This window comes from uncultured Pontibacter sp. (genome assembly GCF_947502515.1).
Taxonomy (GTDB): Bacteria; Bacteroidota; Bacteroidia; order Cytophagales; family Hymenobacteraceae; genus Pontibacter.
Genome location: NZ_CANNAI010000004.1, coordinates 288357 through 346027, shown reverse-complemented (window position 1 = coordinate 346027; position 57671 = coordinate 288357). Strand labels below are relative to the sequence as shown.

The 57671-nt window shown below is 48.8% G+C and carries 48 protein-coding genes and 1 riboswitch (1 of these 49 only partly in view); of the genes, 32 read left to right on the top strand and 16 right to left on the bottom strand.

Annotation, left to right across the window (positions count from 1 at the left end; genetic code table 11):
* Positions 1–103: 103 nt before the first annotated feature.
* The 3 genes from Q1A54_RS12700 (at position 104) to Q1A54_RS12690 (ending at position 3505) form a co-directional block, all read left to right on the top strand.
* Positions 104–1276, top strand: coding sequence for a hypothetical protein (locus tag Q1A54_RS12700; protein WP_299988634.1), 1173 nt, complete (start codon positions 104–106; stop codon positions 1274–1276).
* A gap of 17 nt (positions 1277–1293) precedes the next feature.
* The gene (locus Q1A54_RS12695) at positions 1294–1740 is read left to right on the top strand and encodes a GNAT family N-acetyltransferase (RefSeq protein ID WP_299988631.1); all 447 of its coding nucleotides are present in this window, start codon (positions 1294–1296) and stop codon (positions 1738–1740) included.
* 97 nt (positions 1741–1837) lie between these two features.
* Positions 1838–3505, top strand: a complete 1668-nt coding sequence (locus Q1A54_RS12690) for an alpha-amylase family protein (RefSeq protein ID WP_196115509.1) — start codon at positions 1838–1840, stop codon at positions 3503–3505.
* 145 nt (positions 3506–3650) lie between these two features.
* Here the strand turns inward: Q1A54_RS12690 and Q1A54_RS12685 are convergent, their stop codons facing one another.
* Both Q1A54_RS12685 and Q1A54_RS12680 read right to left on the bottom strand, forming a co-directional pair.
* Positions 3651–4793 (bottom strand): DEAD/DEAH box helicase, encoded by a 1143-nt coding sequence (locus Q1A54_RS12685; protein WP_196115507.1) that lies wholly within the window; start codon positions 4791–4793, stop codon positions 3651–3653.
* 56 nt (positions 4794–4849) lie between these two features.
* The gene (locus Q1A54_RS12680; RefSeq protein ID WP_230392020.1) at positions 4850–5596 is read right to left on the bottom strand and encodes a multidrug transporter; all 747 of its coding nucleotides are present in this window, start codon (positions 5594–5596) and stop codon (positions 4850–4852) included.
* 307 nt (positions 5597–5903) lie between these two features.
* Between Q1A54_RS12680 and bioB the strand changes: the two genes are divergently transcribed.
* From bioB to lysA, 9 genes are all read left to right on the top strand, one after another.
* The gene (gene bioB, locus Q1A54_RS12675) at positions 5904–6902 is read left to right on the top strand and encodes a biotin synthase BioB (RefSeq protein ID WP_196115505.1); all 999 of its coding nucleotides are present in this window, start codon (positions 5904–5906) and stop codon (positions 6900–6902) included.
* 245 nt (positions 6903–7147) lie between these two features.
* Positions 7148–8281 (top strand): 8-amino-7-oxononanoate synthase, encoded by a 1134-nt coding sequence (locus Q1A54_RS12670; RefSeq protein ID WP_299988624.1) that lies wholly within the window; start codon positions 7148–7150, stop codon positions 8279–8281.
* Complete coding sequence (gene bioD / locus Q1A54_RS12665) at positions 8278–8892, top strand: dethiobiotin synthase (RefSeq protein WP_299988621.1); 615 nt, start codon at positions 8278–8280, stop codon at positions 8890–8892. Before Q1A54_RS12670 ends, bioD begins: the two co-directional genes overlap by 4 nt.
* 181 nt (positions 8893–9073) lie before the next feature.
* Complete coding sequence (locus tag Q1A54_RS12660; protein WP_299988619.1) at positions 9074–9643, top strand: hypothetical protein; 570 nt, start codon at positions 9074–9076, stop codon at positions 9641–9643.
* Between the two features lie 48 nt (positions 9644–9691).
* Entirely contained in the window at positions 9692–11020 is a 1329-nt protein-coding gene (bioA, locus tag Q1A54_RS12655) for an adenosylmethionine--8-amino-7-oxononanoate transaminase (RefSeq protein ID WP_299988617.1), read from the top strand.
* A gap of 506 nt (positions 11021–11526) precedes the next feature.
* A complete protein-coding gene (locus Q1A54_RS12650) occupies positions 11527–17079 on the top strand; it encodes a cadherin domain-containing protein (protein ID WP_299988614.1) in 5553 nt (1850 codons plus the stop codon).
* Between the two features lie 84 nt (positions 17080–17163).
* A complete protein-coding gene (locus tag Q1A54_RS12645; protein ID WP_299988611.1) occupies positions 17164–18363 on the top strand; it encodes a beta-ketoacyl synthase N-terminal-like domain-containing protein in 1200 nt (399 codons plus the stop codon).
* 282 nt (positions 18364–18645) lie between these two features.
* A complete protein-coding gene (locus Q1A54_RS12640) occupies positions 18646–19977 on the top strand; it encodes an aspartate kinase (protein WP_299988608.1) in 1332 nt (443 codons plus the stop codon).
* Complete coding sequence (lysA, locus tag Q1A54_RS12635; RefSeq protein ID WP_299988606.1) at positions 19970–21115, top strand: diaminopimelate decarboxylase; 1146 nt, start codon at positions 19970–19972, stop codon at positions 21113–21115. The genes Q1A54_RS12640 and lysA overlap by 8 nt, the downstream gene beginning before the upstream one ends.
* A gap of 95 nt (positions 21116–21210) precedes the next feature.
* Here the strand turns inward: lysA and Q1A54_RS12630 are convergent, their stop codons facing one another.
* From Q1A54_RS12630 to Q1A54_RS12615, 4 genes are all read right to left on the bottom strand, one after another.
* Positions 21211–21762: a hypothetical protein gene (locus Q1A54_RS12630; RefSeq protein WP_299988603.1), complete on the bottom strand. Its 552-nt coding sequence runs from the start codon at positions 21760–21762 to the stop codon at positions 21211–21213.
* Positions 21763–22176: 414 nt separating this feature from the next.
* A complete protein-coding gene (locus Q1A54_RS12625) occupies positions 22177–23430 on the bottom strand; it encodes a homoserine dehydrogenase (protein ID WP_299988600.1) in 1254 nt (417 codons plus the stop codon).
* Positions 23411–24469 (bottom strand): homoserine O-acetyltransferase, encoded by a 1059-nt coding sequence (gene metX / locus Q1A54_RS12620; protein WP_299988597.1) that lies wholly within the window; start codon positions 24467–24469, stop codon positions 23411–23413. The genes Q1A54_RS12625 and metX overlap by 20 nt, the downstream gene beginning before the upstream one ends.
* Entirely contained in the window at positions 24469–25803 is a 1335-nt protein-coding gene (locus tag Q1A54_RS12615) for an O-acetylhomoserine aminocarboxypropyltransferase/cysteine synthase family protein (protein ID WP_299988594.1), read from the bottom strand. The genes metX and Q1A54_RS12615 overlap by 1 nt, the downstream gene beginning before the upstream one ends.
* Before the next feature lie 289 nt (positions 25804–26092).
* A riboswitch (SAM riboswitch) is annotated at positions 26093–26195 on the bottom strand.
* Positions 26196–26449: 254 nt separating this feature from the next.
* Here Q1A54_RS12615 and Q1A54_RS12610 point away from each other — a divergent pair.
* From Q1A54_RS12610 to Q1A54_RS12595, 4 genes are all read left to right on the top strand, one after another.
* Entirely contained in the window at positions 26450–27934 is a 1485-nt protein-coding gene (locus tag Q1A54_RS12610) for an SDR family oxidoreductase (RefSeq protein WP_299988591.1), read from the top strand.
* Between the two features lie 177 nt (positions 27935–28111).
* Complete coding sequence (locus tag Q1A54_RS12605; protein ID WP_299988588.1) at positions 28112–29059, top strand: phosphoribosylaminoimidazolesuccinocarboxamide synthase; 948 nt, start codon at positions 28112–28114, stop codon at positions 29057–29059.
* Positions 29060–29114: 55 nt separating this feature from the next.
* Positions 29115–29492, top strand: coding sequence for an STAS domain-containing protein (locus Q1A54_RS12600; protein WP_007657896.1), 378 nt, complete (start codon positions 29115–29117; stop codon positions 29490–29492).
* 13 nt (positions 29493–29505) lie between these two features.
* Positions 29506–30423: a ribonuclease Z gene (locus Q1A54_RS12595; RefSeq protein ID WP_196115478.1), complete on the top strand. Its 918-nt coding sequence runs from the start codon at positions 29506–29508 to the stop codon at positions 30421–30423.
* A gap of 17 nt (positions 30424–30440) precedes the next feature.
* Here Q1A54_RS12595 and Q1A54_RS12590 read toward each other — a convergent pair whose 3' ends face one another.
* Positions 30441–31043 (bottom strand): hypothetical protein, encoded by a 603-nt coding sequence (locus Q1A54_RS12590; protein WP_299988583.1) that lies wholly within the window; start codon positions 31041–31043, stop codon positions 30441–30443.
* Positions 31044–31073: 30 nt separating this feature from the next.
* Positions 31074–31874 (bottom strand): hypothetical protein, encoded by an 801-nt coding sequence (locus Q1A54_RS12585; protein ID WP_299988580.1) that lies wholly within the window; start codon positions 31872–31874, stop codon positions 31074–31076.
* Between the two features lie 248 nt (positions 31875–32122).
* On the opposite strand from Q1A54_RS12585, the gene Q1A54_RS12580 reads away from it, so the two are divergent.
* The 4 genes from Q1A54_RS12580 (at position 32123) to trpS (ending at position 36068) form a co-directional block, all read left to right on the top strand.
* A complete protein-coding gene (locus tag Q1A54_RS12580; protein ID WP_196115471.1) occupies positions 32123–32914 on the top strand; it encodes a queuosine precursor transporter in 792 nt (263 codons plus the stop codon).
* Between the two features lie 212 nt (positions 32915–33126).
* Positions 33127–34038: a DMT family transporter gene (locus tag Q1A54_RS12575; protein WP_299988576.1), complete on the top strand. Its 912-nt coding sequence runs from the start codon at positions 33127–33129 to the stop codon at positions 34036–34038.
* Positions 34039–34442: 404 nt separating this feature from the next.
* On the top strand, positions 34443–35006 hold the full coding sequence (locus Q1A54_RS12570) for a copper resistance protein NlpE N-terminal domain-containing protein (protein ID WP_299988573.1): 564 nt from the start codon (positions 34443–34445) through the stop codon (positions 35004–35006).
* A gap of 87 nt (positions 35007–35093) precedes the next feature.
* On the top strand, positions 35094–36068 hold the full coding sequence (gene trpS / locus Q1A54_RS12565; RefSeq protein ID WP_299988569.1) for a tryptophan--tRNA ligase: 975 nt from the start codon (positions 35094–35096) through the stop codon (positions 36066–36068).
* A gap of 79 nt (positions 36069–36147) precedes the next feature.
* On the opposite strand, the gene Q1A54_RS12560 is transcribed toward trpS, so the two are convergent.
* The 3 genes from Q1A54_RS12560 to Q1A54_RS12550 all read right to left on the bottom strand — a co-directional run bounded on the left by Q1A54_RS12560 (position 36148) and on the right by Q1A54_RS12550 (position 39150).
* The gene (locus tag Q1A54_RS12560) at positions 36148–36990 is read right to left on the bottom strand and encodes a sulfurtransferase (protein ID WP_299988566.1); all 843 of its coding nucleotides are present in this window, start codon (positions 36988–36990) and stop codon (positions 36148–36150) included.
* A 129-nt stretch (positions 36991–37119) separates the two neighbouring features.
* Positions 37120–38442: a S41 family peptidase gene (locus Q1A54_RS12555; RefSeq protein WP_299988563.1), complete on the bottom strand. Its 1323-nt coding sequence runs from the start codon at positions 38440–38442 to the stop codon at positions 37120–37122.
* A gap of 309 nt (positions 38443–38751) precedes the next feature.
* Positions 38752–39150, bottom strand: a complete 399-nt coding sequence (locus Q1A54_RS12550; RefSeq protein WP_007657881.1) for a hypothetical protein — start codon at positions 39148–39150, stop codon at positions 38752–38754.
* A 150-nt stretch (positions 39151–39300) separates the two neighbouring features.
* Between Q1A54_RS12550 and hppD the strand changes: the two genes are divergently transcribed.
* The gene (hppD, locus tag Q1A54_RS12545; RefSeq protein ID WP_196115459.1) at positions 39301–40395 is read left to right on the top strand and encodes a 4-hydroxyphenylpyruvate dioxygenase; all 1095 of its coding nucleotides are present in this window, start codon (positions 39301–39303) and stop codon (positions 40393–40395) included.
* A gap of 572 nt (positions 40396–40967) precedes the next feature.
* Positions 40968–42701: a phospho-sugar mutase gene (locus Q1A54_RS12540; RefSeq protein WP_299988559.1), complete on the top strand. Its 1734-nt coding sequence runs from the start codon at positions 40968–40970 to the stop codon at positions 42699–42701.
* 59 nt (positions 42702–42760) lie between these two features.
* Here the strand turns inward: Q1A54_RS12540 and Q1A54_RS12535 are convergent, their stop codons facing one another.
* Both Q1A54_RS12535 and Q1A54_RS12530 read right to left on the bottom strand, forming a co-directional pair.
* Positions 42761–43051 carry a histidine kinase gene (locus tag Q1A54_RS12535; protein ID WP_299988556.1) on the bottom strand — a complete coding sequence of 97 codons (291 nt, stop codon included), beginning with the start codon at positions 43049–43051 and terminating at the stop codon, positions 42761–42763.
* Positions 43052–43158: 107 nt separating this feature from the next.
* Entirely contained in the window at positions 43159–44415 is a 1257-nt protein-coding gene (locus Q1A54_RS12530) for a PAS domain-containing protein (protein WP_299988553.1), read from the bottom strand.
* Between the two features lie 437 nt (positions 44416–44852).
* Here Q1A54_RS12530 and Q1A54_RS12525 point away from each other — a divergent pair, with 437 nt between their 5' ends.
* A complete protein-coding gene (locus Q1A54_RS12525) occupies positions 44853–45437 on the top strand; it encodes a nitroreductase (protein ID WP_299988551.1) in 585 nt (194 codons plus the stop codon).
* A gap of 161 nt (positions 45438–45598) precedes the next feature.
* On the opposite strand, the gene dnaB is transcribed toward Q1A54_RS12525, so the two are convergent.
* Positions 45599–47161, bottom strand: a complete 1563-nt coding sequence (dnaB, locus tag Q1A54_RS12520) for a replicative DNA helicase (RefSeq protein WP_230392032.1) — start codon at positions 47159–47161, stop codon at positions 45599–45601.
* 143 nt (positions 47162–47304) lie between these two features.
* Here dnaB and Q1A54_RS12515 point away from each other — a divergent pair, with 143 nt between their 5' ends.
* Entirely contained in the window at positions 47305–48684 is a 1380-nt protein-coding gene (locus Q1A54_RS12515; protein ID WP_299988548.1) for a Mur ligase family protein, read from the top strand.
* Between the two features lie 11 nt (positions 48685–48695).
* A complete protein-coding gene (locus tag Q1A54_RS12510) occupies positions 48696–49508 on the top strand; it encodes a 3'-5' exonuclease (RefSeq protein WP_299988544.1) in 813 nt (270 codons plus the stop codon).
* 148 nt (positions 49509–49656) lie between these two features.
* Here Q1A54_RS12510 and Q1A54_RS12505 read toward each other — a convergent pair whose 3' ends face one another.
* On the bottom strand, positions 49657–50265 hold the full coding sequence (locus Q1A54_RS12505; RefSeq protein ID WP_007658181.1) for a hypothetical protein: 609 nt from the start codon (positions 50263–50265) through the stop codon (positions 49657–49659).
* Positions 50266–50286: 21 nt separating this feature from the next.
* Positions 50287–51081, bottom strand: coding sequence for a M48 family metallopeptidase (locus tag Q1A54_RS12500; RefSeq protein WP_196115443.1), 795 nt, complete (start codon positions 51079–51081; stop codon positions 50287–50289).
* 387 nt (positions 51082–51468) lie between these two features.
* Here Q1A54_RS12500 and Q1A54_RS12495 point away from each other — a divergent pair, with 387 nt between their 5' ends.
* From Q1A54_RS12495 to Q1A54_RS12465, 7 genes are all read left to right on the top strand, one after another.
* The gene (locus Q1A54_RS12495) at positions 51469–52080 is read left to right on the top strand and encodes a fumarylacetoacetate hydrolase family protein (protein ID WP_299988539.1); all 612 of its coding nucleotides are present in this window, start codon (positions 51469–51471) and stop codon (positions 52078–52080) included.
* Positions 52067–53959 (top strand): M23 family metallopeptidase, encoded by a 1893-nt coding sequence (locus Q1A54_RS12490; protein ID WP_299988536.1) that lies wholly within the window; start codon positions 52067–52069, stop codon positions 53957–53959. The genes Q1A54_RS12495 and Q1A54_RS12490 overlap by 14 nt, the downstream gene beginning before the upstream one ends.
* Positions 53960–54095: 136 nt before the next feature.
* A complete protein-coding gene (gene bcp / locus Q1A54_RS12485) occupies positions 54096–54548 on the top strand; it encodes a thioredoxin-dependent thiol peroxidase (RefSeq protein ID WP_299988533.1) in 453 nt (150 codons plus the stop codon).
* A 175-nt stretch (positions 54549–54723) separates the two neighbouring features.
* Complete coding sequence (locus Q1A54_RS12480; RefSeq protein WP_299988530.1) at positions 54724–55620, top strand: transketolase; 897 nt, start codon at positions 54724–54726, stop codon at positions 55618–55620.
* 13 nt (positions 55621–55633) lie between these two features.
* On the top strand, positions 55634–56587 hold the full coding sequence (locus tag Q1A54_RS12475) for a transketolase family protein (protein ID WP_299988528.1): 954 nt from the start codon (positions 55634–55636) through the stop codon (positions 56585–56587).
* A gap of 127 nt (positions 56588–56714) precedes the next feature.
* The gene (locus tag Q1A54_RS12470; protein WP_196115430.1) at positions 56715–57254 is read left to right on the top strand and encodes an RNA polymerase sigma factor; all 540 of its coding nucleotides are present in this window, start codon (positions 56715–56717) and stop codon (positions 57252–57254) included.
* Positions 57255–57297: 43 nt separating this feature from the next.
* Positions 57298–57671 carry the 5' portion of a hypothetical protein gene (locus tag Q1A54_RS12465; protein ID WP_007658196.1) on the top strand. The gene runs 61 nt beyond the window's last position, so the window shows 374 of its 435 coding nt (coding positions 1–374); the start codon lies at positions 57298–57300; the stop codon falls past the right edge of the window.

The following is a 57671-nucleotide window of genomic DNA, read 5'->3' as shown; positions in this document are numbered from 1 at the left end:
AGTGGGGGATTTTTTTGTTTAGGCTAGAACTGATCGCCTGTATTTCGAATGCAATGTCTATATTTAAAACCCATTTCCGAACTACCATTTACCATCTATTTCCATGCTTGCATATAAGACAGCAAAGGGCCCTGCCCTATTCATTTACATTGCTGCTCCAGTCTTTATTCTACTCGGGTTGTTCTGCCTCTATGTTCCATTTATGGTCGGACAAGCTAACCCTCTTCCGCTCGTTATTATTTTATGGCCCATGGCTATTGGATTCATTGTTTTCCTTTCCATCGGATTACTTGACACCATAAAAGGCAGGATCATTGTTCATGAAGACAGGATTCAAGTCATCAAAACATTATCTGACAGATCGTTGCAGTTCGACGAGATTAAAGGCTATCGTATTGCACAAGGTTATTTGTATGTTGAATCCACTATACCTGATAAGAAACGATTAAAATTTAGCTCATCTATCGGAAATAGTGATGCGTTTTATACCTGGCTCACTAATTCCTTCCCTCACCTCGACGATGTAGAAATTATAGAGGAGTCACAAGAAATTTTAACAAATGCGCATTACGGGCGAACTGTTGAAGAAAGAGAGGCCACGTTTAATGCGGCACGCAAAAAAGCGAAAGTATTGAACTGGACAGGTGGTCTGGCATGCGCTTGGGCCCTGTTTTGGCCAGAACCATACGAGTATGCCATACTTACTGCGATCGCTATACCGCTCATCACGCTTATTACCATAAAATTCTCTGATGGTCTTTTCAGGCTTAATGAAAATAAAGAAAGCACCTATCCATCGGTGTCATTGGCTATGTTCGCACCAAGCTTTGCACTTGGGTTAAGGGGACTTCTCGACTTCAATATTTTCGAATACTCCAATGTTTGGATACTGATGTCCATCTTATCTGGAATTTTGTTCGCTATCTTTTTCTATCGCAACCAGGAATTTAACTTCCGAAGGGCGAAAGGTTACGTAGCTACTTCCAGCATCGCTATTGTTTTGTTGTGCTATAGTTACGGAGCAGTTATTATGCTTAATTGCTTTTACGACACATCAGAGAGTCAACAGTATACTGCAACCGTTGTTAACAAACGTATCAGTACTGGCAAAAATACTTCATACTATCTTGAACTGACCAAATGGGGCAATCAGGTTAAAAATGATGAGGTATCTGTGACAGAAGAATTTTACAATCAGTTTGAGAATGGGGATGAAGTAACTGTTTATTTTCAGAAAGGGCAGTTTGATATTCCGTGGTTCTTTTTAACCGAATAAGCTAATTCTATACATTTATGCTCTTCCGCGAAGCCACCACCGCCGACATTCCCCAACTCCAGATCATCCGCCACTCCGTAAAAGAGAACATCCTCTCCGACCCGACACTGGTGACAGACGAACTGTGCGCGCTATACCTGACCGAGCGCGGCAAAGGCTGGGTATGCGAAGTTGATGGTCAAGTGGTCGGCTTCTCAATCGTCGACCTGCAGGAGCACAATGTGTGGGCTTTGTTTATGCTACCGGAATTTGAAGGCCAAGGTATAGGCAAGCAACTGCACCGCATCATGCTCGACTGGTACTTCCGGCAAACGAAAGAACCAATCTGGCTAGGCACCGACCCCGGCACAAGAGCCGAGGCCTTTTATCGTCGGCAAGGCTGGCGCCAGACAGGTATACACGGTGGTTCTGAAATCAAATTTGAAATGCGTTACGAAGACTGGCAGGTCAAACCAAAGCGCTAACGAAAAGCTCAACTAAACTTATACCTCCCCTCCCGACTTTCAACGCCAAACTCCCGTATAGACGAATCAAGTTTTAACCAACCAAAACCGATTCACTATGCTTGAAGAGCTCTGGTACAAAAACGCCATCATCTACAGCCTCGATCTCGAAACATTCATGGACCTGAACGGCGATGGCGTGGGTGACTTTGCAGGTCTGGCCCGCCGTCTCGATTACCTCAACGCCATGGGCATCGACTGCGTTTGGCTAGCCCCATTCCAACCTACCCCCAACAAAGACAACGGTTACGATGTGTATGATTACTACGGTGTCGATCAACGGCACGGCTCCAGCGGCGACTTTGTAGAGTTCATGCACCAGGCTAACAAGCGCGGCATCAAGGTCATCATCGATCTGGTGGTGAACCATACCTCTGACCAGCACCCCTGGTTTCAGGATGCGCGCAGCAGCGAAGATGCCGAGCACCGCGACTGGTATGTATGGTCTAAGAAGAAACCTTCTGACTGGGATGAGGGCATGGTGTTCCCGGGGGTGCAAGAATCTACCTGGACCTACGACAAGAAAGCGAAGTCCTGGTATTTCCACCGCTTCTACGAGTTTCAGCCCGATCTTAACATGGACAACCCCAAGGTACGTGAAGAGATTCAGCGCATCATGGGCTTTTGGCTGCAATTAGGAGTTTGCGGCTTCAGGGTTGATGCTGTGCCTTTTATGATCGAGTCGCCGGTACCGGGTTCTGATAACCATGAACTGAACTTTGATTACCTGCGCGACATGCGACGCTTTCTGCAGTGGCGGCGTGGTGATGCAATTCTGCTGGGCGAAGCTAACGTACTCCCCGAAGAAACTAAAAAATACTTTGGTGATAAAGGGGATGGCATTCAGATGATGTTCAACTTTTATGTTAACCAGCATCTGTTTTACGCCTTAGCAACCGGTGAAATAGAGCCTCTGGTAGAGGCCCTGGAAGAAACACGCACCCACATGCCTACGGTGCAGTGGGCTCACTTCCTGCGCAACCACGACGAACTGGACCTGGGTCGCCTAACTGATGAACAGCGTGAAAAGGTTTTTGCCCGCTTCGCCCCGGATAAAGACATGCAGCTTTATGATCGGGGCATCCGCCGTCGTCTTTCTACCATGCTGGGAAATCGCCAACAAAGTGAGTTAGCCTATAGCCTGATGTTCTCTTTACCGGGCACTCCCGTTATCCGCTATGGCGATGAGATAGGTATGGGGGATGACCTGAGCCTCAATGAACGGGACGCCGTGCGCACACCAATGCAATGGACCGATGACCACCAGGCGGGTTTTTCCGAAGCCGACAAACTGGTGCATCCTGTCATCGACAAAGGCCCTTACTCTTATCACCATGTGAATGTAGAAAACCAGCGCCGTGAACCTAATTCACTTCTAAACTGGATGACAGCCCTGATCCGCTTAAGGCAGGAGTGTACCGAGATTGGCTTTGGCGATTGGCAAATCCTGAAAACGAACAAACCGAAGGTACTCTGCATGCATTACAGTTGGCAAGGCAGCTCCCTGATTATCCTGCACAACTTCGATGAGAAAGCGCACGAGGTAATTTTAGACTTAAAGCAAAAGCAAAACGGCCAAAAAGAAAAAGAGCAAAAGCTGGTCGACCTGATGGTAAATTATGAAAGTGAGACCGACGACAAAGGCAGGCACTATATCACCTTAGACGCCTACGGCTATCGCTGGTTCCGGACCGGTGACCTGAGTCACTTGCTCAAGAAGAGTTAGAAAAGCATGAATGGCATAAGTATGGGTGCCTGAGGTAATCAGATGCTACTGGTGGAAGTAGGGGGAAACTATACTAAGATCCTTTTAGGATGGTAAAAAAGGAATCGCTGCCTCCCCTCTACATGGCGTTTGCAGCCATGATTTCTTACTGCCCCTGCAAATCGATTTCGTCGGTCGGCAGTATTTCTACTCTTACTCCCATTTTCTTCTGGATGATCTTGAAGTGATGCGCATCTTCTGGCGTAATCAGCGAAATGGCTTCGCCAGAGGCTTCGGCACGACCGGTGCGGCCGATGCGGTGCACGTAGTCTTTTGGAGAGCGTGGCAATTCGTAGTTGATCACATAGGGCAGGAACTTGATGTCTATACCTCGTGAGGCCAGATCGGTGGCGACCAGTACGCGGAGCTTGCCGGCCTTGAACTGACGAAGCGCCTCTGTTCTACCGCCCTGACTTCTGTCACCGTGAAAAGCGGCGGCTTCAATTCCATGCTTTTTGAGTTTACCCACCACATTATCGGCCGTGCGGATGGACGAAGCAAATACCAGCACCTGCTGCATGTCGTGCTGCCGGATCAGGTAACGAAGCAGCGGCCCCTTTTTCTCGGGTCCTACCTGGTAGGCCACCTGCTTGATCAACTCCGGCACCGTGGCCTCCTCCTGCACGGTTACCCGCACCGGATCTGTCAGGAGTTTGCTGATCAAATCCTCCACATCCTGGCTCAGTGTAGCTGAGAAGAGGAGGTTTTGCCGTCGGGCAGGCAACATGCCGAGTAGCTTGTTTACCTCTTCCTGAAAGCCCAAATTCAGCATTTTGTCAGCCTCGTCGAGCACCAGCGTTTCCACTTCCGACAGGTGCACCGCTTTGTTTTCGATCAGGTCGAGTAGTCGGCCAGGTGTGGCAACGAGCACATCTGTACCACTCAGTTTCATCATCTGCGGGTTGATCGAGATACCTCCATACACGGCCAGTGTCTTCACCGGTCTGTCCAGTCCTTTGCCAAAAGCTTTGAATACCTCTTCGATCTGTACTGCCAGTTCGCGTGTCGGCACTAGCACCAGTGTGCGCACATAGCGGTTGCGACCGGCCTGCTTCTGCTGGTATAGCTCCAGTATAGGCAGCGCGAAACTGGCCGTCTTGCCCGAACCCGTCTGGGCTATACCTAGCAGGTCCTTACCTTTCAGAATGGCAGGTATAGCCTGTGTCTGAATAGGATAAGGAGCAGTATAGCCTTGCTCTTGAATGGAACGAAGCAGTGGTGCCGAAAGGCCTAATGACGAAAATGACATAGATTCAGGTATAGATCGCCGGGCGACCTGCCCGCGCACCGGCAAAGGTACACATATTATACGTCTCTGTTTTTGGGAGCAATCAGGACCTGGGTGCCATATCTTGTCAGGTAGTCGAGCAGCGCATAAATAAACAGCGCTACCCCTGACATTTCCATCAACTCTTCCAGGCAGTAGAGGATGCGGTTGTACAGGTGATCAAGTCCGTAGCGCTTGTACAGGTAGCCTTCAAAAAACTCCAGTCCGAGCGCACCGCCCACAAACAGCGCCCCCGACAGCAGGATCAGGTTACGGGTATAAGTAGGCAGGCGAAGCACAAACCCGATAAAATAAGCAACAACAGCCAATGTGAGCACGCTATAGGGCACCACCCAGGCCCAATGCAGCATACCCGACAGGTCAGTTGCCAGACGCGGACGCACAAAATCCGCCACCCGCTCGTGTATCTGTGTGTTCTCATCGATGGCCATAAACAGGAAGATGCACCCCAAGATAAACCAATGACGGGTATAATGTTCCTGTGCCGCGTTTCTCTGCTGACGGTTTATCAGAAAGAGGAGTCCACTAGCCGCTAACAACATCACCGAAGAGAAAAAAGCAGGTATGTTGCTCTCGCCGTTGAAATTAAAATAGTGTACCAGCAAGCGGGTCAGCCTCGACTCGTATTGCAACACACTCTCCAGTATGATTCCTGCAATATCAGCCAGCAGCAGCACGAAAATAATGACAGCGAGCTTCCGAAGCACATTTTCAGGGGAAAGCAACAAGGGTGTGGTGGTAGGAGAAGTAGAGGTCAAATGCATATTTCAACGATGAAGAAGAGATCGGTACAATTTACAGATTCAGGTATACCCCAAAATCCCTTCTTCTGTTGCCCTGTACAAAGCCTGAGGCCATCAACCAGCAAGTCCGGCTTCAACTTTATTTCCACAGCCTAAGGGTCGCGCAGCCCTACCAAAAGCTGCTTCCCAACAAATTAACAAACCATTTTTTCCACAGAAATAGTACATGTGCTTAAATAGTTAACAAGTTATCCACTGAACATACCCCCAACCTTGATTTTTTATTCCTAAATCTTCAAATTATCTTCGTAATCCAAACCCGATAAACATGACGCAAGACGGACTAAACGCAGCCATACGTAACGACTGGACACTGGAGGAGATCAAAGCGATCTACTATAAACCGGTGTTGGAACTGATTGTAGAAGCAGCCAATGTACATAAACAGCACCAGGCTACTGGTGAGGTGCAGGTATGTACTTTGTTGTCAGTGAAAACCGGTGGCTGTCCGGAAGACTGCTCTTACTGTCCGCAGGCAGCTCGTTTCCACACGGGTGTGGATGTGCACAAACTGTTGAGCCAGGAGCAAGTACTTACAGCGGCTCAGCGTGCCAAAGACGGCGGTTCTACCCGCTTCTGCATGGGTGCCGCCTGGCGCGAAGTGCGCGACAACCGCGACTTCGACAAAGTGCTTGACATGGTGAAAGGTGTAAACGAGATGGGACTGGAAGTTTGCTGTACCTTGGGTATGGTGAACGAGTACCAGGCTGAAAAGCTGAAAGAAGCTGGCCTGTACGCCTACAACCACAACCTCGACACTTCTGAGGAAAACTATTCCAACATCATCACGACCCGTACCTACGACGACCGTCTCGATACGATTGAGAACGTGCGCAAGGCAGGTATATCCGTTTGCTCAGGTGGCATTATCGGTTTGGGAGAAACTGACGAGGACCGTATCGGCATGCTCCATACCTTGTCTACCCTGGTGCAGCACCCGGAATCTGTACCGGTAAATGCGCTGGTACCGGTAAAAGGCACGCCACTGGAAAACCAGCCGCTGGTTACCGTTTGGGAAATGGTCCGCATGATCGCCACTGCCCGTATTTTGATGCCGAAGACCATGGTACGCCTGTCAGCAGGCCGTGAGCGCATGAGTGTAACCGATCAAGCCCTTTGCTTCCTGGCCGGTGCAAACTCCATCTTCACAGGCGAAAAGCTTCTGACGACGCCGAACCCGGACTTCGACGCCGACAAAGCCATGTTTGACCTGTTGGGTCTTACTCCAAGAAAGTCCTTTAAAGAAGAAGCACAGCACGTTTGCTAGGTCTTTGGTGATAAAAATTGCCGGAAAGCCTCTTCGCTCTGTCATCCTGAAAGGATCCTGGTCGAAGGATTAAGGCAATAGCTATAACACACCCCTGCCTCTCTCAAGAGGGAATCTCGGTGTCAAAGCACTATCGTGATGATACCGATGTCATACTTCAGGAGATGACATTATTTTGATCTCTAAACTTTAGAGGCATCAAGACATTAACCCTATATTGAAATCAGAAAACTGAGTTCTAACCCATGTCTGATGTCCTGAAAAATAAACTACAGCAGAAGCTGGCGGAACGGGCAGTACAGGATACTTTGCGTACGCTCAAAACCACCGCCGGACTAGTTGACTTCTGCTCCAACGATTACCTCGGCCTTGCTCGCAGTGAGAAACTGCGGGCACTTATCCACAAGGAAGAGGAGCACTATAGACATTTACCATTGGGGGCAACGGGCTCCCGACTGCTATCCGGCAACCACGGCCTTTTCGAAGAGTTGGAAGGTATCATTGCGACCTACCACAAGGGGGAGGCGGCTTTGCTTTTCAATTCGGGGTATACGGCCAACGTGGGCCTGCTGTCTGCCTTGCCGCAGCGCGGTGATACCGTGTTTTATGACGAGGCCAGCCATGCTTCTATGAAAGACGGTCTGCGCCTGAGCTTTGCCAAAACCTACGCCTTCCGCCACAACAGCGTGGAAGACCTGCGTCAGAAGTTGAAGCACGCAACCGGTCAGGTATATGTGGTAGTGGAATCGGTTTACTCCATGGATGGCGACAAAGCCCCGCTAAAGGAGCTGTCTCAGGTATGTAATGAGCACAGTGCTGCTTTGATTGTAGACGAGGCCCATGCTGTGGGTTTGTACGGACCGAATGGCGAAGGATTAACAGTGGCACTAGGGCTGCAGGACCAGGTATTTGCGCAAGTGATCACCTATGGCAAAGCCATGGGCAGTCACGGAGCAGCCGTGGTTGGGCCCAAGGTGCTGCGCGACTTTTTGATTAACTATAGTAGAGCATTTATTTACACCACAGGTCTGCCAACGCATGCGCTGGTGGCCCTGAAGTGCGCTTATACCCTGCTGCCCGAACTCGCGCCTGAGCGTGAGCACGTGCAGCAACTCGCGACCCGACTGTACCAGAAACTGAACAAACTTAGCGGCATACGCTGCACCCCGGAAAACAGTGTTATCCTATCTGTTTTCCCGCAACAGTCCCGGCAACTCAAGGCATTGGCGACTGCTCTGCAACAAGCTGGATTTGATGTGCGCCCCGTGCTGCCCCCTACTGTGCCCATTGGTACAGAACGGCTCCGCGTGATTGTGCATGCCTATAATAGTGAAGAAGAAATTGACGGCCTCGTGCAGGCCATAGCGAAAGGTACATGAAAAGATATTTTGTAACAGGCATCGGAACGGACGTTGGCAAAACAGTTGCCGCAGCCATTCTCACCGAAGCCCTGCAGGCCGACTACTGGAAACCCGTACAGGCGGGCGGTCTAGACTTTACCGACACAGACACGGTTAAAAGTCTTATTTCAAATGAAAAATCCGTATTTCACCCTGAAGCCTACCGCCTCAAGATGGCCGCCTCTCCCCACAAAGCGGCAGCCGCTGAAGGTATAGAGATCGACGTGCACGGATTAAAGCTTCCCGAAACCCAGAACAACCTGATCGTTGAAGGCGCGGGCGGTTTGATGGTGCCCTTGAACAAGCGCTATCTGGTGCTGGACTTGGTGCAGCAATTAGGCTTGGAAGTGATTCTGGTTTCCAGAAACTACCTTGGCAGCATCAACCATACCTTGCTCACGGCGGAGGTATTGCGTTACCGCAAAGTGCCGGTGGCAGGCATTATTTTCAACGGAGAAGAAAACCAAACGTCCGAGGACTTCATCATCAAGTATACAGGTTTGCGCCGTCTGCCGTCCATCCGTCAGGAAGCCGACTTCTGCCAAGAGGCTGTAGCTGAGTATGCTAAGAGTTTCACGCCATACCTGTAAGCTCACATAACAAGGGATAAACAAAACAGTTGACTATCGATTAAACTCTACTATATAGTATACGCTATTTCAGATTTTAACCCAGGACAGGTCCCAGACAAGGAAATCTGCCTATCAGGAATACTACGGTTTCTAGTCCATAATTTAACCTGGTGCTTTACCTGAAATTTAGATCCGGCACATGAGCGCAGAAGAATTGTTGCAGGCATTAAGTTTTCCACTTGGCAAAGTGCAGGTGCAGGAACTTGCAGCAAAATCAAACTCAGGTAAATTACAGGTGAAGGATTTGCTGGAGCTTTGCTTTGTTAAGCATACCTCTTCTGTTGCTTTTAGGGCAGCCTGGGTGTTGGAACATGTGGCCTATTCCTTCCCGAAACAGTTCACACCTCATTTGCCAACTTTCATCGCGCAGCTGCCCGAGCAGCATAACCTGAGTTGCCAGAGGCATTTCACCAAAATACTCATGTGCTGTGCTAACCCTGAGGCAAAGCCGGTTTATAAAGCTGCCTGGCGTGCTTTACCTGACCGCTCCGTTGTAGTAGAGACGATGTTTGAATGGTTGATCCAGACACGCACACCCGTTGCAGTAAAAGTCAACTGCCTGGATGTACTGGTATACCTGCAGGATGAGTTTCCGTGGATAAAAGACGAGCTGAAAGACCAAATTGAATTTCTGCTAAAAGATGGCTCTCCCGCCATGCGCAGCCGGGGCAAAAGGATACTGAAACGGTTTTTCAGGCAGGATTCGTAGGCATTCCCCGCCGTCTTTTATACTTTCGCACCAAAGCCTATATCATCTATGTCTGCTTCCGACAATCTAGCCAACCGCGACCAGCAGGTCATTTGGCATCCTTACACGCAAATGAAAACCGCCGCACTCCCTATACCGATCGTACGGGGCGAAGGGGCGCTTCTCTATGCGGAGGACGGAAAAAGCTATATTGATGCCGTAGCATCCTGGTGGGTAAATCTGCATGGTCATGCTCACCCTTACATCGCGCAGAAAGTAGCGGAGCAACTGCAGACGCTGGAACACGTGATTTTTGCGGGCTTTACCCATCCTGCTGCCGTTACCTTTGCCGAACGACTGCTTCTAATACTCCCGCAAGGACAGAGCCGCATCTTTTACTCTGACAACGGCTCTACTGCTGTGGAAGTCGCTCTCAAAATGGCAATCCAGTACTGGCAGAACAAAGGTATACCCAAGCGTAAAATCATCGCCTTTCGTGACAGCTACCACGGCGACACCTTCGGCGCCATGGCTGTGAGTGCCCGTAGTGCTTTCACGGCTCCGTTCTGGTCTTATTTGTTTGAAGTTTGTTTCATCGATGTGCCTATACCTGGGCAGGAAGAGGAGACCGTAAAACAATTGGAAGCATATGCCCACGGCGGAGACATAGCCGCTTTTATTTACGAACCACTTGTGCTCGGTACGGCGGGCATGGTCATGTATAGCCCATCCGTGCTTGATCAACTGCTCTCCATCTGCCAGCAACACGACATCCTGACCATTGCTGATGAAGTGATGACCGGCTTTGGCCGCACCGGCCTCACCTTCGCCAGCGACTACCTGCAGCGCAAGCCTGACATGCTTACCCTATCGAAAGGGCTCACAGGTGGCACAATGGCCTTAGGGGCAACCTCCTGCAACGAAAAAATCTATGAAGCTTTCCTAAGCGACGACAAGCACAAGACACTGTTCCACGGCCATAGCTACACAGGCAATCCGGTTGCCTGCGCCGCCGGTCTGGCCAGCATGGATTTGTTGCTACAAGCAGAAACGCAAGAGCATATCGACCGCATTGGTCAGCGCCACACTGCATTTGCCGAACAATTTAAGGCATTGCCTAAGGTGCTGGAAGTGCGGCGGCAGGGCACTATTCTGGCTGTGGAGTTCGAAGCCGACGGCACTTCTTATTTTAATAAACTTGGCGATACGTTGTATAGCTTCGCCTTGGAGCAAGGCGTTATCCTACGTCCTCTTGGAAACATTATTTATGTTATCCCCCCTTACTGTATTACAGATCAGCAGCTGGAACAGGTATACCGTACGATGCAAGGTATGCAGGAGCTGATTACGGGCACACGCTATTTTGAGCCGCCTAAGCAGACAACGCTGCATGATTAGACTTTCAATCAACTTTTACTTCCAAATCTTCAATTTAACTGCAAGCAAATTTCTAAAAGTCAAATTATTATATTTTATTAAATTATCTTTTAAATCAAAATCTCAACCCAAATCAGAAACCTTAAAAAATATATTTCGTTTAAGCTGTCTCCTACTATACAACACTAATTTAAACAATCCTAAGACTCACTATTACTGTTCGATTAGCAGATTCTCCAAATTTAGAAAAAAACTTCCCAAATTTGGAATTAATTAACTTATCGTGTCCTCTCCCATAAATACTTTTCTAAATTAGTGCACAAAGCTTAAAACATAAAACTCTAATATTAAATGATATAGATGTATTAATTAGACTAATTGACGTATTACTTAGACGTTATTCTTTACTGGCATTATTGTTTCTGCTATAGGTTAAACATGTCCAATTATTATGTTCCTGCAACATCATTAATTAGGATTTAAACCTTGAGATTCGGTTCAATTAAAATAACCTTTGCCAGTTTAATATGATAGCAATTTTACCAAGCTCTTCAGCAACTCTTAAAAGCACTCTCGCGTCGACCACCTCGTTTTTTTTCAAAAACGTATTTACTAGGATTTGCTCCCGAATGCTAAGGGGGGGGGCTATCCAAGATGATGCTAAAAGGTTTTCAATTGTAGTATCGTTGGTATTAGGTTTAATAGTTTTTCCAACTGGGGCGGTTGAGGCGGCTCCAACTATAACTAATCAGCCAGAGAGCACATCTACATGTAGCGGTACATCTGTTCTGTTTGTTGTAAATGGCACAGCCTCCAGCACACCTACTTTTCAATGGCAAGTACAAAATGTGGGAAGCACAGCTTGGAACTCAACTGGTACTAATAGCAATACACTTAGCTTTACAGTAGGTAATGTTGATAATGGAAAAAAATATCGTGTTCGAATTTCAGACAATACTGGCACTTCAACATCGAATGTAGCAACATTAACGGTTAACCCTTTACCTACTCAGCCTTCGTCTGTAACAAATAATACTCGTTGTGGCACTGGCACAGTTAATTTGTCAGCCACTCCAGGGTCAAACGGCAATACAATTAGGTGGTACGAATCACAGAGCGGAGGTAATGCCATTTTTACAGGCACTAGCTTTACAACACCCTCACTTTCTGCAAACAGAACATATTATGTGACTACCTATAATAGCACAACTCTTTGCGAAAGCACTTCTAGAAGAGAAGTTACAGCCACCATCTATCCTAACAACCCAGCAGTTTACTCAACAAATAACGTTTATGCGAGAGGTGCATTATCTAGTGGAAGAGTAGTAGCCACAGCGACAGACCCAGATGGAGCTATAACAAGTGCAACTATCGTAAGCGGTGGTGTACTTCCAACTTCTTTAACATTAAATTCAACAGGCTCAATTACAGTAAATAGCACACCTACTGCGGGAACCTACACTAGAACTATTAGACTTACAGATGTAAATGGCTGTACTTCTGATGTACCTGTTACTATCGAAATTACAGAAGACCTTTATCAGGCAAGTGGTAATGCTTTCAAAACTGGCACCAACTGCTACCAACTTACAACAGCAACGGGCAATCAGCAAGGACAAGTATGGAGTGTAAATACTATCGATTTAAATAAATCTTTCGAGATCACTTTCAATGCATATTTCGGCACTAATGATGCTGGTGCCGATGGAATTGCGTTCGGCTTCCAGAGAGTAGCTACAAATCCTGTTTTTGCTTCTGGAACAATAGGTCAGGGCTTAGGTTTCCAAAATATAACACCTTCTTTTGGTGTAGAGTTTGACACATATCAAAATGGTTCTGAACCATCAGTTGATCACACAAACTTTTTCTGGAATGGCAGTGTAACAAACTCTTCAGCAGCAACAATAACCTCCACAGCCCCTGTGCAGATGCATAGCACCAAAACCAATGTAGAAGATGGGATTAATTATCCTGTTAAAATTATTTGGAACAGGGAAACCAATACCATGTCGGTTTATTTTGATGGTGTACTTCGCATTACCCGCCCAGGTGATGATATTGTATCAAGGATATTTAACGGGAATGGTAATGTGCATTTTGGCTATACCGCCAGTACAGGTGGCTCTGTTAATGTGCATTCCGTTTGTGAGATAAAAGTAAATGCTAACCCTGAAATCACGTCAAATGGGGGAGGTAGCACAGCAACAATATCAGTTGCAGAAAATACATCTGCAGTTACTACTGTTACTTCGACCGACTTAGAAAGCAACCTCCGCAGTTACAGCATTGTTGGTGGTGCAGATGCAGAAAAATTTAATATTAATGCAACTACAGGCGCTCTAATGTTTAGAACACCTCCTGATTTTGAAGCGCCCGGGTCTGCAGCAAATACTAATGCTTATTACGTAACGGTACGTGTTACTGACAACAGCTCCAGCACTAGTTTTGATGAACAGGATATTACAGTAAATGTTACAAATGTAAACGAGGCTCCAACCCAACCTGTAGATATCAACGCAGCTGCTAATACAGTGCCTGAAAATTCACCGAATGGGACACTCGTAGGCATTACAGCAAGAAGTACAGACCCTGATGCGGGAGCAACTATTTCCTACAGCCTCACTAACAACGCTGGTGGCAGGTTCGCAATTAACAATTCTACTGGCGTGGTAACAGTAGCTAACGGAGCATTACTGGACTTTGAAACTGCCACTTCGCATAGCATTACCGTACAGGCATCGGATGGCTCGCTTAGTTCTAGCCAATCTTTTACTATCGCAGTTACTAATGTAAATGAGGCCCCAGTAATCACCTCTAATGGTGGCGGTGCTACAGCTAGTATTAATGTACCTGAAAACACAACAGCAGTGACAATAGTAACAGCTACAGATGTAGATGCAAACACAACGCTAACTTATTCTATCTCTGGTGGGGCTGATGCAGCTAAATTTAATATAAACCCAACCACTCGCGCCCTAACGTTTATTACAGCACCAGATTTTGAAGCTCCGGGTTCGGCTGCAGGTACAAACATTTACACTGTTATTGTTCGAGCTGCAGATAATGGATCGCCCGCATTATTTTCTCAACAGACAATTACTGTAAATGTTACGAATGTAAATGAGGCTCCAACAGTTGCCAATGTAACAAACAATACTACTTTACTAAATACTGCTTCGAATGTAACATTAGCACCCTCCCTAAACGCTACTGATGATGGCGTAATATCTAATTTTCAGATTACTACTTTACCTGCAAACGGTACGCTAAGAGTTAATGGTGTAGTAGTTAATAATACCACACAGGAATTTAACTGGGCTGATAAGGACAAAATTACCTATACCCATAGTAATTTTGTTGCTGACGCATCATTTAGTTACCGGGTAAAAGATGCGGGCGGGTTATATAGTAATACTGCAACCTATACTATATCTATAAATGGTGTACCTATAGCAAAAAATATTACCTCACAAACTATCCTAAACACTGCAGGTTTAACACCAATAAATGTTACTTCAGGTGATTACCCAACTGATGACAATGACATTACAAATTCAAGTATAATTTTTACATCGGTACCTAATACAACCACACAAGGCACACTAAGAATAGGAAGTAATGCAGTTGTAGCAAATACACCATATCCTGCAATTTCATTTGCAGGAGGCGTTTCCTTTACGCCTGTACTTTCAAACCTGAATGATGTTGTCTTTAATTACAAAGTAAGAGACAGCGAAGGAGCAGAAAGCAATTCGGCCACTATTACCATTCCTATCAATGGGGAGCCGATTGCAAACAATGTTACTTCTGCAGCTATACCTAACAAACCTGTTGCATCACCTATTTCACCGTTATCAGCATCAGATGCAGACGGAACTATTAAAAATTACAAAATAGTTACTTTACCTGAGTCAGGCAAAGGCGTTTTATATGTGAATGGAGTTGCGGCAACAGAAGGACAGGTAATAACGCCAGCACAAGCCTCCCAACTTAGCTTCAGGCCATCTATTACCTACGAAGAAAATATCACCTTCACTTTTACTGCGATAGATAATGAGGATGCTGAAGATGCAACTCCTGCTACTTATACCATACCTGTAAAACTTGATGTGGATATACAACTAACCAACACCATACTAACAGCAGGACCTTACTACCAGGGGCAAAATATAACTATCAGAGTTACGGCAACTAACATTGGTACATCACCACTTTATAATGGTGCTCTAGTACAGGATTTATTGCCAACTGGTCTGACATATATTAGCAACACTTCACTGAATGGTCAATATAATCCTAGTGATGATACTTGGGCTCCGAACAATGGAGTAATAGCTGAAGGTGCTTCTTATACATTCGACATAACAGCTAGACTTAATGCTGTAGGTACTATCACACATACGACAAACATTATTTCACCTAACTATACCGATTTTAACTTAAGCAATAACGCTACAACCTATAGTTTAAGCGTAGGAGCAAATCAAGCACCTGTAGCCAGCAACGTGATTACAAACCCAATCACTAATGCCAATGTAGCACAAGCTATCATGCCGCTTGACGCAACAGATGATGGCACCATAGCCAATTATACCATTGTTACTTTGCCCGGAAACTGGCTGGGCGTTTTATATGTGAATGGTGCTGCGGTAACAGAGGGACAGGTAATAACGCCGGCGCAGGCGGGACAGCTAAGCTTCAGGCCTTCTATCAACTATGAAGCAAGCGCAACTTTCACTTTCACAGCAACTGACAATGTGGGAGTTTCAGACGCTACTCCTGCTACTTATACCATTCCAATAAGAGGATTTGTAGATTTAGAATTGACGCATACAGTAATGACGGAAGGGCCATACGCCAAAGACCAGAATGTGTCTATACGTTTTACTATTACTAATCGAGGTTCGATAGGCATAAATGGTGCAATTGAAGTGAGGGATGTTTTGCCTGCCGGTTTAACTTTTGTAAGTAGTTCAGTTGGTCAAAGTCCTTCGGCTAACTATTACAATGCAGCACAGGATATTTGGGTAGCAAGCCGAGATTATATGGGAGTTAATGGTACTTCGACTTTTACTATTATTGCAACCATCAACTCAGATGCAGCTTTTGGACACACTACTACTGTTCATGCCCCGAATGGTATTGTCGATTCCAACACTGCAAACAACAACACTACCTATGCATTTAGCAATGGCCCTATTGTAGAAGCAGTAGAAATAGAATTAGATCCAGACATACCAACTGCTCAGGATTTAACCCCTTTAAAGGCAGTGATTACTGGAGGGTCAGTAGCAACTTATACTATTCTGACATTACCAGACGCAGCATCAGGAACGCTATATGTAAGGGGCATTGCGGCTACACCTGGTCAGTTTATAACACCTGAGGAGGCTGGACTTTTAAGCTTTGTTCTTAAATCTGGATTTAGCAGGAACCTATCCACATTCAGCTACACTGCTACCGATAACTTCGGTAAAACGGCTACAAAATCAGCTAACTATTCTCTTTACTTTACCCCTATTAACCCCCTACCTGTAGAACTCATCTCCTTCAAAGCCACAGCCCAGAACAACCAAGTGACACTTAACTGGAGCACGGCTTCTGAAACTGACAACGACCGTTTTGAGATAGAACGCAGCCAGGACGGACGCAAATTCACGAAAATAGGCACAGTAAAGGGCAAGGGCACCAGCAGCCTGACCAATCATTATACCTTTAAGGATAGCAACCCAAGCAGTGGCACCAATTACTATCGACTTCGCCAGGTAGACTTTGATGGGGCGTTTGAGTATAGCAAGACAGTGGCCGCTAATATCAAAACAATCTCAGCTTCAGTAAAAACCTACCCAAACCCATTTCATGATTATGTTCGGGTGGAGTTAGCTACTGAAGAGATAGGCCAAGCACAAGTGATGATAATGGATGTACAGGGACGCGTGATCTTAGAACGCAAGATCATCATCGAAGGGAGATTCACAGAACTTGAGCTACCGACTCAGGACTTAGCAACAGGCGTCTACTTCCTTAAAATAAAAGGCGCTAACATGGACACAACGACTAAGCTGGTCAAACAAAGGTAATTGCTGGAATTAAGCAAATTATTAGATCGTGGTGGCAGGTTTTAAGCTTGTCACCACGATCTTTGTTTATACCTTTGTACCCTATTGGAAAGAGCTAAAGAACATGTTGTCATCAGGGGCTACGGCGCTATCTCACCGTTAGGATATGATATACGGTCCACCTCTCAGTCTTACGTGAATGGCAAGCCTGTTTTCACGTATGTCCAGCATGGAGGCAGACCGACGCCTGTCGCTACACTTTCAGCAGGGGCTGAATCTCAACTGCAACAACTTGTCTTACAAAACCCAAATTACCATCAACTGGACAGGTCTGTTCTATTGGCTATTTTTGCTGCTAGGCAGGCAGTAATACAAGCTGGCTGGACTTATAATCAGAGCGAATCTCGGGAAGATTTGGCCGTAAATGTGGGCTCCTCACGTGGAGCGACAGGCCTGACGGAACAGCATTTTGAAGCCTACCAACAGGGTACGCTTTCTCCTACGGCTTCCCCAACCACTACCTTAGGTAATTTGTCGAGTTGGGTAGCACATGCTGTTCAGGCTGGTGGTGCTCAAATCAGTCACTCTATTACCTGCAGCACAGCCCTAATGGCGATAGCTAATGGGGTAGCCTGGCTACGGGCAGGTATGGCCCAGCGTTTTCTGGCGGGAGGTACTGAAGCACCTCTTACCAATTTTACCATTGCACAAATGAAAGCAATCGGTATTTATTCTACCTTATGGGATCAACCTTTCCCTTGTCAACCTTATGGTACTTCGGGTCAAAATACTTTTATGCTCGGCGAAGGTGCAGCTGTGCTTGCCCTCGAAAAAGTGCCTTCTGCTCAACTTGAGAAAGGCAGTGTGATCATTGAAGCTGTAGGCTTCGGATTTGAACAGATAAAAAGTAAAACGGGAATTTCAGCAGAAGGCCTTAACTTTCAGCAGGCCATGCGGCAAGCAATTTCTCAGTTACCTTTACATGATCAATCCGTTGATGTCATCATAACTCATTCCCCTGGCACCAGAGCAGGTGATAAAGCTGAATTGTCTGCTATTCAAGCTTTGTTTCAAGACAATATACCATCTATCACCACCAATAAGCATCTATTAGGCCATACACTAGGCTCTTCTGGAGCTCTTAGTGTACAGTACGCCTTGCATTTGTTTGAGCAGCAGTCAATCGTATATCCAGGCTATAGCTCTATACTGCAAAAGTGCCCACCTCACACCATCAATCGTATTCTGGTGAATGCTGCAGGGTTTGGTGGAAATGCTGCCAGTTTAGTGCTCTCCATGATTTAGAAAAAGCTAAAGTCTGACACGTGAACTGGCTACACAGGTTTAGCCGAACCCATTAAGCGATTTGATCAAAGTAGTGGGCGAAGGCATGGAGTCGACAACCCCTATCATGAAAAACTAAACTTCAAGTATATCTTAAAGAAAAAGGCAGCCATAAATGGCTGCCTTTTTCTTTTTTAGCTGTCTAACATACATCTGCACCGAATTTACTAAATTTACAGCCAGAATTTGTTCATCCTATACCTGACCAGCTTCTGACTATACCCTTTATTTCAAACTGATTAGATGAAAGTTTTAAAGTTCGGCGGCACCTCTGTGGGGTCGGCTGAAAGAATGAAAGCGGTGGCGGATCTCATCCATGATGGATCGCCAAAGATTGTAGTGCTCTCGGCTATGTCGGGCACTACCAACCAGCTGGTACAGATTGCTGAGAAGCTCTACCAGAATGCCAACCAGGAAGCAAATGCGCTCATCGATGCGCTACACGATAAATATAAACAGGTAGTAGAAGAACTCTACACCACCAATGAAAAGAAAAAACAGGCGCTTGAGCTGATCGCCATTCACTTCGATCATATCCGCTCTTTCACACTCGACCTCTTCACCATTTACGAAGAGCGTGCCGTGCTGGCACAAGGCGAATTGCTGTCAACGGCTTTGTTCCAGTTCTTCCTTGAGGAGCAGGGCATAGCTTCGGTACTGTTACCGGCCCTTAACTTCATGAAGATCGACGAGAACGAGGAGCCAGACAATGCTTATATCAGCAAGAATCTGAAACTGGAGCTAGAGAAGTATCCGGATACGAAGCTGTTCATCACGCAGGGCTACATTTGCCGCAATGCATTCGGTGAGGTGGACAACCTGAAGCGTGGCGGTTCAGACTATTCGGCCTCCCTGATCGGTGCGGCGGCCGATGCCAGCGAAATCCAGATCTGGACGGATATTGACGGTATGCATAACAACGACCCGCGTGTCGTGAAAAACACGTTCCCAATCGCGGAGCTGTCTTTTGACGAGGCGGCAGAACTTGCCTATTTCGGAGCCAAGATCCTGCACCCGTCCAGCGTACTGCCAGCCAAGCAGAAGAACATTCCGGTGCGACTGCTCAACACCATGCAGCCACAGGCACATGGCACCACCATCTCAGCCCAGACCGGAAAGGGTGGTATTAAGGCGGTAGCAGCGAAAGACGGTATCACGGCGATCAAGATCAAGTCAGGGCGCATGCTCCTGGCCTATGGTTTCCTGCGCAGCGTGTTCGAGGTGTTCGAGCGATATAAAACCCCGATCGACATGATCACAACTTCCGAGGTGGCTGTTTCGCTGACCATTGATAACCCGAAGTTCCTGGCTGAGATCACGCGTGAGCTTCAGGAATACGGACAAGTAGAGGTTGACCAGGACCAGACTATCATCTGCATTGTGGGAGATTTTATTGCCGATCGCAGCGGCTCCGGCTTGAAGATTTTCGAATCGCTACGTGACATTCCGCTGCGCATGATCTCTTATGGCGGAAGCAAAAACAACATTAGCTTACTCATCAACACAACCGATAAAGAAAGGTCTCTCATCCTGCTGAATGAGGGCATCTTTGAAAGGAACAACAGCAATGCTTAATTTATCTGTGCAGGAGTTGCAGCAGCACGCCACTCCTTTTTATGTATACGACCTCAACCTGTTGCGCCAAACCCTGCAGCAGGCCAGCCAGGAGGCGGCTAAATATAACTTTCAGGTGCACTATGCCATGAAGGCTAATACTAACAGCCCGATCCTGAACGAGATGCGTGCAGTAGGCTTTGGAGCTGACTGCGTGAGCGGAAACGAGGTGAAATGTGCCATTGAAAATGGCTTTTCGGCTGATCATGTGGTGTTCGCTGGTGTGGGCAAGTCCGATGCAGAGATCAACTACGCCCTGGATCAAAACATTTTCTGCTTCAACTGTGAGTCGAGCCACGAGCTGATCGTTCTGAACGAACTGGCGGAGGCAAAAGGCAAAACGGCCCGTGTAGCGCTACGCATTAACCCGAATGTGAATGCCAATACGCACAAGTATATCACCACAGGGCTAGAAGAAAACAAGTTCGGTATCAATGCTTGGGAACTGCCTGATGTGCTGACGCTGCTAAAGTCACTTCCTAACCTGTCGCTGATCGGCCTGCACTTCCACATAGGCTCTCAGATAACAGACTTATCTGCTTTCAGAAACCTGTGTACCCGTGTAAACGAATTCCAGGACTGGTTCGAATCTCAGCAGGTGCAGCTGGAGCACATTAACGTAGGCGGTGGTCTTGGCGTGGACTACTATAGTCCGGACGAGCAGCCTATACCTGATTTTGAGGCTTACTTCTCGCTATTCAATCAGTTTTTGGAAGTGCGTCCGAACCAGCAGGTGCACTTTGAACTGGGACGCGCACTCGTAGCCCAGAGCGGCACGCTTATCTCCAAAGTACTGTACATCAAGAAAGGTGTGTCGACTAACTTTGCCATTCTGGATGCCGGGATGACAGAGCTTATACGTCCGGCACTTTACCAGTCGTACCACAAAATAGAGAATTTGACTAGCAAAGGCCCTGAGGAGAAGTATGACGTCGTAGGCCCGATCTGTGAATCGTCTGATTGCTTTGGCAAGGCCGTAGTGCTGCCAGAAACCAATCGCGGTGACTTGATTGCGATACGCACAGCGGGCGCTTATGGCGAGGTGATGGCTTCGGCTTACAACCTGCGCGACAAAGCAGCTGCCGTATACCTTAGCTAGTTTTTGCATCACCTCTGATAAAACGAAAGCCCCGGTTTCAGTCAAGGAACCGGGGCTTTCTCACTCTTAACCCAAAACCATCACAATCAAAAACTTTACATGTTGACCGAAACCACAAAGTCTGGTTCAGCATGCTTTATGAGCGGCTGCTTATGAAAGAAGTTAGCCATCTCGAGCGCATTGCCCCGTGAATTTTTATCGGCTCGCAATACAAAAGTATCAGCGTTCAGCTCAGTTACTAATTCAGTGCGGGTCGCTGCAGTCAGGCGTCTGATCACCTGCTCAGCTGGCTGTCGGCCACTTTCCACACTTACAATAAATTCATTCGATACACCCAATAGCTGACCACCGGCGGACTCAAAATAAGGAGCCGCGTATGCTACTGCCGGATCCTTTGAAACCTCGGATATCGCTCCTTCTACCTGCTGGCAGCTGAGTCCTGCCGCTAACTTGGCAGGGTATAAACGAGCGGAGTTTGTATGGATCGGCTGCCCCAACTCTTGTATAAAAGCATACTGCCCAGCTGCAGTTGTAGCCTCTTCGTGGCTGAGTTCCTGGCTAAATGACAGGAGTATCATGCCGTTGTATACTGTTCCCAGCGACTTTTCTGCATCGTTATAATAATAGGTATGTGCGATACAGGGCATACCACCGCCAGCTTGTAGCGGATTTAGCAAACCGGGGTCAAATCGGACATTCCGGATCGGTGAAACATTGTCGTTTCTACAGGATGAAAATATAATTATCAGAAGTAGAGTGCTTATCCAAGGTATATAGGTTTTCATTGCCGTCGGGTATTATGTATCGTCCATAAATATTCATTGTACGATAGTAAAACCATAAACAGATGAAAATGATAGCGTTATTTGCATAAATATTTTAAAATGTTATTATAAAGGCCTTAACCTGATTTATCACAATATACTTATACAATTAATGTGCAATTCAAAATTGCTATTATTAAAATTTTTTAATTGAATTTTTCTTATAATTCATCCTCGGAATAATTTCCACTTTCTACACTTATTCACACCTGGAGTCTGAGGCTATACCTGCACATATTATGCAGGTATAGCCTCCGTTCGCGCAAGCAGCTCTGGTATTTTATCAAGTGCTACACCTGCCGGGATAACCGCCACAAATACACCTTGCAACTTAAAGGAGGTCTGGTGCAGCTTAAGTTGCTGCGGCGTCACCGAAAGAACAACCTGGCTTTTGTCCGGAGACTGATAGTACAGGGTCGACTGAAGCAATTCTATGCACGTTGCAATAGACCTCCCCTGTCCCTGGAGCAGGACTGTGATCTGCTCGTCTCCGGAGGCCGTTGTTGTCTGGCTGGTGCAAAGCTTCGGATAGGTATAGCGATATCCCCGTACTGCCGAAGTAATATCAGCCCACACAGCCGAGCCGGTCGGGTGACTTCCAGCGCCTCGCCCTCGTAGAAATTGCTTGCCCGCGAACTGAGCCTCTATTTCAAGCCCATTGAATTCTGCTTCCACACCATACAGAGCATCTGTCGTGGGTATAAGCGTGGGTAGCACCTGAAGCGCGACTTGCCCAGTAGCAGTAGCTTTTAAAGACCCGATCAGCTTGATACGGCAATCCAAGGCATCAGCCAGCTCTACGATTTCAGTGTTTATGTGCTGGATACCAAAATGCAGCACCTCCTCCGGATGCACCAGTACCCCATAGGCATGCGCTGCCAGAATGCAGAGCTTATGCAACGCATCCACCCCCTCTACATCCAGGGAAGAATCCGCCTCAGCGAAACCTAAGGCCTGAGCCTGCTCCAAAGCCAATTGGTAGCTTCCCCGCTCAGCGTGCAGTTTACTCAGTATATAATTGGAGGACCCGTTGAGTATACCTCGTACCTCCACCAACGGTTCTGATCCATAGTAGGCTTCAAGTGTGCGCAACACAGGTATACTGCCGCAAACAGAGGCTTCGTATAGCAGTACACTCCCATGCCGCTGCTGAAGGCTTATCAACTCCGGCAGGTTTTCGGAAATTACTTTTTTGTTGGCAGAGACTACTGTTCGGCCCTGCTGCAGGGCTTGTCTGAGGATACCGAGTGCCTCCTCTGGATCGCTGATCAGTTCGGCGATAATGTCTAGGCTCGGATCTTGCAGCACCTCCTGCACATTATAAGTAAAGGCAGAGGCGGGTAAGGTGCGCGGCTTGTCTTTGTCTTTCACGCAGATACTTCCGATCTCCCAGCCCAGGTGCCGGTTGGCTTCCACCACATCATATAGGCCCTGCCCTACGCAGCCGAAGCCAATCAGCCCGATGCGTTTCTTAAACTTCTGTATTTTCATAGTGTCTGTGCTTTACTTTTTCTATTTCATAAAATGCCCGGATAGCCTGCGTGAGTTGTGCCGTTTCTACCAGAAAGCCATCGTGCCCGTAACCGGAGCGGAGCTGGGTGAAACGGGAACCCGGCACCAGCCGGTGAAGTTGCTGCTGCTCCTCTATCGGGAAAAGCAGATCCGTGTCTACTCCGACAAAGAGGGTCTTAGCCCGAAGCCGCTCTAGCGCCTTTTCAACTCCTCCCCTGTCCCGACCAATGTTATGTGAGTCCATAGCCTTGGAAAGCAACCAGTAGGTGTAGGCATTGAAGCGCTGTGCCAGTTTCTCGCCCTGGTATACCTGGTAAGAGGCTGCCCGGAAATCGTCGGTGATGCTGTTACCCGGCTCCTGCTGGCTCGCTTCGTAGCAGGTATAGTGCCTGTAGGAAAGCATGGCGATGGCGCGGGCCGTTTTAAGACCTGCTATACCTGCCTCGCTTGTGCTGGTCTGCCAGGTTGGGTCCTGCCGGATGGCCATGCGTTGGCTCTCGTTAAAGGCGATACCCCAGGCCGAATGCCGCGCATTGGATGCCACCTGGATCAGATTCCTGAAAACCTCCGGCTGCAAAATAGCCCACTCCAGCGCCTGCTGACCGCCCAGTGAGCCACCCAGCAGCGTATGCACCTGGGCTATACCTAAGTCCTGCCGCAGCAGATCGAAGGCACGCACAATATCCCGGTTGGTCAGTTGCGGGAAGCTGTGGTAGAAGGGTTGGAGCGTCTGCGGATTAACTGCAAGTGGTCCCGTGGATCCATAGCAGCCACCCAGGGTGTTCGCACAAACCACAAACCAGTCCGCCGGGTCGTATAGTTTTCCCTCGCCAAATAATTCGCTCCACCAGTCGGTGAAGTCCGAGCTGCCCGTGAGGGCGTGGCATACCCACACCACATTGCTTTGGTCTTGATTGAGTTGTCCATAGGTTGTATAGGCCAGTTGGAAGCCAGGGAGCGATGTCCCCGACTCCAGTTGAAATTGTTTCTGGTAATGAAATACTAATTGTTCAGACATTATGATTCGTTCAATACAGGTTCTTCGTGGTGCTGCCGTACTTTGGCAAAAGCCTGTTCCAGGTCAGCTTTGATATCGTCAAGGTGCTCTATACCTGCAGACAGGCGCAGCAAGGTAGGTGTCACACCGGCACTCTGCTGCTCCTTTTCCGACAACTGCTGGTGAGTAGTAGAGGCCGGGTGGATGATCAGCGATTTCGCGTCGCCTACATTGGCCAGGTGACTCACCAGTTGCAGACTATTCACAAAGACTTCCGCCTGTTTCTTGTCGCCTTTCAGGTTGAAGGACAGTACGCCACCAAAGCCTCGCTTCAGGTATTTCTTGGCCTGGTTGTGGTACTTGCTGGAAGGCAGTCCCGGGTAGTTCACACTTTCTACCTGCTCGTGCTGCTCCAGCCACTCGGCCAGCGCCTGCGCGTTTTGCACCGTGCGGTCCACACGCAGCGAGAGAGTTTCCAGCCCCTGCAGTAGCAGGAAGGAATTGAAAGGACTAAGCGCCGGACCGAAGTCACGCAGCCCCTCTACCCTTGCCCTGATGGAAAATGCGATATTGCCGAAAGGCCCGTCTGTGCCGAACACCTCCCAGAAGTTGAGGCCGTGATATCCCTCCGAAGGCTCAGAGAACTGCGGAAACTTGCCATTGCCCCAGTTGAAGTTTCCGCCATCCACGATCACCCCGCCAATGCTGGTACCGTGTCCGCCGATCCACTTGGTGGCTGACTCCACTACGACGTTGGCACCGTGCTCAATTGGCCTGAACAGGTAACCACCGGCCCCAAACGTATTGTCCACTACCAGCGGGATGTCATGTTTTTTGGCAATGGCCGCTATCGCGTCAAAGTCAGGTATGTTGAAGCGCGGATTACCAATGGATTCGGTGTAGATGGCTTTCGTGTTTTCATCGATTAGCTGTGCATAGCTCTCCGGGTCGTCGCTTTCAGCAAAGCGCACCTCTATCCCCAACCGCTTAAAGGCTACCTTGAATTGGTTGTAAGTACCGCCATAAAGGAAACAGGTGGAAACAAAATTGTCGCCCGCCTGCAGGATGTTGTTGAGCGCAATGAACTGAGCCGCCTGCCCGGAGGCAACGGCTACCGCCGCAACTCCGCCTTCCAAAGCGGCAATGCGTTTCTCAAAGACATCGGTAGTGGGGTTCATGATGCGGGTATAGATATTACCAAACTCCTTCAGTGCAAACAGGTTGGCACCATGCTCGGCGTCCTTGAAAACATAGGAAGAAGTCTGGTAGATTGGCACAGCGCGGGAACGTGTGGTTGGATCGATTTCCTGGCCGGCGTGTAACTGTAGTGTTTCGAAATGAAGTGAATTAGACATAGTCGTTTTGTTTAGAATTTTGAAAAGTATAGAATAGATTAGCTTGTTCTATGACAAGATGAAAGAGGAGGCTACAGGCGTATGCTCACAGGCTATACCTGTGGCGAGACATTATTGCAGCAAAAAAAATTGGGGATTGGTCGCGCTAGCAACAGCAGCAGCACATGCACATGGAATTACACATGACAGCAGCATGTGCAAAGGCATGACAAGCTTGTGGCAGTTGGGCTGCCGTAGTTGATCGTAAAAAAAGCGGTGTTGGTTTTGTTCCCTTTTCCATAACGTTATCAATTTATATGCTTCCGAACATCCGGAATCAGGAATTAGCACCTTGCCTGAGGCTGGTTGCTAGCGCTTCACAGAGCCTGTCTCTCCACGCTTCTTTATAAATCGATACCCACAAAGGGATATCAGACTTGATGATGCAAAGCTAGAGCAGCATTTCAAATAATCCAAATTTTTATTTCACAATATTTCAGATTCATCTAAAAATCAATTTCACAAGCCTGCAAATCAAGGCCTTATACACCTTATAACAGAACCCTATTTTACCTGCAGATTCACTATCTTTGAAAAAACATAATCGAACTCGCATAACATTAACAGGGCGTCCCTGTTGTGCAGGTATAGACGGCCTAAAACACAAATGAAAATACTCCTGACCGGCGCAAACGGCTACATTGGCAAACGACTTCTTCCTGTGCTCATAGAAGCGCAGCACGAAGTGGTATGCCTTGTTCGGGATCCACGCCGCTTCGAGGTAGCAGACAGCCTTAAGGAAAAAGTACAGGTGGCAAAAGGGGATCTGCTTCAACCGGAAAGTTTACAGGACTTGCCAAGAGACATAGACGCGGCTTATTATCTGGTGCACTCCATGGGTTCCGGCTCGGCAGACTTTGAAGAGGCTGAAAGAGCATCGGCTACAAACTTTATCCAGTACCTCAACAGCACTAGTGCCAGGCAGTTGATCTACCTCAGCGGCATTGCCAACGATGTGCACTTGTCGCGGCATTTGTCTTCGCGGCGGCAGGTAGAGGATGTACTCGCGCAGGGCAAAGCATCGCTTACCGTCTTGCGGGCGGCCATCATCATCGGATCTGGCAGCGCTTCTTTTGAGATCATCCGCGACCTGGTGGAGAAACTGCCTGTCATGATCACGCCTCGCTGGCTCAACTCCCGTTGCCAACCCATCGCCATACGCGATGTCATGTTTTACCTGACTGCCGTGCTGGGCCGGGAAGACTGCTATGGCAGACGTTTCGAGATCGGCGGTCCTGACGTGCTCACTTACAAACAAATGCTGCTGCAGCTGGCAAAAGTCAGGAACCTGAAAAGACGCATCTATACCTTACCGGTACTCACGCCTAAGCTCTCCTCCTACTGGCTATACTTTGTCACAAGCACCAATTACGCACTAGCCCGCAGTTTGGTGGAGAGTCTGCGCAACGATGCCGTGGTGAAAGACAGCAGCATACAGCAACTTATACCGCATAAGTGCCTGAGCTACGAGAGTGCTCTGAATCTGGCTTTTACCAAGATGGAGCAGAACATGGTGGTGTCAAGTTGGAAGGATGCACTGGTGAGCGGCACCATCCAACTCAATTTCATGGATTTTGTACAAATTCCAGAGCATGGGGTACTCACCGACCGCCAGCGCATGCGTTTCGATAGAGCACCTGAAGAGGTGATGGACAATATCCTGCGAATTGGCGGTGAGCGCGGCTGGTACAAGACAGACTTCCTGTGGGAGATACGTGGACTACTTGACAAAATGGTGGGTGGGGTTGGCCTTCAGCGCGGCCGGAGGCATCCAATTGATGTAAAATCAGGCGATTCCATTGATTTCTGGCGCGTACTGGCTGTTGACCGAAAGGCTGAACGCATGTTGCTGTATGCCGAAATGAAACTGCCCGGCGAGGCCTGGCTACAGTTCAGAATATGTCGGGAGGCTGACGGGAATTACCTTGAGCAGCTAGCTGCTTTCAGGCCAGATGGTTTGGCAGGCAGACTGTACTGGTATGCGATGCTCCCTTTCCATTTTGTCATTTTTAAAGGAATGGCGCACAACATCATTCATTACCGTGAGCCGTTAATAGAGAAATCTTTGCCTCCTCCGCAACATTCTCAATAATGTACAAAAAATAGATTTCATAATATAAAACTATAGCTATACTTAAGAGTATATAGCAATGTCTAAACCCAGATGATTTTCCCTTCTGCAAAAGGCATTTTACATTTATACCTGTAGCTATTAACCCGCACCGACAAAAATATTTTAACTTTGCCTTTCTCTAACCTAACAGACCTAATGGAGGCCATAAAAGAAACTAACTTCTCCTTCGCCGGGCAAACCGGTTTTTATAGAGGCAAGGTGCGCGATGTTTATTATTTTGAGGACCGTTTGGCGGTAGTAGCCACCGACCGGATCTCAGCGTTTGATGTGGTGTTGCCACGGGCCATTCCTCATAAAGGCCAGGTATTGAACCAAATAGCGAGCATAAACCTTAAATCTACTTCAGACCTTGTTCCGAATTGGGTGCTTTCGACACCAGACCCGAACGTGACGATCGGGTACCGTTGCGAACCCTATAAAGTGGAGATGGTGATCAGAGGCTATCTGGCTGGTCATGCCTGGCGCGAGTATAAGGCCGGCAAACGCAGCGTTTGCGGTGTAGCGCTACCGGAGGGCTTGCGTGAAAACGACAAACTGCCCGAGCCGATCATCACCCCAACGACCAAGGCCGACGAAGGACATGATGAGGATATTTCGCGAGAAGAAATTCTGGCAAAAGGCATTGTATCTGAGCAAGAATATATTAAATTAGAAGCTTATACCCGGGCACTCTTCGCAAGAGGTTCGGAACTGGCCGCAAAGCGCGGACTGATACTGGTAGATACCAAGTATGAGTTCGGCAGCTACAACGGTGAGGTATACCTGATCGACGAGATCCACACACCGGACTCTTCGCGCTACTTTTATCTGGAAGGATACCAGGAGCGCCAGCAGAACGGCGAATCGCAGAAACAACTTTCAAAGGAGTTTGTGCGCCAGTGGCTGATTGAGAATGGTTTTCAGGGAAAAGAAGACCAGGCTATACCTGAAATGACAGATGAAGTAGTGAACAGTATTTCGGACCGATACATCGAACTTTACGAGGTTTTTACGGGCCAGCCTTTTCATAAGGAAAGTTACGATAATGTGCTCTCACGCATTGAGAATCACATAGAAGAAAACATTTTTAACGACAAAAATTAGAATTATTAACGTGGATTTTGGTACATTCGCGTTTAAATCCTTTACTGGTAGATCTATGAAGTACACGATTGATAAGAAAGAAAACTACACGATTATCACGATAGACGAGAAGAAACTTGATACTTCAATCGCTCCGGATTTGAAATCTGAGTTCGTGAAATTGAATGCTGAAGGGATCACCAACCTGATTCTTGACCTCAATAACGTAAAATATACTGACTCTTCGGGACTGAGCTCTATCCTGATCGCTAACAGACTTTGCAACTCGTCTAACGGTTTGCTGATTCTGACCAGCCTGCAGGACCACGTGATGAAGTTGATCACGATCTCTAAACTAGAGTCTGTGCTGAACATCCTGCCTACGGTGGAAGAGGCGATCGACCGCGTGTTCCTACACGAGATCGAGCAGGACCTGACCAACAAGGAAGACTAGTTAAACCTATTTTGTGGATTTCGAACTCAGGATACTCGGTAGTTCGTCGGCCACACCCTCGGCAAACCGGCACCATACTGCCCAACTGCTGACCATAGACAATCAGCTTCATCTGATTGATTGCGGAGAAGGAACCCAAATGCAGCTGATGCTTTACAAGATAAAGCATCAGCGCATTTCTAATATCTACATCAGCCACCTGCACGGCGACCACTACTTCGGTCTGGCAGGCCTTCTCTCTACCATGCATTTGCAGGGCCGCCAACAGCCGCTGCACCTCTTTGGCCCTCCCGGCCTCTCCGAAATCCTAAGTCTTCAGCTCAAGTACTCCGGCACTAACCTGTGCTACAAGCTTATTTTTCATGAGCTTGACACCACCAGCTACCGCAAAATTTACGAAGATAAAAAGATCACGGTGCATACCATACCCATGGAGCACCGCATTCCCTGCTGCGGTTTCCTGTTCCGCGAGAAGCCAAAGCCACGTCCGCTGATCAAAGAGAACCTGCCCGGTTTCCTGACGCCACCGCAACTGGTGCGACTGAAATGGGGCGAGGACGTACGCGACGAACAAGGGAATGTGCTTGTTCGCAATTCGGTGGTGACGCTGGAGCCCAAGCGCAGCCGCAGCTACGCCTACTGCGCAGATAGTAGGTATAAGCCCGACCTGCTCCCCTACCTGAAGGGTGTGGATCTCCTTTACCACGAAGCTACCTTTACTGACGAAATGCGTGAGCGGGCGCACTATACCTTCCACAGCACTGCACGACAGGCCGCCGAAATGGCTGTTGCCGCTCAGGTACGTCACTTGCTGTTAGGTCACTTCTCGGTGCGTTACAAAGACCTGACGCCTCTGCTCACAGAAGCGCAGGAGGTATTCCCTAAAACCGATCTGGCAGTAGAGGGAAGCATTTTCTGTGTGCGTGAATAAGGTATAGCTATACCTGACTAGTGCGCCATTTGCGCTATTTTATCGAGTGGCAGGCTGTTGGCCATCTTCATAATATTATCCTCTTTTGCATTGTCGGCTTTTAAGGTCAGCAGTGTGTTCTGCAAAGGAATCTGCAATTCATAACCGGCCGGAGCTCCTTCCATACCTTCAATTTTATTTAGTACTGCTTTATAGCCATGCACTTTCACCACTTTTTGTTTGCCGTCGCCGGAATTGCCAATAAATGGCAGAGCCAGAACAGCCTGCAATGAGTTGATCAGTGGTGAATTGTTGATAATGTCAACTGTAACCTGATTGGTGGCAGGGCCATAACTGCGATGCACAAACAAGCCCATACCAAAGCCTGCGCCACCGCCGGTCACGTCATCTTCTTTCACATTTGGACTGCGGTCCTCCATTTTTGCCGGCAGCATCTTTAGGATTTCCTTCCCAATTTCAGCGTCCAGACTACGGAGCATCTGCTCCATCGCAAAACGCGAATTGCTTAGATCACCTGAACCATAAGAGGTTTTCGCCTCCGCTAAACTTTTGCTGAAATCCTGGCTAAAGGCCATGGCAGGCAGGAAGGTAAAAACGACTAGGATTGCTATATTTTTCATGACTGGTTTCATTCTAGATTTCTATGAAGTTTACTTTTCGCCCAGCATCTTCTTGATGCCATCAATATCCACCGCATTGGCCGCTGCCATCATCTCCTGTTCGTTTTTGAAGTTGACGCCTTCATACACCAGCAGCGACGACTGTCCCATAGGCACGGTCAGTTTGTAACCGCTGGCATCATCATACTCGATCACGGCACGGTGCCCTTTCACCTTGGTTTGCTTCCAGTTCTGCTGCTCTCCTGATGTTTGGGTATAGCCCCCGTTTGCCAGGTACATGTTCACAGCCGATAGCATCACCGAATTATTGGCCACCATCACCCGCAGTTCCTTCTCGTTATTGTCAGTATACTGGCGCATGATGGTCAGACCGGCCCATCCCCAGCCGCTGCTAGCCACCTGTTCTACACTTTCATCTTTATTCAAACCGCTGATCGACTCCGGCAAAGACTTGAGTATCTTCTGCCCGATCTGGAGTTCTACTCCCAGCATAGCCTGCTGCACTGCGTAGCGGGCTTCGCCATACGTACCGGCTTTAAAGGCTTTGTCAGCGTCACCCAAGAATGCATTCACATCAGGTGGTGTCGAGATAAGACCTTCCCCTCCTTTGTTTCTGGCCCTGCTGGAACTGGAATTGCCAGCCCTAGCGCTATTATTGTTAGAGGAGCCGTTCCCTATACCTGTTTTGTCCTCAATTGTCTTGTCCAATGCCTTTTCGGCGATATTGTTGGCTTTTTGTTTTAGCTTGTTGAGCATCCCGCCCTGTGCCATGGCCTCTCCCGACCCAAAGCACAACAACAGCAGCGCGGCTCCTGTAAATATCTTTTTCATAGAACTAAGGAATTAATTGAAATAAGCAACTAGCAAACATAAATTTAGCTTTTATCCAATATTTAATAAAACAATTTTTATAAATATTAGCAATCTGTATATTATATTTATTGAATGGCAGAAAATACTTGGTGAAGGCGTAGCTCATTGTTTTAGCTGGAGCACTGTTAGCAGCAAAGCTAAGGGCAGTGATATTTGATTTAGCGGCCCATAACTTGTAAACTTGCTGTGATAAGAAAACCCGACCTATGCCGGCAGCCCCCTCCCTTGAGAAAAAACGCACCAACCTCTTCCTTGTCCTGAGTGGCATCTTCCTGGCCAATGCCCTGTTGGCTGAACTGATCGGTGTAAAGATTTTTTCGGCGGAAGCACTCTTTGGTTTGCAGGGTGCCCAGATCGGAATCATGGGCGAGAAGTTTGACTTCAACCTCACGGCTGGCGTCATCATTTGGCCTGTGGTGTTTGTGACCACCGATATCATCAATGAGTACTTTGGCAAAGAGGGTGTGAAGAAAGTCAGCATCCTGACCGTGGTCCTGATTTTGTATGCATTCCTGGTGATCACTATTGTAACAGGGCTACCCCCTGCTGCTTTTTGGCTGGAGCTGAATAATCAGGATGCAGCGGGAAACCCATTCAATATTGATTTCGCTTTCAACTCCATCTACCGGCAAGGGCTGGGTATCATCATCGGGTCGGTGGTAGCCTTTCTTATTTCGCAGTTTCTGGACGCCACGGTGTTCCACTGGCTGCGCAGCTTCACGGGTAGCAGCAAGATCTGGCTGCGGGCGACGGGTTCCACGCTTGTTTCGCAGCTGATCGACAGCGTCGTTGTCCTCTTTGTGGCCTTCTATCTTTTTGGTAACTGGCCCCTTTCGCTGGTCATGTCGGTGGCTGCGATCAATTATATTTACAAATTTTTTATCGCCGTCGCCCTTACGCCTTTACTGTATGTAGCGCACTATCTGATAGACGGTTACCTGGGTCGCCGCACCGCCGAAACCATGATAGAGGTAGCCGCTGAGGAAAGCAAAGAGTAGCCTGTGTTACAAATAAATTTGCTTTTGAAATAAATACAGCTTTATCTTTGCGGCCTTGCAAAACAAAATGGCTGCACACTTAGCACATACACAGATTTTCATTACGGGGTACGTCCTGCACGACCTCTAACAGTTCCCATTTCCGCCATTTGGGTCTGAGGGCCCACCCCTATACCTTATTTTTTTACTGACTATTTTCAAAAGGGACATCTATGATCAGAGGCATCCTTTTGGTATTTCTCGGAGCGTGTAGCTTCGGCATACTATCCACATTCGTAAAACTGGCTTACAAAGAAGGCTATACCTTGGGTGACGTCACCGGCACACAGGTCCTCTTTGGCTTTATCATACTCTGGGGCATTGTGCTGGTGCGCCAGTTGATGGGGCGTCGCAGTTTTGGTGTTTCGGCACTGGACAAACTCAAGCTCGTAGCCATGGGTACCAGCACTGGCCTGGTGAGCATCTTCTATTACAAGTGTGTGCAGGCGGTGCCGGCCTCTATCGCCATCCTGCTGCTGATGCAGTTCACTTGGATGAGCCTGCTGCTGGAAGCGGTAATCAAGCGCAAAATGCCACAGCTATCTCAAATCGTGATGGTGCTGCTGGTACTGATAGGTACCGCCATGGCGGGCAGACTGTTCTCAGGCACTGTTCCTGATTTTGACTTAGCTGGCATCGGCTTCGGATTACTGGCAGCAGCCTGCTATTCTGTTTTCCTGATGATCAACGGTGCGGCCGGCAACGACCTGCACCCTACCGCCAAAAGTGCCCTTTTGTTGACGGGCGCGACTATACTAGTTATGAGTGTCTTCCCTCCGGTGTTCCTGGTGAACGGGGCGCTGGGTGATGGATTGCTGAAGTGGGGCTTATTGTTGGCCGTGTTCGGCACCGTTATTCCGCCTCTTTTCTTCGCTTATGGTATACCGCGTACCGGCCTTGGACTGAGTGCCATCCTGAGTTCAGCGGAACTGCCAGTAGCGGTGGCCATGTCCTACCTTGTACTGCAGGAAGAGGTATGGACGGTGCAGTGGCTGGGTGTGGCGCTTATACTTCTCGCCATTACGTTGAGTAACCTCAACAGGGTATACCAAACAAAGAAAACCAAAAAGCTGGTGACAGCCTAAACGATACAAGATTGATTGTTTTTACTTAAACCGAGACTAGCCTATGATGTAATTGACTTTGAACTATAAGATTTGATTTGATTTTTTTTTGAATGGCTGGGTGACTGCTCTTAAGTGAAGCGCCTGGTCATTTGTTTTTTATAGGGGTGCCTTACAGTTAGAGCCAGAAAATGATGCAATCCATAAGCTCAGGTTCAACTGCTGAAAACCCTCTCCTCCTACTTCCGTATCTCACATCCTACTACAACATATCAGGACCACCGCATAAAGCGTGATTCCCAAATGCGCACAATAATTAACGTTTAACAACAGTTTTAACAGAAATAGCCTGTTCAAAAGCGTACTTCTGAAAAACTGGTATATTTTCTGATATGATTCACCCTGAACGACAAATCCTACATAGCATGAGAACAATACTCACACTTATCGTCCTATTCACTCTTACACTAGGCTTGCAGCAGGTACAGGCGCAGTCCGGCAAAAGTTATCAGGAATGGCTGGAAGAAAACCGTGGTGGGGGTAAAAAAGCAACTGCTAAGAAAGCTCCTGCAAAAGGAAAGTCCTCGACAGCAAAAGGCACCGCTGCAAAGCCGGCAGAAGAAGCGCCATCAGCAGCTCCCGCCCTGGCTCCTCCGAGCGGCACTTTTATGGGTACGATCGCCTGCAAGGACTGCCAGGGTATCAAAACTGAACTTACCCTGAGTGGCAATTCCAAGGGTTCCTTCACTATGAAACAGGTATACATAGGCAAACCAGCCGATAAAAGCGTGGTGAACAGCAGCGGCAAGTGGTTCCTGGCCAAAGGCAACAAGCAAAACCCGGACGCGGTAGTGCTGCAGCTTATACCTACCGCCGGCGACATCGACCCCATGTATTTTCTGCAGGTAAGCGACACAGAGGTGAAGCTGCTGAGCAATACACAGGACGAGATCAGCAACTCCAGAAATTACTCTCTCAAGAAACTTTAAAGCACCAGGTATAGAATTGTCGTAGCCGGGCTAAGGGTGTTTTCAGCAATTTGCGTTATTTTGCAGCTGTAAACCATTTTCCCGACTATGGCACGATACCTTACGGGCATTCAGAGCACAGGCCGTCCACACTTGGGCAACCTGCTGGGTGCTATCCTCCCAGCCATCGAACTATCGAAGGCATCCCAGGAACAGGCGCTTTACTTTATAGCCAACCTGCATTCCCTTACTACTATCCGCGATGCGCAAGTGCTGCGCCACAATACCTACTCGGTAGCCGCCGCCTGGCTGGCCTGTGGCTTTGACACCGATAAAAATATTCTATACCGTCAGTCAGACGTGCCGATGGTAACCGAACTGAACTGGTACCTCAACTGCTTCGCCCCTTTCCCGATGCTCGCCAATGCGCATTCGTTCAAGGACAAGTCAAGCCGCAGAGGACTGTCTGACGTGAACGCCGGTCTGTTCACCTACCCAGTGCTGATGGCAGCCGACATCCTGATGTATGATGCCAACATCGTACCGGTGGGAAAAGACCAGATCCAGCACCTGGAGATCACCCGCGATATTGCCAGTTCATTTAACCACATCTACGGGGAGACATTTGTGCTGCCTGAGGCAAAGACGGATGAAACGGTAATGACCGTTCCGGGCATCAACGGCGAGAAGATGAGCAAGTCCTATGGCAACATCATCGACATATTTGAGGCCGACAAGCCGCTCCGTAAAACGATCATGAGCATCGTAACGGATAGCACTGCGCTGGAAGACCCGAAGGACCCGGACGAAGACACGACCTTTAAGCTGTACAGCCTGCTGGCCTCACCGGAAGAGATACTGCAGATGCGCAACAACTACCTGAATGGCGGATACGGCTACGGGCATGCCAAACAGGCGCTGTATGAGTTGATCCTCCGTAAGTTCGCCAAGGAGCGTGAGCTATTCAACTATTACATGAACAACCTGGCTGAGATCGACAAAAAGCTGCTGGAAGGCGCTGAAAAAGCGAAAGCCATCGCCACGCCGGTACTGGAGCGTGTGCGCCAGAAGCTTGGCTACTAAGAGCGCTATACCTGCCAAACGAAAAGCGGCTGCTGAATGGATTTCAGCAGCCGCTTTTCGTTTATACCTATACCTTTAATCAGGCCCCTGTTCCGATCGGGCGGTCGTTGCGTGACCATTCGCTCCAGGAACCTACATAGAGCGCAGGTATACCCAATCCCGCATAGTCCATGGCCAGTGCCGTGTGGCAGGCCGTCACGCCGGAGCCGCAGTGCACTACCACATGCTCCGGATCCCGCTCGCCAATTGCCTGGCTATACTTTTCTCTCAAAGCCTCAGGCGACAAGTAGGCACCGTTTTGCGTCAGATTACTTTGAAAAGGAATGTTAACAGCACCCGGAATATGCCCTGCCACCAGATCAATCGGTTCGGTCTCCCCACGGTAGCGTGCTGCATCACGCACATCAATTACAAGATAATCCGGATCTTTGACAGCTTTTGCGACTTCCTCCATGGAAATGATCGGTAGTTCCCATGCTTTAAAAGGATATGGATCAACAGGCCTGGCCCGCTCCACTGCGCTGCTGACAGGTATACCAGCCGCTACTGCTGCCTGGAAGCCACCATCCAATACCTGCACCTGATCATGCCCCGTAGCCCGTAGCATCCACCAGAAGCGGGAGGCAGCATTCGCTCCGCTCATGTCATCATATACCACCACCTGGCTGTCAGGTGCTATACCTAGGCGGCCCAGCAGCTCGGCAAAATGATCAGGCTCCGGCAAGGGGTGCCGACCACCTTGTGCAGCATCAGCTTTCACATCAGCCAGGTCTTTATCCAAATCTACATGCAGGGCTCCTATTAGGTGCTCCTTTTCATATTTGGCCCGACCATTGGGCCCAGAACGGGCGTCGATCAGGACGAGTTTTTGATTTTCCTTCAGTACAGAAGATAGTTCAGTTGCATTCAGGATTGGTTGCATATGTGAGGGCTTATCAGGTATAACACGATGGCAGATGGAAGATAGTTAAAAGTTCAGACGAGCGAAACTTCTGCACGTGAAATACTGCGGAACAGGATGGTCACCTGCAGTATACCTGTGATAAAAGCATTAGTTGGAGCGTGCAAATTCATTAAAGGAACTTCCTGCCTGCAGCTCCAACAGCTTTCTTACATTTCCGGACGCATCTTTTACCATTTCGATACGCAGGTGAGGAAGCCCCTCGATGCGGAACATGGTATCAGTGATCGGAATTAGCCTCCGCTGCGCTTTGCCTTTCTGCTGGTAATACAGCTCGTTTCCCTGCAGACTGACAATCCTTTCGCCATACGTGCCGGCATACCTCGACATAACTTTCTTTTCTAGCTGCACAGGCTGCAGTTCACTTTTCACATGCTGCAGTTCCCACTCCAGAGAGGCCTTGTTCTGTGCATCGGTACTGGTCAAAAGCAGTTTGTTTAGCGCCAGTTCCTGCGCCTGTAGCAGTGCCCGGTCTGCCTCCACTTTGATATCGGGCACCACACCGGTTCCTTCCCAATTGGTTTGAGTAATAGCATTGATTGATCGGGCGATAGGTATGTCCAATACAAGCTGATCATTCACAATAAAGGGCTGCACAGGATGAGCGCCACCTGCTGTTGTTTCCCCGACAATTGTGGCTCTCTTCAAAGATTGCAGGTTGTAAGTCAGCTCTTCAGCTGCAGAAAAAGTGCTACTGCTGGTAAGTACGTAGAGATCAGTTTTTGGCATACGCTTACCATCTACTTCTGCTAAGGTGTGATACTCTTTCGTGGTATTGCGCGGGCGATCGTAAATGCTGTTGTAGTGAATCGGCTTTTCATCAAAAAAGTAGCTCATCACCAGCTGTACCATTTCAGGATGACCGCCCCCGTTTTGGCGCAAGTCGATTATAACCGCATCAGTGTTTGCGATAAAGGCCATAGCTGCCGCTACCGTTTGGGGGGCTTGCTCACTGACCGGGAAAAACTGGGTGAAGTTGATGTAGCCAATGTTGCCAGGCAGGCGCTCTACCTTTGTAAAACCAAAATTACTGCGCTCCGCTATCCGCAGGTGCTCCTGCATTACCTCCGGTCCAGGCTCTGAGGCAGATTTCCAGTTTTTCAGCATTTTTACCAGGCCAGGATTATACTTCAGATTCAGGTGCCCGTCGCGGTGGGTCTTTTGAAGATCTGAGGACAGGGCCGCTGCAAATTGCTGGTAGTTATTCACCCCGTCGTATACCTTGCGCTGTTGCTGCGACCGGATATAATTTCCCATTTCTTTTGCTTTGTCCGGGAAAACGTAGTTTTGCTCCAGCAGCGCCGCGACCCGCTCTACCACACTATCCTTTTCAGTTGATGGAATGGTAAGCTGCTGTGCAGCGGCACTGAAGCATAAAAGGCACAAGAGTAGTGTCCAGAAACTCTTTTTCATAAGCCACACATTAAATGACGCCATACCCACATGATACCGGTTTGACTCTTTATTACGGACCTACAGGGCCTGGCAGAACATCACTCCTCCTATCAGTAACAAAGCCTGACATTATCACTTTATATTCCTGAATACTAACATAATACCCATTTGTTGCTTCCAAATCATCTTAACTGACAGCCCCTTGAATATAAAGCAAAAAAAGCCGCCCTACGCTAGCAGATTGTAGCGTAAGGCGGCATTAAGTAAGCTGCGAAGCAGTTCAGTTCCTAGTGCCTGACCACCTCTTTTTTATGTGTTGCGTACTGGTTACTCCGCTTTCCAGAGCTCACGCTCCTGATCACCGATCAGTACCACGAAGCGGGCAGGATTGGCCGTCAGTACCAGGCGCATCTCTATACCCGGAAATTCGTCTGACTCTACCCATACGCCTTCACGCTCACCATCCGGTGTTACATGGTCGCCATTGAGCGAACTAGGCAGGTAGGCGGTTGGCAGCAGGATGTCAGCGTCGGAGCGCAGCTTGCCGTGCACATCCTCCAGTACATCCTCCAGGTAGTCGCCATACTCTTCGTTAAAATCGTCTTCCAGGTCGTGCAGTTCTTCTTCAATATCGTCGTAGCGCTCGTCATTATAATCAAGCGCATTCAGTTCTTCTTTCTTGCTGATGATGGCCACCAGCGAACTGTTTAGTGCATTTGCGTTCATAGCGTCATTCTGTTTTTTACAAAGTTGGAAACATGCCGTAGTAATTGCAAGAATTAACAATGATAATTTACTGCGGCACTACCCGGGTTTTGATAAACGCATAAAAGCTGTATTTTTACAGAATCTATGATTTAAACCATACCTATACCTATGGCAACAGATATTCTGCCGCTGAACGGCACAGATCATATTGAGTTTTATGTGGGTAACGCCAAGCAGGCTGCTCACTTTTACCAGACGGCTTTTGGTTTTAAACTGATCGCTTACGCTGGTCCTGAAACAGGCGTAAGAGATCGCGCTTCGTATGTACTGCAGCAGGAGAAAATCCGCCTTGTGCTGACTACCTCCCTTGATCCAAACTCAGATATCGCGCAACATGTGCATCAGCATGGTGACGGCGTGAAAGTGCTGGCCCTATGGGTAGACGATGCCGAGGCTTCCTTCCGTGGTACAGTGGAGCGTGGTGCAAAACCTGCCATGGAACCGAAGACGCTCACCGATGAGCACGGTGAAGTGAAAGTAGCCTCCATCCATACCTATGGCGATACCATCCATACCTTTGTGGAGCGCAAAAACTACAACGGTGTGTTTATGCCGGGTTACGTACCACGCCAGAGCCAGCTTGACATTGAGCCAGTCGGTCTGAAGTATGTGGACCACTGTGTAGGCAACGTGGAACTTGGCCACATGAACGAGTGGGTGAAGTTCTACGAAGATGTGATGGGCTTCAAACTGTTGCTCACCTTCGACGATAAGGATATCAGCACAGAGTATACCGCCCTGATGTCAAAAGTGGTTTCGAATGGCAACGGATACATCAAGTTCCCGATCAACGAGCCAGCTGAAGGTAAGAAGAAGTCTCAGATCGATGAGTACCTGGAGTTCTACAAGGGCGCCGGTGTACAGCACATCGCGGTGGCTACCAACGACATTCTGCATACCGTAGCGGAGCTGCGTCGCCGTGGCGTGGAGTTCCTGTATGTGCCGGAGACCTATTACGAAGACCTGATCGAGCGCATCGGCCACATCGACGAAGACATGGCAGACCTGCGTAAGCTGAACATCCTCGTTGACCGCGATGACGAAGGTTATTTGCTACAGATCTTCACGAAACCTGTAGAAGACAGACCAACCGTGTTTTACGAGATCATCCAGCGCAAAGGAGCCAAATCGTTTGGCAAAGGCAACTTCAAAGCCCTGTTCGAAGCCATCGAGCGTGAGCAGGCGCTACGTGGTAACCTTTAAGCCGCAAGCCAAGTATAGCACGGTGTAACCCGTGTTAGATACTCCGATTTTGCTATATTCAAATCACACCAGTTCTCAGAACCGTTAAGCGGTAAACGAAGGGCTGGTGTGATTTTTTGTGCGATTGGAGGTATAGGGAAGTAGGTGAGTGATTTAGTGAGTAAAGTCCAAGTAGGCTCATACCACTGGCAGGTATAGCAAGACTAACTCGCACAGAACCTACGCAGCAAATAGCGGTGCCAGGTGCGCCTAAAAGACTACCCACTGTTTGAGCGTTCAGCGAGTTTGGGGAGTCTTGACTTTTTTGCTTACTTTTTGTGTCAAGACAAAATGTAAGGCCCGCCCGGCCAGGGCAAAAGCTGCCCGTCGCACAGGCGAAGCTATGGAACAAATCAGGTTACTATACCTTCAAAAGCCGTAGCTATGCCTAGAGCAACAGGGCCAGAGGCCCCACCATAGCAGACACGAGCGAGGACGCTCGCGCCATATACATTTTAAGCTGCATAGCCATAAATGCTTGCGCTATAAATTAGAAGAAAGTATCAACAACAACATACAACACCAACAAGACTATGATTGAACCAACTATACAGCAAAAAATAGACGCTTGGCTGAGCGGCAACTACGACAACGCTACCAAATCAGAAATAAGCAATCTGCTAGAGCGCAACGAACACGAAGCACTGGCCGACGCCTTTTACAAAGACTTGGAATTTGGAACAGGCGGTTTGCGCGGCATCATGGGCGCGGGTAGCAACCGTATGAACCGCTATACCTTGGGTATGGCGACGCAGGGCCTTTGCAACTACCTGAAGCAAAACTTCCCGGGTGAGCGGGTTAAAGTGGCCATTGCGCACGATTGCCGCAACAACTCTGATGTGTTCGCCCGTATCGCCGCCGATATTTTCTCAGCGAACGACATCGAGGCTTATCTGTTTGAGGCGCTTCGTCCTACACCGGAGCTATCCTTTGCCATCCGTCACCTAGGTTGCCAGAGCGGTGTAGTCGTAACAGCTTCGCACAATCCAAAAGAATACAACGGCTACAAGGTATACTGGAACGATGGTGCACAGGTAACCGACCCGCACGACAAAAACATCATAGCTGAGGTGAACAAGATCACGTCTATCGACGAGGTAAAATGGGAGGCAAAATCAGGCAACATCCACATGCTGGGCCAGGAAATGGACGAGGCTTATATTGCCAAGGTGCAGAACCTTTCCATCTCACAGGATGCTATTAAAAACCAGCATGACCTCAAGATCGTGTTCTCGTCTATACACGGTACAGGTATAACTTTGGTGCCGGAGGTACTCAAGCGTTTTGGCTTCACGAACGTGCATGTGGTAGAGGAGCAGGCTACGCCAGACGGCAACTTCCCGACAGTAGTGTACCCCAACCCGGAAGAAAAAGAAGCGATGACCCTGGCTCTGAACAAGGCGAAAGAAATTGACGCCGACCTTGTCATGGCCACTGACCCGGACTCTGACCGTGTAGGTATAGCTGTGAGAAACCTGGAAGGCGAGTTCGAGCTCCTGAATGGTAACCAGACAGGTGCTTTGTTGATGAACTACCTCCTGTTGGCCTGGCAGAAAGCTGGCAAGCTAACTGGCAAGGAATTCATTGTGAAGACCATTGTAACTACCGATCTAATCAAGGACATTGCTGATAGCTATAACGTGAAAATGTACGAGACCCTAACCGGCTTCAAGTACATCGCTGAGAAAATCCGGGAGTTGGAAGGCAAGGAAACGTACATCGGAGGCGGCGAGGAAAGCTACGGCTACATGATCGGCGACTTCGTGCGCGACAAAGATGCTATTTCGGCCTGCGCCCTGATCGCCGAGATGGCGGCTGTGGCAAAAGACAGAGGACAGAGCTTGTTCGAGATGATGGTGGAGATCTATACCCGACACGGCTTTTACAAAGAAGAACTGGTATCCTTCACCAAGAAAGGACAGCGTGGTGCCGAGGAAATACAGCAGATGATGGCCGACATGCGTGCCAATCCACCACAGGCCATTGCCGGTTCTAAAGTGGTAGAAGTAAGCGACTTCAAGCACAGCACCCGAAAAAATCTGCTGACTGGAGAGGAGTCCAGACTGGACCTGGAGAGCTCCAATGTGCTGCAATACCTGACCGAAGACGGCAGCAAGGTATCTGCTCGTCCGTCAGGCACCGAACCGAAGATCAAATTCTATATCAGTGTGAATGAGCCTTTGGCTTCTAAAGATGAATTTGATGCTGTAAATAAGCAGCTGAGCCAGAAGATCGAGCAGATTCTGGTAGACCTGAAACTTCGATAAGCTTTCAGGATACAAAAGAGGCCGGCAGTTTAAAATTGCCGGCCTCTTTTATTTTGTACCTATACCTTTTGAAGCCTTTCATCTAAGCCTGAAAGAATCTGGATAAACTGATCTGACCTGAAATCCACTTCTTTTAGCCCATCATGGGCCTGCTCAATGAGCCCTTTACTGTAAAGCTTGTAAAGGTTCAACGCTATCTCGTTCATTTGCTGATGAAGCCGGATAAGCTGTAAAATTTCAGGTTCATGGGCGTACCGGATCTTACCCACTGTAGTAAACCAAATATCTATTGGCCCTGCATTGGAAAAGAAGTTTGCATCGAAGGTTCCGCCGTACAGAAATGAGCGCACCTTCGACTTATACAGAATATGTTTTATCCTTAGTTGCTGGAAATCTAGCCGTGCTGCCTCCATCTACACAACGTCCCTCAATTACTATTTTTTAAACGGACTTCTGACTAAAGTGACGAGAGGTCTTCTAGCTTCTTTTTAAACAGAATCTCATTGGTAATGTCGTAGCCAAAGGCCAGGATGCCTGTAATTTTGCCTGCCTCGTACACAGGCTGGTAGGAGAAGTTGAAGAACCTCTCCTCCATCTCATCAGTGCCGCCCTTTGGCAAGATGATAGGCACGCCCTCTGCAATGTAGGTTTCACCTGTCTCGTATACCCTGTCGAGTAATTTTATGAAGCCCTGTGCCTTGATATCAGGCAGTGCATCTCCTAGTGGCATCCCGATCAGGTTGCGACCCGGGTACAGCTGCTGGTATTTGTCATTCATCAGCTCAAACCGATGCTCCGGCCCTCTCAAAATGACAAACATAGCCGGAGCTTCCATGATGAGTCTTTCCAGTGTTTTGCGCTCTGATTCGGCTTTTTCGTAGGCGTGCTGTACCTGGTCTGATAGCAGCGCCATTTGCTCGTTTGAGTCCAGCAGTTCCTGTACCAGTTTTCTCGTGTCGTGTATGTCGGTCGAGCTGCCAATCCACATGGTAATATTGCCTTCGGCATCTTTCATAGGTATTGAGCGGGACAGGTGCCAGCGATAAGTCCCGTTTTTGTCTCGCATACGCAACTCCATCTGCATCTCGGCTCCCTCCTTAGCTGCCGTCTCCCATTTGGCCAGCGTATTTTCCAGGTCATCAGGATGAATTATCTGGTCCCAATTGATCTGTAACAGTGTTTCCAGATTTATACCGGTGTATTCTTCCCAGCGCTTGTTAAAATAAGAGGTCTTCCCTCCAGGTTCTACGGTATAAATAAGTTGAGGCAAGGCTTCTGCCATCACCTTGAACTTCTCTTCACTCTTCTGCAAGGCCACCTGTGATACTTCGCGTTCTGTAACATCAAAAGGCTTCTGCATAATGTATTCCACATTGCCTTCACTATCGAGAATCGGTGTCTGGTTAACTTCCCAGAAGCGCACTTCATATCCACCTCCCTGAGAATCAGGTTTTTGAATATCATAGCGCATTGCCTCCAACCTCACAGCCTTTTTTGTTTGTAGCACCTGATCCAGGCCTTTTTTTACAGCATTGTCCTGGTAAGAATTTTCCCTCTCAGGGAATGCTTCCAGCAAGAAATGTAAGCCTATTAGCTGATCCCTTGTGCGCAGGCTGCTCTCGAGAAAGGCATCTGTTGCCGCAACAACTTTGTACTCGGGTGAAAGCACTACAATAGGTTCGGGTATACTATTGAACAGTTTATTAAAATTCATAGGAGCCTACTAACAAATAACGATAATCTTAAAGATAGTAAATCTTGAACACATACTTTGCCGCTCCAATTATAGGAGTAAGCATTTTAAAGTAGATTTTTTGCTAGGTTGAGAGCAGTACAACTGGCGGTTATTTACACATATTCCGCAAGTTTAGTTTTAGTACCACCTGTGATTATACATAACGCCGGTTTATAACCGGAAAAGCTACTGCTGTTACAAGTTAAGTAATCGGTGTTTTTCATAGTCTGCCCTAGCCGGACGAGCCATTCTTTTTGTCCTGACACAAATCAAAGCTCCTCCTCTACTCGCTAAACACTCAAAATTGCAATGCGCCAGGTTGTGCTAACACTACACGAAATCCTATTAACCTGACCCCGACATTTAATTTCATTGTCCGTACTTTTGCAACACCAAATAAGATCAAAACTACCTATATGGATACATCATTCTCAGAAATAAGCAATATTATCCGGAACCGCAGAACGACTAAGCCTGGCAAAATGAACGGGCAGCGTATACCGGACGAGCAAGTGGAAAAACTGCTGGAGTTGGCGGATTGGGCTCCTACTCATGGCCATACAGAACCCTGGCGCTTTAAGGTATACGCCGGCGATAAGGTACAGGACTTCTGCCAGGATCATGCTGAACTGTATAAGAAACATACCCAACAGGAGCAGTACTTACAGGAAAAGTATGACAAACTGCTGCATATGGGTGACAAGGCCTCTCATGTAATAGTAGCCTACATGCAGCGCGGCAATCTGCCCAAAATTCCTGCCCTTGAGGAAATTGCCGCTACTTCCTGCGCCATCCAAAACCTGTTGCTGGGCGCTACGGCCCTAGGTATAGCCAGCTACTGGGGTTCAGGCGGTATGGCTTACCGTCCGCCTATGAAAGAGCTGTTGCAGTTGCGCGAAGAAGACGTCGTGCTGGGCATTCTTTACTTGGGTTATGCTGATGCAATAGCAACTGAGGGCAAGCGCATCGTGCCGCTGGAAGAAAAAGTAGTGTGGATGTAAAATGGAAAAGCCGCTGGCTCTCGGGCTCAGCGGCTTTTCTTCCTTTGGCTTAGAATCGTATCGGCAAAAAATTCAGTGAGTGTATAAGCAGGTTCAAAATATTGATCGACCTGGTTTACTCTCGCTTGGCCTTATGTTAAAATTATTTCTTGTCTGAAAAATTAGAATGGCGGCTCCTCATCAAAGCCTGAGGCCGGGAATCCCCCCCCACCGTTACTACCGTCATTCATACGGCTGCCCAATCGAATGGCACCCGGTGTCTCCGTATCGAAGCTACTGTTAGGCAGTGCATTAAATCCGCCGTCACCTCCAAAATCAGAGTCCAGGTTGGTAAACTTGGTGTACTTGCCAATAAACTTCAGCTGCACGTTTTCAAGCGAACCGTTACGGTGTTTGGCGATGATCACTTCCCCTACGCCAGCAGTCGGGTTGCCCATTTCGTCTTCGGTGATGCCGTAGTATTCGGGGCGGTACAGGAAGAGCACCATGTCGGCGTCCTGCTCGATGGAACCGGATTCACGAAGGTCAGACAGCTGCGGGCGTTTGTCGCCACCACGAGTTTCCACGGCACGGCTCAGCTGCGACAGGGCAATTACGGGTACGTTCAGTTCCTTGGCCAGCATTTTCATGGCTCGGGAGATCGATGCAATCTCCTGTTCACGGTTACCACCACCCTTGCCCTCGGCATTGCCGCTCATCAGCTGCAGGTAGTCAATGATCACCATCTGAATGTCGTACTGCGCCTTTAGTCGGCGGCACTTGGTGCGAAGCTCACGGATAGAAAGACCCGGCGTATCGTCAATGAAGATCGGTGCTTCGGTCAGTTTAGAAATCTTATGGTTGAGCTGTGCCCATTCGTAATCTTCCAGACTACCTTTCTTGATCTTTTCAGAATCGAGCTCGGCCTCCGAAGAGATCAAACGATTCACCAGCTGCAGCGAGGACATCTCGAGTGAGAAAATCGCCACACCCTTTTTGAAATCTACTGCCGCGTTGCGCAGGCAGGAAAGCACGAAGGCCGTCTTACCCATCGCGGGACGAGCCGCCAGAATGATCAAGTCTGATTTTTGCCAGCCAGATGTCACACGGTCCAGTGCCGTCATGCCGCTTGGCACACCGGTCAGACCATCAGTCTGCTTGCGCTTCTCTTCGAGTTCCTTGATAGCCTGGTGCATTAAAGAACGCATGTCGTCGAAGTTCTTACGGATATTTGATTCCGAAACTTCGTAGAGCTTGGCTTCCGTTTTGTCAAGCAGTTCGAATACGTCGGTGGTGTCTTCAAAAGCACTGGATAGTACTTCAGAAGAGATCGAGATCAGATCCCGCTTGATGGAATTTTCCGTGATGATACGGGCGTGGTACTCGATGTTGGCCGCTGAGTTAACGCGGGTAGTTAGCTGGGTAACGTAGTAAGCACCTCCTGCGAGCTCCAATTCGCCGTTTTCGCGCAGCTCATGTGTTACGGTCAGGATATCGATTGGCTCTGACTTATCGAACAGGGCCAGAATTGCTTTAAATATGCGTTGGTGCGCCTCTTTGTAAAAAGAACTTGGGCGCAGAATGTCGATCACCGTGGTCAGCGCATCCTTCTCCAACATTAGAGCGCCTAGCACGGCCTCCTCCAAATCTAGTGCCTGCGGCGGTTTTTTACCCAACTCTGCCACAGCAGGGGCCTTTTTTGCCCAATTGCCGCGGTTGCCAGTTGGCCGCACGTTCATTTTCATCTCCTCCATAAGCACAAATTTAAAAAGTAAGCCGTCCAAGTAATCCACAAATTACGGAAGATATCCACATATTAGCGTATAGCTATTTACATTTAACTCAGGAATTCTAATTTTGTCGGTTCGCTAAATGGATAGCATGGATTATGGAGAGAACGGATTTTAAACATATTCACCTGATCGCCACGGGCGGCAGCATCATGCACAACCTGGCATTGGCACTGCATGACCAGGGTATAAAAGTGACTGGTTCGGACGATGAGATTTATGAGCCGGCCAAAAGCCGCCTGGCTGCCGCAGGTATACTGCCGGCTGAGGAGGGCTGGTTCCCGGAAAAACTAGACGCCAAGCCCGATGCTGTCATCCTGGGGATGCACGCCCGCATCGACAACCCGGAGCTGCTTCGTGCGCAGGAACTAGGTATACCGGTCTACTCTTTCCCGGATTTCATTTACGAGCTAAGCAAAAACAAACAGCGCATCGTGATAGGTGGCAGCCACGGCAAGACCTCTATCACCTCCATCATCATGCACGTGCTCCAGCACTGCGGCCGTCTGTTCGACTATGCCGTGGGCGCACAGTTGCAGGGCTTCGACCGCATGGTGAAGCTCACGGAGGAGGCGCCGATCATCATCATTGAAGGTGACGAGTACCTCTCTGATCCGATCAAGCGGGTACCGAAATTCCACCTGTACCACCACCACATCGGGGTGATCAGCGGCATCAGCTGGGACCATATCAACGTGTTCCCAACGCAGGAAATATACCGTGACCAGTTCCGCATATTTGCTGAGATGACGCCAAAAGCCGGCACGCTGATCTACAACCAGGATGACGAGCAGGTACAGCTGGTGGCCGTGCCACGCAATCCAGCTGATATTGCCTACATCGGCTATACCGTGCACCCTCACAGTATCCGCAATGGTAAAACCATCCTGCATACCAAGAAAGAAGGTGATGTCGAGATTCCGCTGTTCGGGGAGCACAACCTCCGCAACATCAGTGCAGCCAAAGAGGTCTGCAAGAAGATCGGCATCAAGGCGCATGACTTTTATGAAGCACTAAAAACCTTCAAAGGAGCAGCTAAACGCCTGGAGAAACTCGGTGAGAGCGACAATACGGTGATCTTCCGCGACTTTGCACATGCGCCTTCTAAAGTAAAAGCAACGACAGAAGCCGTGAAAACACAGTATCCGCAGCGCAAGCTGGTGGCCTGTGTGGAGCTGCATACTTTCAGCAGCCTGAATAAGAATTTCCTGCCGCAGTATGCAGGCGCCCTCGACAAAGCTGATGTGCCGATCGTGTTTTTCAGCCCTAAAACGGTGGAGCACAAGCGCATGGAAATGCTATCAGAAGAGGATCTGCGCAGTGCTTTTGGCAACCCAAAGCTGCAGGTATATACCGACTCTAACGCCCTGCTCGAGCACCTGAAAGGGATGGACTGGCAAAACGCCAACCTGCTGCTCATGAGCTCCGGCACTTATCAAAACCTTGACCTGGAGGCGCTCAAAAAAGCGGTTCTGTAAACCACCCTTGTATGAAGCTGAACCTGAAGCGCCCCATTGTATTTTTTGACCTTGAAACCACCGGCACCGACATCTGCAAAGACCGCATTGTCGAGATCAGTGTGTTGAAAGTAAAGCCAGACGGCGAAGAAATACTCAAGACACGTCGTATCAACCCGACTGTACCGATTCCGTTGGAGTCGAGTTTGATTCACAAGATTTACGACGAGGACGTGAAAGACGCTCCTACTTTCCAGCAAGTGGCCCGTAACCTGTACCAGTTTCTGGAGGGCTGTGACCTGGGTGGCTACAACCTGGTGCGCTTCGATATACCTTTGCTGGCTGAGGAGTTTCTGCGGGCAGGTATAGACTTCGACATTGACAACCGTCACGTAGTAGACGCCTGCCGTATTTTCCATATGATGGAGAAGCGCACGCTATCAGCCGCCTATAAATACTACTGCAACAAGACACTCGACAACGCCCACAGCGCCGAGGCCGACACAGTAGCAACTTATCACATCCTGAAAGCACAGCTGGAGCGCTACGAAAATACGGTGGTGGAAGTGGCTGAAGGTATAGAAGAAACGCCTATCCAGAACGATATGGCGCAGTTGCATAAGTTCACATTCGAGAAGTCAGCCGACTTAGCCGGCCGCATCGTGTACAACAATGCCGGGCAGGAAGTCTTTAACTTTGGTAAGCATCGCAATGTGCCCGTAGAGGAAGTACTCAGCAAAGAGCCAAGCTATTACGACTGGATGATGAAAGGCGATTTCCCGCTGTATACCAAAAAGATCCTGACCCGCATCCGGCTGCGCAACATGCAGAGTAGTGTGTCATAGATCCCTATGCGGAGCCCCTATCTCAAGGATTTGCTGGATTAAAGATTTTCAGGAGTTCAAATGGGCTAAATCCTAACAAGGATAAAAAAGGAGCGGGCTGACAGAAAACTGTCAGCCCGCTCCTTTTTTTAGATAGCTATACCCTGGACTAATTCTGTCCTGAGTTCTTCAGCCTGACGCCTTGCAACAGGTTATTGCCTTCCTGCACCTTGTGACGGCAATCGTAGCCGGCAGCCCGGATCGAGCACTGACAGCCGGTAATCCGGTTGTCCTCGAAGGTAAAGTAGCAGAAGTCACAGCCAGCTGTGGCTTCGCAAATGTGCTTCATCGACTTGCTACTCAGGTATAGGCTGTTGTCTGAAGACACATCCAACTCCAGCGCCATAGAGCGGAAAGAGCCGTTGTGTATTCCCAAACCTACCAGATAGTAGGTAGCAGGCAGCTTTTTGTTGTCCTGCACCTTATGGATCGTCACTTTGTTCACCACCGTTCCGTTACCGAACTCCTTTATAAAAGGCTGTATCAACTCCTGCTGTGGCACTACAAAGTCAATCTCGTCAAACACCACCTGCGCCAACAATTGCCCGTCATACTTTGGTCCGGCCTCCTCGTCAAGCGGCTCCTCCTCACTTTCCTCGGGGAAAGCTTCGCGGCGGGTACAGCCAGCGGCTACAAGTAGGATCAAGGACAAGGCCAGCGACCAGCGCAGGCAGGTCAGCAGCAAGTGCCGGCCATTGGCTAAGGGTGATGCAGTCATGTAGGTTTATCGGGTTAGTGATTATTTCTTGTAGTACTTCAGCGCTTCCGGCATATAGCTCTGCAGGTTGGCGCGACGCGTACCCGCGCTCGGGTGCGTGCTCAGGAACTCCGGTGGTGCCTGTCCGCCTGACTTTGCCTCCATGCGCTCCCAGAAAGGTATAGCTGCCTGTGGATCGTAACCGGCCATCGCCATAAAGATCAATCCCAAACGGTCGGCTTCGCTCTCCTGGTTACGGCCGTACTTAAGCAGACCCAACGTAGAACCAGCGCCATAAGCTGTCATGATCAGTTGCTGTGCTACACCCGGCTGTGTACCTGCCAGGGCAGAAAGCGTCTGGCCGCCAAACTGCTGGGCCAGTTGCTGGCTCATGCGCTCGTTACTGTGTTTCGCAATCGCGTGAGCGATCTCGTGTCCCATTACTACGGCCAAACCAGTTTCGTTCTGCGCGATCGGTAGTATACCTGTGTAGGTTACGGTCTTACCACCAGCCATGGCCCAGGCGTTTACCTGCTCATCCTCAATCAGGTTGTGCTCCCAAGCGAAGCCCTGCAACTGGTCTGACATGTTGTTGGCAGCCATGTATTGCTCCACCGCACGCTGAATGCGCTGACCGGTACGCTTCACCATGGCCGTAGCCTGTGCGTCGCGCGACAACTTGTTCTCTTTCAGGAACTGGTCGTAAGCGTCGTAACTCATTTGCATCATCTGCGCGTCTGACACGAGACTCAGCTGTCTGCGGCCTGTGATTGGCACCGTCGTACAGGCTACCATCATTACTGCCGCTATCGAAAAGGCGATTAACTTCTTGTACATAGTTTTAAAATTTAATGACTCTTAAATAGGCTTTTCAAATTTTGAACCAATTTTTAAGAATCAAGATAGTGTGGATCATTTAATATGATAAAATTACTATACTTTAACCGATAAAACAAAGTGCAACCTGTCACAAAACCGCAGCCTGCCACCTTGTCCGGTCTAGATTAGGTATACGAACGCTATATTATAAAATGTTGTAAGCGCCATGAACACAATAAAGCGGACCTTCTCTTGTTAAAGTATAAAAAAGGCCTGCAATAAATTCGGCCGCGGGCTAACAGAAAAAATTGTCCTGAAACTGATTCTTTTTGCGGAATTATGCTGAACTAAAACTGCAGATAGCCTATTTTTGAGAATCGATAAAGAAAACGCCCTTAATCTTTTATGAAAATTATAGCCATCGGCCGCAATTATGCCGACCATATTGCCGAACTCAAAAACGAAGTACCAGACGAGCCGGTGATCTTCTTCAAGCCTGACACGGCCATTCTGCGCAATAACGATCCTTTTTACTACCCGGAGTATAGCCAGGACATCCACCACGAGGTGGAATTGATTCTGCGCATCAGCCGCGAAGGCAAGAACATAGACAAAAAGTTTGCCCACAAGTATTACGACGCCATCGGCTTAGGTATAGACTTCACGGCCCGCGACCTGCAGGCCAAGGCCAAAGCCAAGGGTCTGCCCTGGACGCTGGCCAAAGGCTTCAACGGCTCTGCCCCGGTGTCGGAGTTTGTGCCGCTTGAGCAGTTTGAAGACCTGCAGGACATCAACTTTAAACTGGATGTGAACGGCGAGACCCGCCAGCAGGGCAACTCAAAAATGATGTTGAACACCTTTGACGACATCATCGCATATATCTCCCGCTTCATCACCCTGAAGAAAGGCGATATTATCTTTACAGGTACGCCTGAGGGGGTAGGTCCGGTGCAGATCGGCGACAGATTGGAAGGCTATGTTGAAGATAAAAAAATACTTGATTTTGAAGTTAAATAAGCGCCTCGCGCTCCTTTTCGCTTACGTTTTTACCACTCTTGCAGCGGCTGCTCAACCAGCGCCGGAACAGGGCTACTTTATGTTCCCCATCAAGCCGGGAGTGCGCAACTACTTGTCGGGCTCCATGGGTGAGATACGCTCCACCCACTTCCATGGCGGACTCGACATCAAGACTGACCAGCGGGAAGGCCTGTCGGTATACGCTGCCGCAGACGGGTATATTTCGCGTGTGAAGATGTCTACCTACGGGTACGGCAACATCATTTATGTGACGCACCCGAACGGACTTACCACTACCTACTCGCATTTGCTGGCCTTTTATGATCCTTTGGCAGACTACATCCTGCAGAAACAGTACGAGAAAGAAACCTTTGAAATAGAGCTGTTTCCTGAGAAAAACCTTTTCCCGGTGAAGAAAGGACAGATCATTGCTTTGTCCGGTAACACAGGAGGCTCCGGTGGTCCGCACCTGCACTTTGAGATCCGTGACTCCGAAGACCGCCTGTACAACCCACTGCGCTGGGGCTTCAAAGAGATCATCGACACCACACCACCTGACTTGCTGGGCCTGGGTATACAGCCCCTGAACATCTATGCCCGCATCAACCAGGAGTTTGCGCGTAAGGAGTATACTCCGAAGAAAACGAATGGCGTCCATACCTTGCCGGACACGGTGTTTGCCCACGGCCTGATCGGCTTTGAGCTGCAGACCATCGACCGCTACGACGACACCCAGAACCGCAACGGCACGCAGGACGTGACCGTGTATGTAAACGACAAACAGGTATACAACCACCACATCGACCGTGTACCTTTTGAGCTTTCAAAACAAGTATCGCAGCACGTGAACTACAACGTGTACCGCCGCACCGGACGCACCTTTCAGAAAGCCTACGTGGATTACGGCAACGACCTGCCGCTCTATACTGCGCCGCAAAACCGGGGCAGACTCAACGTGCAGGCCGATTCGATCTATCATGTTCGACTGGTAGCGAAAGACACTTACAATAATGCCTCCACTCTGACCTTTGTAGTGAAGGGACAGAAACCGACTTTCACGCAGGCTACAAATGGCAAAGTGACCAAGCCGCAACTGAGCTACGAGATCGTCGGCAATATCTTAAAAGTGAATGCCTCAGACACATCCGCCACCCCACGCAACGTGGAGATGGTGGTTAACAACCAGCGACTAACGCTGGTGCCAAGCTATACCAAAGGCGCTGCCTCGGTGAGTTTATATGACCTACGCGGCGGTTTGCCTGAGTCGCTGGAGTACTGCGGCACCTCTACCCCACTCGACCTGCAGGCTGCTATACCTGCGGGGCAGGAGCATAGCTTCAGCAACCGCGACATGACCATCCGCTTCGCAAAGGAGAGCCTATACGACACGCTATACCTGCAAGCCAAAAAAGAAGGCGATGTCTATACCATCGGCGATTATTTTACGCCATTGCACAAGCCTATCAAGGTGACTATTACACCGAGTACGCCGGTAGCAGACAAGAGCAAAGCCGCTGTTTATTACCTGGGCCTGGGCAAGGGCCGCGGTATGCTGGGCGGCGCCTGGGACGGCAACAGCATCACCTTCTCAGCCCGGGCAATGGGTAAGTTCAAGGTGCTCGAGGATGTAAAAGCCCCAACGATCAAGCTGCTTAGCAAAAGTCCGACACAGATCAGGTTTAGGATCGGCGATGACCTGTCAGGCATCAACTCTTTCCGCTGCGAGGTAAACGGCAAGTGGTTGCTGATGAAATACGAGCATAAAACTGCCACCATATACTCCGAAAAATTAGATAAAAGCATACCTTTGTCAGGTAAAGTGGTTTTGAAGGTAAAAGACAACGCCGGAAACGAAGCGGAGTTTACGACTACCATCTAAAACCAGGCTGCTCTGCGCAACGGTTTTACTTGCGAAGGACGACCTGTAAAGGACATTACCTACTGGATGAAACTGAAAAAGGCTGGAGGTGCAAGGTATAGCGTATACCTGCAACGCCAGCGAAATACAGAAACCCATGGAACTGAAAATCGGAGACAAGGCGCCCGAGTTTGAGGCGCAAGACCAAAGCGGCAATACCGTAAAGCTGAGCGACTACCGCGGCAAGAAAGTGGTGCTCTATTTCTACCCGAAAGACAACACCCCTGGCTGCACCGCCCAAAGCTGCAACCTGCGCGACAACTACAGCGCCCTGCAGGCCCAAGGCTACGAGGTGATTGGCGTGAGCATCGACGGCGAAAAGTCGCACCAGAATTTTATCAGCAAATATGAGCTGCCTTTTACACTGCTGGCCGACACTGATAAAAAGATAGTAGAGCAGTATGGCGTGTGGCAGGAGAAATCGATGTATGGCCGCAAGTATATGGGCACGATGCGCTATACCTTCGTCATCGACGAGGAAGGCACCATCGAGGACATCATCACGAAAGTGAAAACGAGCGACCACGCCGCCCAGATTTTGAAAAAGTAACGCAAAGCGCAGTTGTCCGAAAAGGCGGCTGCGCTTTTTTCGTTGTATATTTGCTCTAGCAAAAGAGAAACAGGACCATGGCTACAGCAAGTCAGGTATAGCCCGACCCAAGCGCTGTGAAGAAACACTTTGGTGGTTATTTTGAAACAACAATTTAACCATCAAAAATTAAGCAATGAATAAAATCAACAATTTAACAATTCATAAAATCGTGAACCCACACAATAAAAGCATCGAAGAGCTTAAGGAGATCGCGGCACAGGTTCGCCGTGACATCGTGCGCATGGTGCATGCGGTAAACTCCGGCCACCCGGGCGGCTCGCTCGGCTGCACGGACTATTTCGTGTCGCTGTACTTCCGCATGATGAACTACAAGCCTCAACCTTTCAACATGGACGGCGAAGGCGAAGACCTTTTCTTCCTTTCCAACGGACACATCTCTCCGGTATGGTACAGTGTGTTGGCTCGCGCTGGCTTCTTTGAGGTGTCCGAACTGGCTACCTTCCGCAAGATCAACTCAAGGCTGCAAGGCCACCCGGCTACTGAAGAAGGCCTTCCGGGCATTCGTGTAGCGTCTGGCTCACTGGGTCAGGGACTGTCGGTGGCAGTTGGTGCCGCACAAACCAAGAAGCTGAACAAGGACAGCAATCTGGTGTATGTGCTGATGGGCGACGGCGAACTGGGTGAAGGTCAGGTATGGGAAGCGGCTATGTATGCTGCCCACAACAAAGTGGACAACCTGATCGCGACCGTAGACCGTAACTACCAGCAAATCGACGGCGGTACTGAAGAAGTACTCGCCCTGGGTGACCTGCGTGCCAAGTTCGAAGCATTCGGCTGGCATGTACTGGAGGCTGACGGTAACAACTTTGAGACTTTACTACCTGCTTTGGAAGACGCCAAAAGAGCCACTGGAAACGGTAAGCCTGTCATGATTCTGATGAACACGGAGATGGGCTTTGGCGTGGACTTTATGATGGGTTCGCACAAGTGGCATGGTGTAGCACCAAACGACGAGCAGCTGGAAATCGCACTTCAGCAACTGGCAGTAGAGCAAGCTTCAGATTACTAAGGAAAACACAGAGATGAAAGAATATACATATTCAGAGAAAAAAGACACCCGTTCTGGTTTTGGCGCTGGCTTGCTGGAGTTGGGTCGCACTAACGAGAACGTAGTAGCCCTTTGTGCTGACCTGATCGGTTCGCTTAAAATGGACGCGTTCAAAAAAGAGTTTCCAGAGCGTTTTTACCAGGTAGGTATAGCCGAGGCCAACATGATGGGTCTGGCTGCCGGTATGACGATTGGTGGCAAGATTCCTTTTACAGGCACCTTTGCCAACTTCTCAACAGGCCGCGTGTACGACCAGATTCGTCAGTCCATCGCCTACTCTGGCAAGAACGTGAAAATATGCGCTTCGCACGCTGGTCTGACACTGGGCGAGGACGGTGCCACGCACCAGATTCTGGAAGATGTGGGCATGATGAAAATGCTGCCGCACATGACCGTAATCAACCCATGCGACTTCAACCAGACTAAAGCTGCGACTATCGCGATTGCCGAGCACGAAGGTCCGGTATACCTGCGTTTCGGTCGTCCGGCTGTGCCTAACTTCACCCCTGCCGATCAGAAGTTCGAGATCGGCAAAGCGGTGATGCTGAACGAAGGAACAGACGTGACCATCATCGCCACAGGTCACTTGGTTTGGAAAGCCATTGAAGCGGGTCACATACTGGCCGAAAAAGGTATCAGCGCTGAGGTTATCAACATCCACACCATCAAGCCATTGGATGATGAGGCTATCCTGAAGTCAGTTGGCAAAACCAAGTGCGTGGTAACAGCCGAAGAGCATCAGATGAACGGTGGATTGGGTGACTCAGTGGCGCAACTGTTGGGTCGCCAGCTGCCTGCTCCACTGGAAATGGTAGCCGTAAATGACTCTTTCGGCGAGTCCGGCACACCAGACCAGCTGATGGAGAAGTATGGCCTGAGCACCGAAAACATTGTAGCCGCCGCCGAGCGCGTGATGAGCCGCAAATAATACGAAGCTATACCTTAGCTTTTTATAAAAAAAGAGGCTGCACTGTTAAAGTGCGGCCTCTTTTATTTTTATGGACTATATTGCATATTCAGACAGGTTCAATCGCCCTGCCCCTGCTACCTGACACGTGGAAGACAAAGAGATCCTAGAAAAATTCGCTAACCCTGATAGCCGTAATCTGGCCTTCAACCAGCTTATCCGGAAGTACCAGCAAAAGATTTACTGGCACGTTCGGAAAATGGTGATAGACCACGACGACGCCGATGACCTCACACAGGAGGTTTTCATCAAGGTGTGGAAGAATCTGGAGAATTTCCGGCAGGATGCGCAGCTATATACCTGGCTCTATCGTATCGCCACCAACGAGTGCCTTACCTTCCTTTCAAGTAAGCGCAAAAAATTCTTTTTACCCATAAACGATGTGGCCGCAGAACTCACCGAGAAGATAGACTCCTCTCCCAACATTGATGGGGACGAGATCCAGCTCAAACTTCAAAAGGCTTTGCTGAGACTCCCTGACAAGCAAAGGCTGGTCTTCAACATGAAGTATTACGACGAACTTAAGTACGAGGAAATTTCTGAAATTCTGGGCACATCAGTGGGTGCTTTGAAGGCGTCTTATCATCATGCCGTAAAAAAAATTGAAGAATTTATTAAACAAGATTAAACTATAGAGCGCTACCGCTATCTAACTGATAAGTACATTGAATATGAAAAACGATTTTAAACTAAGCGACTTGCCCAAGCGCAACATCTACGAGGTACCGGATAAGTACTTCGACAGACTGCCTGCGCAGATCATGGAGCGCACCGCCGGTGCCGGGTATAGCCCTGCGCCCTGGTATGCTGCCGCCTGGAAGCCGCTCAAGCTGGCTATGGCTCCTCTGGTATTACTACTGGTCGCAGGTATCGTTTACTTCTCGCAACTGCGTCAGGAAAAAGAGGAACCGGGTGTTGTACTGGCGACCGTAGGCGACGAAGCGATCATGGATTACCTAAGCACTTATGCTGTGCTGGAGAGTTCTGATTTTGCCGATATGACTACACTATCTAACCCTGAAATGACAGCCGAGTTTTTGAACGT

Excerpts from the sequence above, each read along its gene's own strand:
- bioD (WP_299988621.1), top strand. The coding sequence starts at position 8,278 with ATGAAAAGATATTTTGTAACAGGCATCGGAACGGACGTTGGCAAAACA.
- Q1A54_RS12630 (WP_299988603.1), bottom strand. The coding sequence starts at position 21,762 with ATGCCCTGTATCGCACATACCTATTATTATAACGATGCAGAAAAGTCG.
- Q1A54_RS12605 (WP_299988588.1), top strand. The coding sequence starts at position 28,112 with ATGGAGGCCATAAAAGAAACTAACTTCTCCTTCGCCGGGCAAACCGGT.
- Q1A54_RS12580 (WP_196115471.1), top strand. The coding sequence starts at position 32,123 with ATGCCGGCAGCCCCCTCCCTTGAGAAAAAACGCACCAACCTCTTCCTT.
- Q1A54_RS12525 (WP_299988551.1), top strand. The coding sequence starts at position 44,853 with ATGGATACATCATTCTCAGAAATAAGCAATATTATCCGGAACCGCAGA.
- Q1A54_RS12555 (WP_299988563.1), bottom strand. The coding sequence starts at position 38,442 with ATGAAAAAGAGTTTCTGGACACTACTCTTGTGCCTTTTATGCTTCAGT.
- Q1A54_RS12500 (WP_196115443.1), bottom strand. The coding sequence starts at position 51,081 with ATGTACAAGAAGTTAATCGCCTTTTCGATAGCGGCAGTAATGATGGTA.
- hppD (WP_196115459.1), top strand. The coding sequence starts at position 39,301 with ATGGCAACAGATATTCTGCCGCTGAACGGCACAGATCATATTGAGTTT.
- Q1A54_RS12610 (WP_299988591.1), top strand. The coding sequence starts at position 26,450 with ATGAAAATACTCCTGACCGGCGCAAACGGCTACATTGGCAAACGACTT.
- Q1A54_RS12615 (WP_299988594.1), bottom strand. The coding sequence starts at position 25,803 with ATGTCTAATTCACTTCATTTCGAAACACTACAGTTACACGCCGGCCAG.
- Q1A54_RS12600 (WP_007657896.1), top strand. The coding sequence starts at position 29,115 with ATGAAGTACACGATTGATAAGAAAGAAAACTACACGATTATCACGATA.
- Q1A54_RS12575 (WP_299988576.1), top strand. The coding sequence starts at position 33,127 with ATGATCAGAGGCATCCTTTTGGTATTTCTCGGAGCGTGTAGCTTCGGC.
- Q1A54_RS12625 (WP_299988600.1), bottom strand. The coding sequence starts at position 23,430 with ATGAAAATACAGAAGTTTAAGAAACGCATCGGGCTGATTGGCTTCGGC.
- Q1A54_RS12495 (WP_299988539.1), top strand. The coding sequence starts at position 51,469 with ATGAAAATTATAGCCATCGGCCGCAATTATGCCGACCATATTGCCGAA.
- bcp (WP_299988533.1), top strand. The coding sequence starts at position 54,096 with ATGGAACTGAAAATCGGAGACAAGGCGCCCGAGTTTGAGGCGCAAGAC.
- Q1A54_RS12670 (WP_299988624.1), top strand. The coding sequence starts at position 7,148 with ATGTCTGATGTCCTGAAAAATAAACTACAGCAGAAGCTGGCGGAACGG.
- Q1A54_RS12700 (WP_299988634.1), top strand. The coding sequence starts at position 104 with ATGCTTGCATATAAGACAGCAAAGGGCCCTGCCCTATTCATTTACATT.
- Q1A54_RS12510 (WP_299988544.1), top strand. The coding sequence starts at position 48,696 with ATGAAGCTGAACCTGAAGCGCCCCATTGTATTTTTTGACCTTGAAACC.
- Q1A54_RS12515 (WP_299988548.1), top strand. The coding sequence starts at position 47,305 with ATGGAGAGAACGGATTTTAAACATATTCACCTGATCGCCACGGGCGGC.
- Q1A54_RS12695 (WP_299988631.1), top strand. The coding sequence starts at position 1,294 with ATGCTCTTCCGCGAAGCCACCACCGCCGACATTCCCCAACTCCAGATC.
- dnaB (WP_230392032.1), bottom strand. The coding sequence starts at position 47,161 with ATGAAAATGAACGTGCGGCCAACTGGCAACCGCGGCAATTGGGCAAAA.
- Q1A54_RS12590 (WP_299988583.1), bottom strand. The coding sequence starts at position 31,043 with ATGAAAAATATAGCAATCCTAGTCGTTTTTACCTTCCTGCCTGCCATG.
- Q1A54_RS12530 (WP_299988553.1), bottom strand. The coding sequence starts at position 44,415 with ATGAATTTTAATAAACTGTTCAATAGTATACCCGAACCTATTGTAGTG.
- Q1A54_RS12540 (WP_299988559.1), top strand. The coding sequence starts at position 40,968 with ATGATTGAACCAACTATACAGCAAAAAATAGACGCTTGGCTGAGCGGC.
- bioA (WP_299988617.1), top strand. The coding sequence starts at position 9,692 with ATGTCTGCTTCCGACAATCTAGCCAACCGCGACCAGCAGGTCATTTGG.
- Q1A54_RS12585 (WP_299988580.1), bottom strand. The coding sequence starts at position 31,874 with ATGAAAAAGATATTTACAGGAGCCGCGCTGCTGTTGTTGTGCTTTGGG.
- bioB (WP_196115505.1), top strand. The coding sequence starts at position 5,904 with ATGACGCAAGACGGACTAAACGCAGCCATACGTAACGACTGGACACTG.
- Q1A54_RS12480 (WP_299988530.1), top strand. The coding sequence starts at position 54,724 with ATGAATAAAATCAACAATTTAACAATTCATAAAATCGTGAACCCACAC.
- Q1A54_RS12475 (WP_299988528.1), top strand. The coding sequence starts at position 55,634 with ATGAAAGAATATACATATTCAGAGAAAAAAGACACCCGTTCTGGTTTT.
- Q1A54_RS12640 (WP_299988608.1), top strand. The coding sequence starts at position 18,646 with ATGAAAGTTTTAAAGTTCGGCGGCACCTCTGTGGGGTCGGCTGAAAGA.
- Q1A54_RS12550 (WP_007657881.1), bottom strand. The coding sequence starts at position 39,150 with ATGAACGCAAATGCACTAAACAGTTCGCTGGTGGCCATCATCAGCAAG.
- Q1A54_RS12505 (WP_007658181.1), bottom strand. The coding sequence starts at position 50,265 with ATGACTGCATCACCCTTAGCCAATGGCCGGCACTTGCTGCTGACCTGC.
- metX (WP_299988597.1), bottom strand. The coding sequence starts at position 24,469 with ATGTCTGAACAATTAGTATTTCATTACCAGAAACAATTTCAACTGGAG.
- Q1A54_RS12685 (WP_196115507.1), bottom strand. The coding sequence starts at position 4,793 with ATGTCATTTTCGTCATTAGGCCTTTCGGCACCACTGCTTCGTTCCATT.
- Q1A54_RS12660 (WP_299988619.1), top strand. The coding sequence starts at position 9,074 with ATGAGCGCAGAAGAATTGTTGCAGGCATTAAGTTTTCCACTTGGCAAA.
- Q1A54_RS12560 (WP_299988566.1), bottom strand. The coding sequence starts at position 36,990 with ATGCAACCAATCCTGAATGCAACTGAACTATCTTCTGTACTGAAGGAA.
- lysA (WP_299988606.1), top strand. The coding sequence starts at position 19,970 with ATGCTTAATTTATCTGTGCAGGAGTTGCAGCAGCACGCCACTCCTTTT.
- Q1A54_RS12690 (WP_196115509.1), top strand. The coding sequence starts at position 1,838 with ATGCTTGAAGAGCTCTGGTACAAAAACGCCATCATCTACAGCCTCGAT.
- Q1A54_RS12680 (WP_230392020.1), bottom strand. The coding sequence starts at position 5,596 with ATGCATTTGACCTCTACTTCTCCTACCACCACACCCTTGTTGCTTTCC.
- trpS (WP_299988569.1), top strand. The coding sequence starts at position 35,094 with ATGGCACGATACCTTACGGGCATTCAGAGCACAGGCCGTCCACACTTG.
- Q1A54_RS12570 (WP_299988573.1), top strand. The coding sequence starts at position 34,443 with ATGAGAACAATACTCACACTTATCGTCCTATTCACTCTTACACTAGGC.
- Q1A54_RS12650 (WP_299988614.1), top strand. The coding sequence starts at position 11,527 with ATGATAGCAATTTTACCAAGCTCTTCAGCAACTCTTAAAAGCACTCTC.